Origin of the sequence: Desulfuromonas acetoxidans DSM 684 (genome assembly GCF_000167355.1) — a bacterium.
Classification (GTDB): domain Bacteria; phylum Desulfobacterota; class Desulfuromonadia; order Desulfuromonadales; family Desulfuromonadaceae; genus Desulfuromonas; species Desulfuromonas acetoxidans.
On the sequence record NZ_AAEW02000001.1, the window covers coordinates 173,014 to 230,684 of the forward strand.

46 protein-coding genes and 2 pseudogenes (2 of these 48 only partly in view) are annotated in these 57,671 nt (G+C 51.2%); 6 read left to right on the forward strand and 42 right to left on the reverse strand.

All coding sequences use genetic code 11. The features are described 5' to 3' along the window. The 3 genes from DACE_RS00730 to DACE_RS18760 all read right to left on the reverse strand — a co-directional run. On the reverse strand, nucleotides 1–1,401 hold the 5' portion of the coding sequence (locus DACE_RS00730; protein ID WP_005997523.1) for a putative bifunctional diguanylate cyclase/phosphodiesterase. Its footprint begins 894 nt before the window's first position; 1,401 of the gene's 2,295 nt are visible here — the first part of the coding sequence; it begins with the start codon at nucleotides 1,399–1,401; the stop codon falls past the left edge of the window. Nucleotides 1,402–1,743: 342 nt separating this feature from the next. Further along, nucleotides 1,744–3,399 carry a pyridoxal-dependent aspartate 1-decarboxylase PanP gene (gene panP, locus DACE_RS00735; protein WP_005997525.1) on the reverse strand — a complete coding sequence of 552 codons (1,656 nt, stop codon included), beginning with the start codon at nucleotides 3,397–3,399 and terminating at the stop codon, nucleotides 1,744–1,746. A gap of 249 nt (nucleotides 3,400–3,648) precedes the next feature. Further along, nucleotides 3,649–3,771 (reverse strand): hypothetical protein, encoded by a 123-nt coding sequence (locus DACE_RS18760; protein ID WP_272940840.1) that lies wholly within the window; start codon nucleotides 3,769–3,771, stop codon nucleotides 3,649–3,651. Nucleotides 3,772–3,905: 134 nt separating this feature from the next. On the opposite strand from DACE_RS18760, the gene amt reads away from it, so the two are divergent. The 4 genes from amt (at nucleotide 3,906) to DACE_RS16890 (ending at nucleotide 9,823) form a co-directional block, all read left to right on the forward strand. Then, entirely contained in the window at nucleotides 3,906–5,726 is a 1,821-nt protein-coding gene (amt, locus tag DACE_RS00740) for an ammonium transporter (protein WP_005997526.1), read from the forward strand. Nucleotides 5,727–5,971: 245 nt separating this feature from the next. Beyond that, nucleotides 5,972–6,439 carry a sll1863 family stress response protein gene (locus DACE_RS00745; RefSeq protein WP_005997527.1) on the forward strand — a complete coding sequence of 156 codons (468 nt, stop codon included), beginning with the start codon at nucleotides 5,972–5,974 and terminating at the stop codon, nucleotides 6,437–6,439. A gap of 66 nt (nucleotides 6,440–6,505) precedes the next feature. After that, the gene (locus DACE_RS00750; RefSeq protein ID WP_005997528.1) at nucleotides 6,506–7,858 is read left to right on the forward strand and encodes an FAD-dependent oxidoreductase; all 1,353 of its coding nucleotides are present in this window, start codon (nucleotides 6,506–6,508) and stop codon (nucleotides 7,856–7,858) included. 384 nt (nucleotides 7,859–8,242) lie between these two features. Further along, on the forward strand, nucleotides 8,243–9,823 hold the full coding sequence (locus tag DACE_RS16890) for a diguanylate cyclase (RefSeq protein ID WP_005997529.1): 1,581 nt from the start codon (nucleotides 8,243–8,245) through the stop codon (nucleotides 9,821–9,823). A gap of 11 nt (nucleotides 9,824–9,834) precedes the next feature. Here DACE_RS16890 and DACE_RS00760 read toward each other — a convergent pair whose 3' ends face one another. The 7 genes from DACE_RS00760 to DACE_RS00790 all read right to left on the reverse strand — a co-directional run bounded on the left by DACE_RS00760 (nucleotide 9,835) and on the right by DACE_RS00790 (nucleotide 18,349). Beyond that, nucleotides 9,835–10,770: a GGDEF domain-containing protein gene (locus DACE_RS00760; RefSeq protein WP_005997530.1), complete on the reverse strand. Its 936-nt coding sequence runs from the start codon at nucleotides 10,768–10,770 to the stop codon at nucleotides 9,835–9,837. A gap of 541 nt (nucleotides 10,771–11,311) precedes the next feature. Further along, complete coding sequence (gene prsR / locus DACE_RS00765; RefSeq protein WP_005997531.1) at nucleotides 11,312–12,682, reverse strand: PEP-CTERM-box response regulator transcription factor; 1,371 nt, start codon at nucleotides 12,680–12,682, stop codon at nucleotides 11,312–11,314. Nucleotides 12,683–12,728: 46 nt separating this feature from the next. Then, nucleotides 12,729–14,774, reverse strand: coding sequence for an XrtA/PEP-CTERM system histidine kinase PrsK (gene prsK, locus DACE_RS00770; RefSeq protein WP_005997532.1), 2,046 nt, complete (start codon nucleotides 14,772–14,774; stop codon nucleotides 12,729–12,731). A 144-nt stretch (nucleotides 14,775–14,918) separates the two neighbouring features. Next, entirely contained in the window at nucleotides 14,919–15,548 is a 630-nt protein-coding gene (locus DACE_RS00775; RefSeq protein WP_005997533.1) for an exosortase C-terminal domain/associated protein EpsI, read from the reverse strand. Next, complete coding sequence (xrtA, locus tag DACE_RS00780; RefSeq protein ID WP_005997534.1) at nucleotides 15,545–16,405, reverse strand: exosortase A; 861 nt, start codon at nucleotides 16,403–16,405, stop codon at nucleotides 15,545–15,547. The genes DACE_RS00775 and xrtA overlap by 4 nt, the downstream gene beginning before the upstream one ends. Further along, nucleotides 16,405–17,481, reverse strand: a complete 1,077-nt coding sequence (gene wecB, locus DACE_RS00785) for a non-hydrolyzing UDP-N-acetylglucosamine 2-epimerase (RefSeq protein WP_050769950.1) — start codon at nucleotides 17,479–17,481, stop codon at nucleotides 16,405–16,407. The genes xrtA and wecB overlap by 1 nt, the downstream gene beginning before the upstream one ends. A 34-nt stretch (nucleotides 17,482–17,515) precedes the next feature. Beyond that, nucleotides 17,516–18,349 (reverse strand): PEP-CTERM/exosortase system-associated acyltransferase, encoded by an 834-nt coding sequence (locus tag DACE_RS00790; protein WP_005997536.1) that lies wholly within the window; start codon nucleotides 18,347–18,349, stop codon nucleotides 17,516–17,518. Between the two features lie 207 nt (nucleotides 18,350–18,556). Between DACE_RS00790 and DACE_RS00795 the strand changes: the two genes are divergently transcribed. Both DACE_RS00795 and DACE_RS00800 read left to right on the forward strand, forming a co-directional pair. After that, nucleotides 18,557–19,909: a VanZ family protein gene (locus DACE_RS00795; RefSeq protein ID WP_005997537.1), complete on the forward strand. Its 1,353-nt coding sequence runs from the start codon at nucleotides 18,557–18,559 to the stop codon at nucleotides 19,907–19,909. Continuing rightward, nucleotides 19,899–20,975, forward strand: coding sequence for a CapA family protein (locus DACE_RS00800; protein WP_005997539.1), 1,077 nt, complete (start codon nucleotides 19,899–19,901; stop codon nucleotides 20,973–20,975). Before DACE_RS00795 ends, DACE_RS00800 begins: the two co-directional genes overlap by 11 nt. Nucleotides 20,976–21,045: 70 nt before the next feature. Here DACE_RS00800 and DACE_RS00805 read toward each other — a convergent pair whose 3' ends face one another. The 32 genes and pseudogenes from DACE_RS00805 to prsT form a co-directional block, all read right to left on the reverse strand. Next, a complete protein-coding gene (locus tag DACE_RS00805; protein WP_005997540.1) occupies nucleotides 21,046–22,611 on the reverse strand; it encodes a right-handed parallel beta-helix repeat-containing protein in 1,566 nt (521 codons plus the stop codon). Nucleotides 22,612–22,648: 37 nt separating this feature from the next. After that, nucleotides 22,649–23,908 (reverse strand): right-handed parallel beta-helix repeat-containing protein, encoded by a 1,260-nt coding sequence (locus DACE_RS00810; RefSeq protein WP_005997541.1) that lies wholly within the window; start codon nucleotides 23,906–23,908, stop codon nucleotides 22,649–22,651. 25 nt (nucleotides 23,909–23,933) lie between these two features. Further along, the gene (locus DACE_RS00815) at nucleotides 23,934–24,515 is read right to left on the reverse strand and encodes a tetratricopeptide repeat protein (RefSeq protein WP_162013574.1); all 582 of its coding nucleotides are present in this window, start codon (nucleotides 24,513–24,515) and stop codon (nucleotides 23,934–23,936) included. A gap of 23 nt (nucleotides 24,516–24,538) precedes the next feature. Beyond that, on the reverse strand, nucleotides 24,539–25,678 hold the full coding sequence (locus tag DACE_RS00820) for a glycosyltransferase (protein ID WP_005997543.1): 1,140 nt from the start codon (nucleotides 25,676–25,678) through the stop codon (nucleotides 24,539–24,541). Continuing rightward, nucleotides 25,668–26,972, reverse strand: coding sequence for an O-antigen ligase family protein (locus DACE_RS00825; protein ID WP_155808922.1), 1,305 nt, complete (start codon nucleotides 26,970–26,972; stop codon nucleotides 25,668–25,670). Before DACE_RS00825 ends, DACE_RS00820 begins: the two co-directional genes overlap by 11 nt. A 1-nt stretch (nucleotide 26,973) precedes the next feature. Then, on the reverse strand, nucleotides 26,974–28,278 hold the full coding sequence (locus tag DACE_RS00830) for a glycosyltransferase family 4 protein (protein WP_198912584.1): 1,305 nt from the start codon (nucleotides 28,276–28,278) through the stop codon (nucleotides 26,974–26,976). Further along, entirely contained in the window at nucleotides 28,265–29,716 is a 1,452-nt protein-coding gene (locus tag DACE_RS00835; RefSeq protein ID WP_005997548.1) for a hypothetical protein, read from the reverse strand. Before DACE_RS00835 ends, DACE_RS00830 begins: the two co-directional genes overlap by 14 nt. 55 nt (nucleotides 29,717–29,771) lie before the next feature. Beyond that, entirely contained in the window at nucleotides 29,772–31,331 is a 1,560-nt protein-coding gene (locus DACE_RS00840) for a hypothetical protein (protein ID WP_155808924.1), read from the reverse strand. Nucleotides 31,332–31,355: 24 nt separating this feature from the next. Beyond that, on the reverse strand, nucleotides 31,356–32,909 hold the full coding sequence (locus DACE_RS00845; protein WP_005997553.1) for an oligosaccharide flippase family protein: 1,554 nt from the start codon (nucleotides 32,907–32,909) through the stop codon (nucleotides 31,356–31,358). Between the two features lie 21 nt (nucleotides 32,910–32,930). Then, nucleotides 32,931–33,461: an acyltransferase gene (locus DACE_RS00850; RefSeq protein ID WP_005997555.1), complete on the reverse strand. Its 531-nt coding sequence runs from the start codon at nucleotides 33,459–33,461 to the stop codon at nucleotides 32,931–32,933. A gap of 20 nt (nucleotides 33,462–33,481) precedes the next feature. Beyond that, the gene (locus DACE_RS00855) at nucleotides 33,482–35,302 is read right to left on the reverse strand and encodes an asparagine synthetase B family protein (protein ID WP_005997557.1); all 1,821 of its coding nucleotides are present in this window, start codon (nucleotides 35,300–35,302) and stop codon (nucleotides 33,482–33,484) included. 7 nt (nucleotides 35,303–35,309) lie between these two features. After that, complete coding sequence (locus DACE_RS00860; RefSeq protein WP_005997559.1) at nucleotides 35,310–37,388, reverse strand: hypothetical protein; 2,079 nt, start codon at nucleotides 37,386–37,388, stop codon at nucleotides 35,310–35,312. An 11-nt stretch (nucleotides 37,389–37,399) separates the two neighbouring features. Beyond that, nucleotides 37,400–38,185 (reverse strand): M55 family metallopeptidase, encoded by a 786-nt coding sequence (locus DACE_RS00865; protein WP_005997561.1) that lies wholly within the window; start codon nucleotides 38,183–38,185, stop codon nucleotides 37,400–37,402. Between the two features lie 173 nt (nucleotides 38,186–38,358). Further along, on the reverse strand, nucleotides 38,359–39,732 hold the full coding sequence (locus DACE_RS00870) for a phenylacetate--CoA ligase family protein (RefSeq protein ID WP_005997563.1): 1,374 nt from the start codon (nucleotides 39,730–39,732) through the stop codon (nucleotides 38,359–38,361). A 60-nt stretch (nucleotides 39,733–39,792) separates the two neighbouring features. After that, a complete protein-coding gene (locus DACE_RS00875; RefSeq protein ID WP_005997565.1) occupies nucleotides 39,793–40,800 on the reverse strand; it encodes a polysaccharide deacetylase family protein in 1,008 nt (335 codons plus the stop codon). Between the two features lie 33 nt (nucleotides 40,801–40,833). Further along, the gene (locus DACE_RS00880) at nucleotides 40,834–41,226 is read right to left on the reverse strand and encodes a four helix bundle protein (RefSeq protein ID WP_005997566.1); all 393 of its coding nucleotides are present in this window, start codon (nucleotides 41,224–41,226) and stop codon (nucleotides 40,834–40,836) included. A 46-nt stretch (nucleotides 41,227–41,272) separates the two neighbouring features. Then, the gene (locus DACE_RS00885) at nucleotides 41,273–42,517 is read right to left on the reverse strand and encodes a carboxylate--amine ligase (protein WP_005997568.1); all 1,245 of its coding nucleotides are present in this window, start codon (nucleotides 42,515–42,517) and stop codon (nucleotides 41,273–41,275) included. Nucleotides 42,518–42,608: 91 nt separating this feature from the next. Beyond that, nucleotides 42,609–43,769 (reverse strand): glycosyltransferase, encoded by a 1,161-nt coding sequence (locus tag DACE_RS00890; protein WP_005997571.1) that lies wholly within the window; start codon nucleotides 43,767–43,769, stop codon nucleotides 42,609–42,611. An 8-nt stretch (nucleotides 43,770–43,777) separates the two neighbouring features. Continuing rightward, on the reverse strand, nucleotides 43,778–44,983 hold the full coding sequence (locus tag DACE_RS00895) for a TIGR04063 family PEP-CTERM/XrtA system glycosyltransferase (RefSeq protein WP_005997573.1): 1,206 nt from the start codon (nucleotides 44,981–44,983) through the stop codon (nucleotides 43,778–43,780). Between the two features lie 188 nt (nucleotides 44,984–45,171). Then, a pseudogene (locus DACE_RS00905) lies at nucleotides 45,172–46,086 on the reverse strand (TIGR03087 family PEP-CTERM/XrtA system glycosyltransferase); the annotation flags it as partial. Nucleotides 46,087–46,101: 15 nt separating this feature from the next. Continuing rightward, nucleotides 46,102–46,392: a hypothetical protein gene (locus DACE_RS16895; RefSeq protein WP_005997577.1), complete on the reverse strand. Its 291-nt coding sequence runs from the start codon at nucleotides 46,390–46,392 to the stop codon at nucleotides 46,102–46,104. After that, nucleotides 46,389–47,414, reverse strand: a complete 1,026-nt coding sequence (locus DACE_RS00910; protein WP_005997579.1) for a FemAB family XrtA/PEP-CTERM system-associated protein — start codon at nucleotides 47,412–47,414, stop codon at nucleotides 46,389–46,391. The genes DACE_RS16895 and DACE_RS00910 overlap by 4 nt, the downstream gene beginning before the upstream one ends. After that, nucleotides 47,411–48,319, reverse strand: coding sequence for an XrtA system polysaccharide deacetylase (locus DACE_RS00915; RefSeq protein ID WP_005997580.1), 909 nt, complete (start codon nucleotides 48,317–48,319; stop codon nucleotides 47,411–47,413). Before DACE_RS00915 ends, DACE_RS00910 begins: the two co-directional genes overlap by 4 nt. Further along, complete coding sequence (locus tag DACE_RS00920) at nucleotides 48,316–49,383, reverse strand: XrtA/PEP-CTERM system-associated ATPase (RefSeq protein WP_005997581.1); 1,068 nt, start codon at nucleotides 49,381–49,383, stop codon at nucleotides 48,316–48,318. Before DACE_RS00920 ends, DACE_RS00915 begins: the two co-directional genes overlap by 4 nt. A gap of 47 nt (nucleotides 49,384–49,430) precedes the next feature. After that, nucleotides 49,431–50,690: a TIGR03016 family PEP-CTERM system-associated outer membrane protein gene (locus tag DACE_RS00925; RefSeq protein WP_005997582.1), complete on the reverse strand. Its 1,260-nt coding sequence runs from the start codon at nucleotides 50,688–50,690 to the stop codon at nucleotides 49,431–49,433. Nucleotides 50,691–50,731: 41 nt separating this feature from the next. Next, on the reverse strand, nucleotides 50,732–51,589 hold the full coding sequence (locus DACE_RS00930) for an XrtA-associated tyrosine autokinase (RefSeq protein WP_005997583.1): 858 nt from the start codon (nucleotides 51,587–51,589) through the stop codon (nucleotides 50,732–50,734). Nucleotides 51,590–51,654: 65 nt separating this feature from the next. Next, nucleotides 51,655–53,226 carry an XrtA system polysaccharide chain length determinant gene (locus DACE_RS00935; protein WP_005997584.1) on the reverse strand — a complete coding sequence of 524 codons (1,572 nt, stop codon included), beginning with the start codon at nucleotides 53,224–53,226 and terminating at the stop codon, nucleotides 51,655–51,657. Nucleotides 53,227–53,262: 36 nt separating this feature from the next. Beyond that, entirely contained in the window at nucleotides 53,263–54,063 is an 801-nt protein-coding gene (locus tag DACE_RS00940; protein WP_005997585.1) for a polysaccharide biosynthesis/export family protein, read from the reverse strand. Between the two features lie 2 nt (nucleotides 54,064–54,065). Continuing rightward, a pseudogene (locus tag DACE_RS00945) lies at nucleotides 54,066–54,293 on the reverse strand (sugar transferase); the annotation flags it as partial. A 10-nt stretch (nucleotides 54,294–54,303) separates the two neighbouring features. Further along, nucleotides 54,304–55,460 (reverse strand): IS3-like element ISDac1 family transposase gene (locus tag DACE_RS17750; RefSeq protein WP_155808926.1). Its coding sequence is split into 2 segments (ribosomal slippage): nucleotides 54,304–55,211 and nucleotides 55,211–55,460, totalling 1,158 coding nucleotides; the frame shifts between segments, so codons are not numbered across the junction. A gap of 69 nt (nucleotides 55,461–55,529) precedes the next feature. Then, nucleotides 55,530–56,669, reverse strand: coding sequence for an exopolysaccharide biosynthesis polyprenyl glycosylphosphotransferase (locus DACE_RS00960; RefSeq protein ID WP_005997592.1), 1,140 nt, complete (start codon nucleotides 56,667–56,669; stop codon nucleotides 55,530–55,532). A gap of 24 nt (nucleotides 56,670–56,693) precedes the next feature. Beyond that, nucleotides 56,694–57,671, reverse strand: partial view of an XrtA/PEP-CTERM system TPR-repeat protein PrsT gene (gene prsT, locus DACE_RS00965; RefSeq protein WP_005997593.1) — the end only. Its footprint extends 1,677 nt past the window's final position; 978 of the gene's 2,655 nt are visible here — the last part of the coding sequence; its start codon lies off the right edge, out of view; its stop codon occupies nucleotides 56,694–56,696.

The following is a 57,671-nucleotide window of genomic DNA, read 5'->3' on the forward strand; positions in this document are numbered from 1 at the left end:
TTCAGCATTATCGCCATCGTCGGGATACACGCCAACGCCGATACTGGTGCCGAGGTTGATTTCGTAATGCTCGATGGTCAGGGTCTTTTGTGCGGCCTGTAAAACGTTTCGGACAACCTGCTGAATCCCACGATGGTCAGCAAGCTGCGGTGTGATAACAATAAACTCATCGCCACCTTGACGGCCGACCAGGTGACATTGAGGATTTTCGCTGAGATGCTGGGCCATTTTCTTCAGCGCTTCATCACCGATGGCATGACCGAAATTATCATTGATCCGTTTAAAGTTATCCAAATCAAGAAACAGCACAGCAAAGCGATGACGCGTCACCTCGCACTCAGTAATCGTCTGAGAAATCTCCTCGTAAACCATGCGCCGGTTGGGCAAGCCAGTCAACGCATCATGAGTGGCCTGAAACAGGATCTGCGTCTGGGTGCGTCGGTACAGATTGGAGATATAGCGAAAAACAACAAAACATAACAGATTGACAGCCAATAACGCGCCCAACACCGGCAATGAATTCTGCAACCAGGCTCGATACAGCAGATCCAGCGGCTCTTCAGTCACAATGTACAGACCATATTTTTCAATGTAGGACACTAGGCAATGGTAGCCTTTATTGATCTCAACCAGCTGATCCGGCTGTAATCGATAGCGGCGCAGCGCCTCAAGGGTTTCGTCGTCCAGTGACTGCAAAAACACGTTACCGGGGTCGTCGTCCAGAGGGTTGCGGGCAACGATATACCCATCCTTTTCCCGAATCACTTGGGTCACCAACCCCTCCTCGAGGGCACCATGGTGCCAGAGTGATGAGCGATCCGCCAAAGCCAGCCCGGCAATCATGACATGATGCACCTCATGAGTTTTCGGGTCCCGCAGGGCAACACGCATTGGCAAAACCCACCGGCCTAATTCCGGCATGAAATAGGTTCGCCCCAGAACGAGATAATCTTGTTCAAGAACCTCCAGATAACCGGCCCGACTCTCCTCCTTTTTCAGCAGATTAGGCAGCGGCACACCGGGAGGAATTGTTGAAACCAATAACAGTTGGCCGTCAGGACGGGCAATCCCGAATCCACCCAACCCCTTGTTGATGGACTTCATCGACTCAATGGAATTGCGGCCATTTTCCGGATTTTCATCCACACCGGCTTCAACCAGGCGGTTGCCGGCAATCCGCAACAACGATTCATATTGTTGCAGGGTCAGCTGAGTATCTTGGACTTCGAGGTGATTGAGATAGGCAAGGCGCTGGCGGTGTTCGGTGAGCGTGGTCTGGTAACTGTTGGCGAGAAAGACAATCGCCGCCAATAAGGCAATGACCACGAAAAACGCTAAAAAATAGCGTACCGGCTTCAGCGACAGTTTTTCCAGAGTCTTCGTTGAACGAAAACGTTGCACGGGCAGTACCTCATGAGAATTCACGTATTTAGGAATACTAGCCTACAATTAGAGAGTTGGCTAGTAACGATAGAAAAATCTGTTCTGTGCTGAGGTGGCAACTTTTTCCTGAAGGAGAAGACATCCCTGCTGAAGCGATTTTGATTGCGAAATAACTCGAAGATAAAAAATAGGAACCACAGCCATCACGGCTGAAGGGATTGCGGTTGGCGAACGCGGGCTTGTTCCAATCAGTTTTTGGGGTCAGGTGACATTCTGTGAACACTGAGGACGCCAGAGAAAATGGAGGGGGAAATTACTTTATTGGTTACTGTTTCTCATCACGCAGCGCAGTAAAAGACGTTACAGTGCCAGACGCTCGACGCGACAACCGGCAGCAATCTGCCGTAGCTGATCAAAACAATCACGCAGTGATTCCTGGCGGGCCAACTCACACTGTTCCTGAAGCACGGCATCAAGGATGTCGTCCGAGGTCAGGGGGTTGGCCAGAACAACGCGGAACACGGTAATGGTTTCACCGTGATAGCGGGCGGGCTCAAGGCGGGTACGCGAAACAAAGGTTTTCCCTGCCTCGCGCTGTTCTTTCTGGATCATCTGGGTGATTTGGTCAAGAAGGATGTTGATCTCCTTGACGGTTTCTTCGGGGGCCTGAGCCATCACGCGCTGTAACCATGACGGATTATAGCGATAGGTGAGGATATTGAGTTCCGGCGGTGTCACCAGTTCAAAATCGTCATGGGCGACAATGCGATCGGCAAACCCTTGCGCGCGGGCAATGCCCTGATCAATCAACAGCTCGTAACCACGGCGGCCGATGATCGACAAACCGGCATGGACCAGCAAAGCTTTGCCGGGACGGGAACCCTCCAACGTGTGGCTACCGAGGTCTTTAGACCCATGGCGCAGGATATAGGCGGCATGATGCTCTATGGCAGACAACGCCGCCGGATCTTTGAACAGCACCATCCCCGCGCCCATCGGCACATAAAGTTGCTTATGGGCATCAATGGTCACTGAATCGGCGCGTTCAATACCGCGCAACCGCCAGCGATGCGTCTCGGAAAACAGAGTCGGACCGCCCCAGGCGGCATCCACATGAAAATGGCAACCGAGTTCCTCGGCAAGATCGGCCATCTCTTCGAGCGGGTCGACATTACCGGTTTCAGTGGTTCCGGCAATTCCCACCAGAGCCATAACCCGTTTGCCTTCGTTTTGGACCCGGTAACAATGGTTGCGCAACTGCCGCATATCAACGCGACTGTTGTCGTCGGTATCAACGGCAATCAGATTGTCGCGCCCCAATCCGAGCAGATCAACGGCTTTGCCCAACGAGTAGTGGCCACGTCGCGAGGCCAGAACCACCAACCCTTCACAGTTGAGATGCTTAAGTGCTGCGAACAACCCCTCTTGGGCAATCCCCTGAAAGTCGCCATCTGGACCACACAACTGGTTACGCGCCGTCCACAATGCGGTGATATTGGCAATGGTACCACCGGAGCAGAACGCACCGAGTGCGCTCTGACTGTCGTGAATCCAACGCTGATAAAACGCATCATCATGGTTATAGATCAACCGGTTAAGCATGGCCAGAACCTGCCGTTCCAGTGGAGTAAACACTTTGGACGTCTCCACTTTGACCAGATTCTGGTTCAGAGCGATCATGATCCGCGACAGCGGCAACATGAAATAAGGCATGGCCGAAGTCATGTGGCCGATAAATCCCGGCGACGCGGTATGCACGGATTGGGCAACCAGCTTTTTTTTAACAAACTCGGTGTAATCGGAAACAAAGGTGGGCTGCTCGGGAATCGCGGTATCGACGAAATCGCGTTCGATCTCTTCAAGGTCACGTTCCAAAGCAACGATATGTTCTTGGAGAAATCCGGCAAGATTGTCAGTAATCGCCTGATCAATACTGCCTAACGTCGAGTCAGGAGCTTCCGGAATGGTAAAAATCCGGTAGAGATTTTTCAGGTTCGCTTGTGCATTATCTGTCATCGCAATTATTACAGCGGACGCGTCCTTGAGTTGACAAGAACAATGAACGCCCGAAATCCGTATCCCTGAAACAGATCAAATCATCAAATAAAAAAGCCAGCGTTTCTGTATACAATTACCTCTTCCCCGCTGTCAAATTGTAATTCCTTACCACTTATCGCACAACGCCTAATTCCACATTGTCCGAAAAGAGAACGTTTTTTTACCACGCCACCGGGCGCTCCCCACAAACTCCTCACATAAAACAGGTCATGGCATAGCACCCTGAGCGTAAAAAAGGCCCATATCTCCAGCAGATGTCGCGTTGTCTTTTCCAAAAACAACCACAATGCCCCACCCTGTCACATCAAAAATATTAATACCTGCTTTCATAAAATCTTAACTTTATCCTTTCATGTTTATTGTGAATCCAATAATATACGTAAAACACGTTAGAAAACCATCTTTCCGGACTCCGTTGGCTCCCCTCTCCACAGTGTCCATCAAGTCTCCCGTGAGGCTCTGTCATGACGTTACACAGCGAACTGGACTACCACTGGGTCATTCTGTGCGCCTTCCTGGTTTTTATGATGCAACTGGGTTTTGCCATGGTAGAAACCGGCTGTGTCCGCTCGAAAAACACCATCAATGTCGCCATGAAAAACCTGGCTGACGCGACATTTGGCTTTATCTTTTTCTGGCTCATCGGCTATGGATTGATGTTCGGCCGTGACCTTAGCGGTCTTTTGGGAACATCTCATTTCATGATTGATGGCACAGACTTTTCCCAAAGTGCCTTCTTTTTCTTTCAGGCTATGTTTGCCACAACCTCTGCCACCATTGTCTCGGGAGCGGTTGCCGAACGGATGAAATTCAGCGGTTATGTCATTACCGCCATCATTGTGACATCGTTGATCTACCCGTTGTTCGGCCATTGGGCCTGGGGCAGCGGCGGTTGGCTCAAGGAGATGGGATTTGTCGATTTTGCCGGATCAACGGTGGTGCACTCCATGGGTGCCTGGATCGGCCTGGCAGGTGCGCTGGTTCTCGGACCGCGGTTGGGGAAATTCCATCGCGATGAAGTCCGCATTTTCGCGCCGAGCAATCATAACTTTATTGTTTTCGGCGTGTTTGTTTTATGGTTCTCCTGGTTTGGCTTCAACGCAGGCAGCTTACTGTCGTTTGCACCCTCGGTCGCATCGATTTTGATGAACACTCTGCTCTCCGGTGCCACCGGTGGCATCAGCGCCTACCTGATCAGCCTGCTTTTTACCCGCCGAGTTGGTGTCGAGCTGTTCAGTTTCGGCATCATTGCCGGTCTGGTCGGCATTACTGCGGGTTGCGCTGAATTCACCGCTCAGCAATCGGCCTGGGTTGGTTTTGTTTCAGCCATTGTCATGTTCCTTGCTGATCGTGCGTTATTGCAACTGCGTATTGATGATCCCCTCAGCGTGGTGGCAATCCACGGATTTACCGGCGTCTGGGGTACACTGGCCGTTGCGTTTTACGCTGAACTTCCAGCAGGACTCAGTCGGGGTGACTATATCCAGATCCAGGCCACTGGCGTTATCGCGGCATTTGCTCTGGCATTTTCCAGCGGCTTGGTCGTGTTTATGCTGCTCAAGAGCTTTGCCGCCCTGCGCGTGTCACGGCGCCACGAGGCCTTGGGACTCAACGTTACCGAGCACCAGGCCCGATTGCCCTGGGTGGACACGATTGAGAGCATTATTAAAATCATGCGCTCCGGCAATCTGCATAAAAAAATTCACGAGGAACGCGGTACTGAAGTAGGTGTAGTCGCCCGCTTTTTCAACTACCTGCTGATCCGCCTGCGCGACCGCCAGGTGGAACTGGTTGCCTCAAACAAATCCCTGCAATCCCAAGTTTATTTTGACCCCCTGACCAAGGTATATAACCGCCGCGGCGCACTGGAAAAGATTCGTCGTCAGACCCCAGCCACCCCGATGTCGGTCATTATAATCGACATTGACCATTTCAAAACCATCAACGACACCTACGGCCATGATGTGGGTGATGTCGTCCTTAAAGAGCTGGCCGAATTAATTCAACAGCTGATCCGCAATCAGGACCTGTTTGCCCGCTGGGGCGGTGAAGAATTCATTCTGTTGTGCGAAACATCGATACTTGATGAAGCACGACGCATTGCCGAGAAACTACGCTCCAGCATTGCCGCCTATCCATTCACCACCGTTAACCACCTCACCTGCTCCTTCGGTGTCTGCTCACCGGAGCGACCAGACCAGCCATTCGATGCGTTGTTTAAAGATGCCGACGAAGCATTGTACCGCGCCAAGGAACTGGGACGTAACCGGGTGTGTTGCAGCTGACCTAACAAGCTGCTGCTCCCCATGAACGCGCGACCTGAATTGAGTACAGGTTTTCATGCTCTTGATGTTGCCAACAACACGAAAATTGCATTTCCGGCGCGCATCGTTGCAGATGCCTCCGCATGAGACGTTCTCAACCTCCTGATAAGCCCCTCTGTCACAATAGCCTCGTTATTCTGTCTTGCATTGTGCGTATTCTTGACCACAATAGAGTCCAGAACTGAACTTTTTTCCGGGAGGCCACCATGAACCTTCGCACTTTAATCGGTATTTTTCTCACCAGCTCCCTTATTCTGCATATAACTATCACCTCGTTATGTGCACAGCAGACCGAAGAAGAATCGATCAGCCCGCAGATGCGCAACAACATCCAGCAAGGATATCGGGACATCACATCGTTTTCCCGTGAACAGCGTGATCAGGCCGTAACCAGTGCCCGCCGCGAATTACACGAGCTTGATCAAAGCATTGACCGCCTGCAAAATGATCTCGATCAGCAATGGGACACCATGAATGCCGCAACACGGCGCGAAACCCGTCAATCGTTGGCGTCGCTACGCCGTCAGCGCAATGAGGTGGCTCAATGGCTTGGTGGACTGCGTTACAGCTCCAAAGAGACCTGGGACGAGGTCAAACATGGATTTAACGACAGTTTCGATGATCTAAAGAATGCCTTCAGTGAAATGCGCGATCACTTTTCCTCTGCCGAATGATCCCCTGAACCAGCCGTTTGCTATTTATCGATGACTGTCTACACTTAGGGAAAAAGGGAGGACAGCATGGATCAACGTGTCGTTATTATCGGTGGAGATGCGGCGGGCATGAGTGCCGCATCAAAGATCCGCCGCGAACAGCCCGATCGCCCAATCATTGTTGTGGAACGTGGTGCTCATACCTCTTACGCTGCCTGCGGCATGCCTTACTACATCGGCGGTCTGATTGAAAACTCAGATCAACTCATTGCCCGAACCCCGCAACAATTTCGTGACAAGTACCAGATTGACGTACGCACGCGCCATGAGGCCATCCGTCTCGACCCGGCGGCCAAAAGGGTGCTGATCAGGGATCTTAACACTAACGCCGAAAGCTGGTTGAACTATGGCGAGCTGCTGTTGGCCACGGGAGCCTGCCCCTTTTGCCCAGAGGTTGACGGACTGGACGCCCGAGGAATTTTTGGTCTTTCGACTCTGGAAAGTGGCTTACGGGTTCATGACGCTCTCAAACGGGAACAGCCGCAAAAAGCCGTGGTTGTCGGTGGTGGTTATATTGGTCTGGAGATGGCCGAAGCTCTGATCCGTCAAGGACTGGATGTTGCCCTGATCCAACGTGGGCCCCAGGTGATGGCAACCCTTGATCCTGACATGGGTGAACTGGTGTCCAAAGCGTTACGCCACATTGGTGTTCAGTTGCACCTCAATGAGGAGTTTTCCCATTTCACCGTTGAAAATAATCGTGTCAACGCAGTGGTAACCAACCAACGCAGCTTGCCCGCCGATCTGGTCATTCTCGGTATGGGCGTACGCCCCAACTCTCAACTGGCCGCTGAAGCCGGACTTCGTTTAAGCCACAAACAAGCCATTTGGGTTGATCAGACCATGCGCACCAGTCATGACCACATCTGGGCAGCCGGCGATTGCGCGGTCAGCACACACCTGCTCACCGAAAAGCCTGTCAATATTGCCCTCGGCACCATTGCCAATAAACAAGGCGTGGTGGCCGGAACCAACATTGCCGGGGGTAACGCCCGTTTCCCCGGTATTGTCGGGACAGCGGTCAGCAAAATCTGCGCTGTCGAGGTTGCACGAACCGGCCTGCAGGAAACAGAGTTGCATCACCTTGATATCGACTATGCCACGGCAACCATTAAAAGCCGTACCCGGGCTGGTTACTATCCGCAGGCGGGAACCATTCATGTCAAAATGCTCGGTGAAAAAAAGACCGGGAAACTCCTCGGCGCACAGATTGTCGGCTTCGAAGGGGCGGCTAAACGCATTGACATCCTTGCCACGGCCCTGACAGCACAAATGACCGTGGCCAACATCATTGACCTGGATCTGAGCTATGCACCGCCATTTTCCCCGGTATGGGACCCGGTGCAGACAGCAGCGCGGAAACTGATCAAGGCATTGTAGCTCGCAACGTCACTCAACCATCTGGGGCAAATATCTTCACACTCCTGCCTGGCTCTTGCTTTTCCAAAAATAAAAAGTGGCGGATGACACCACCACTTCGACCATTGTATTAAATCATCCCAGCAGAGTTATCTGCTCACGTCTGAAGACAGTAGCGCCCGAGACGAATCTCTCGTTAAGGGCTTTGAGCTCACCGTTGTTTCCCCCTGAGCACCGCCGGAAAAATTAATTACCGCAAACAGGAAAAAACCCATACATTCCACACCAGAAATCTATAACTATTTAATTTTAGACATTTTTTTCAACACAAACACCTTCTCTTTCCTTTGCAACCCTTCCCACAGAATGATAATATTTAAATAATTAAACCCCAACGGATTTCCCATGTCTATACGTTCTAAAATCATTGCTCTGGTCATTTTTCTGCAACTCATCCTGACCATCACCATGGGCAGCCTTTTTCTTCACGAGCACTCCAGCCATGAACAGGACACCCTGAACCATATTGGTAAAAATCTTAAAAACAACCTACTGCGTGAAAACCACGAAACGGAAACACTCTACCCGGCTCGGCTCAAAAAATTTGTGTCAACCACTGCCGGCCTCATAGCGGCATTCAGCCACAACAACCAAGCTGTATTAGCTCAACTATCGCAACGCAAGCTTGCCGAGCTCCGCCAGGAAGACCCAGCATTTTCAGCCATTGCCTTTATTGCAAAAAATGGAAACGTCATCTACCACACAACGGATCCGGCACGCATCGGCGACAATGTGGGTCATGTCCCGTTTGCAAAAGACTCCCTCGAAAACAGAAAACCCATCAATGGTCTTGTGCTTTCACTTGGCGGACTGGCTTATCGCTTCAGTTACCCTGTGTACCAGTCGGAACGCTATCTTGGTATCATTGTTTTTGCCGTCAAACCAACACGAGCTCTTGAACTGGCATCACAGGATTTCGGCGTTTGCTGTGGCATTTTTATCAACAACCGCTTTGTTGACAGACTGCAAAAAGAGGAGAGGTTTTCAAGAGAGGATAAAACGCTGATCACATCCACCGGAAGATGTTTTACCAACAGGGCATTTTTGGAGAAATTCCCTCTGGTGGCCACAGCACAGGCATTTAAGCTCCAACACCAGAGCTATCAAAAATTCCCCGCAATCCCCATCAAAAACTACCGTGGATCCGTCATCGGTGAAATTCAGGCAATGCTGAACACGACAGGCCTTGAGGAATCTTTTGAGCGCTCACTGTACCATTCAGCCCTGATCTGTTTAGGGGTTTTCATCATCACCATCATTGTTCTGCATGCCGGCACCGGGTTCTTTTTACAGCGGGTCAAACAACTCCAAAGCCAGCTCGAAACCAAAGTTTTCCGCCGCACCCAGGCGTTACAAACTCTCAACGAGAAACTTTCTCAGGAGATCCGTGAGCGAAAACGCTCGCAAAAGGCACTTCAGAAAATGAGTGAAAACGACATGTTGACCAACATCTACAACCGCCGCAAATTTAATACCTACTTTAGTCGCGAATGGGATGCGGCGTTGCGGGAGAAACGGGTTGTTTCATTATTGATGATCGATATTGATTACTTCAAAAACTACAACGACCATTATGGCCATCTAGCCGGAGATGATGCTTTGATCGCGGTGGCGGCAACCCTGAAGAACAAATTGACACGCCCGCGCGATTTTGTCGCCCGCTATGGCGGTGAGGAATTCGTTTGCCTACTACCGGAAACATCCATGGACGCAGCAATTTACCTTGCTGAAAAGTTGCGTCTGGAAATCCAGAAGCTTAACTATGTTCATGAATATTCTGTTGCAGCAGGCCACATCACCATCAGCGTGGGCGTGGCAAGTGCTATCCCGACAGCAGGGCAAGCAAAGGAGGATCTTATTGACCAGGCCGACAAGGCTCTATACCGGGCTAAAGAGGCCGGGCGCAATTGCACAAAAGCCGTTTAAGCGGTGCGCATTCAAGCCTCGGCGTCGAGCCAACCTGTTTTAGCTTGACAGCGTGTTGCTTTTTCGACTCGGTTCCGCCCCTGGTGTTTTGCTTCATAAAGAGCCAGATCCGCCCATTCGATCAGTTGCTCGGCCGTCACATTCTGACGGTCTTCAACGATATGGGTCGAACAGACACCAAGGCTGACGGTTACCTGCGGCGGGCCCTGGAGCTCATTGGCGGGGATGGTTTCAATCAAGTTGCGCACCCGTTCTGCTGCGGCATAGGCTTCCGTCGCCGTTAAACCAGGCAGAATCACGGCAAACTCCTCGCCCCCATACCGGCACGGGATATCCAATTCGCGCAGGCTGCCGGCAATGCGGTTGGAAACCGCCTTGAGAACATGATCCCCCACCTGATGTCCGTAGCTGTCATTGACGCGTTTAAAATAATCAATATCGAGAATCACCAGACCAAAGGGGATCGACTGCCGCTTGAAACGGGCTAATTCCACCTGGATCGCCCGATCAAACGCTTTGCGATTACACAATCCAGTGAGGGAATCTTCCATCATCGTCTGACTCATGCTCTGCTTGTCCTGCGACAAACGTTTAATCTCACGTTTGCCAGCCACTGCAATCTTCAATCTGGCAGCAATTTCAGACAGATCCATTTCAAACGCCAGGCAATCAGAGCAACCTAGCTCAAGAACCTCCGCACGACTCGGATCATTTAACGAGGAAAGGTAGACAACGGGAATGCCGCGCGAAATCGAACTCAAGTGCAGATTGAGGTAAACCTGTTGTTTCTGGTCCACACCGGCAACAACAATAAAGATATCGCAATCATCAATACCGATAATTGCCGTCGGGCTGACAATCTTCACCTCAGTCAACACATCGATCTGACTGAGAAGAAAGGCGATCTCCTCACGTCTGTGTTTAACGCAAAACACCAGAGCTTTCATGGCGGGGTACTCCAAGCCGGTTTTAACATATCAATAGAAACCTCACTTCCAATGTACTCCCCGCCTCAGCTCTAATCAAGAGATAATTCTTCATTTGCTCTTCCGCCATAAATCCGGAAAACGCTTAATGGTTTCAAACAAATAGGACACTTTTCAACAAGCGAAATCCATCAAGAGATTCCAACTTCGCGCCTGGATGACACGAACAGTTAACCCCCTTTTAAATAAGCTCTTTTTCGTTGTTCCCACCCCAAAAAGGTGCGATCAGGAAGATGGACACGAAAGAATAAGACGATGACTTTTGGGCGCAAAGATATTCTTCGCTACCAACTTCGTGATGCAGCGATATATTGGCTGATTCTGCCCGGTTTCGTTCTTAGTGTGGGCGCTCTTTGTGACAGATTATTGCACTGGTCAGGCTTTGGATTAACGCCTGCCATTATTGCAACAGGCCTGCACCTCATCGCTCTTGGCAGCTTGGTGGTTTCAGCAGCCATGCGGGTTTTCTTCCAGCATTGGCCGAGAAACAGGCCGAGATCGTCTAACCGTTGTGGAGATGGTGTTTTTTCATCAGATCATAAAAAGTCGGTCGGCTGACACCCAGCTCTTCTGACGCCTTGGCAACATTTCCATCATGATTTTTCAGACAGGCAACCAGCATATCCCGTTCCAGCCGGTCACGTGCCTCCTTCAAGGTTAAGCCGTGTGTCGAAAATTCGTGTTCCGGGGCTGCTTTATCTTCAAACCCAAGATCGCAAGGTTCCAGTACCGGACCATCCGCCAACAGAATGGCCCGTTTCACCTTGTTCTCCAGCTCCCGAACATTTCCCGGCCAGGAATATTCCTTTAACGCATGCTCAGCCGCAGAGCTGTATCCCTTGATTTTTTTAGAAAATTCCGTGACATAGCGGTTAAGAAAAAAGTTGGCCAACAAACAAATATCATCACTGCGATCACGTAATGGCGGCAGATCGATGGTAATGACGCCAATCCGGTAATACAGATCTTCACGAAAATCGCCCCGCTCAATCGCTTGCTCAATATCAACATTGGTTGCCGCCACAATACGGGAGTCAACGACAATTTCATCCCGGCCACCAACGCGTTGGATGGTCTTTTCCTGAAGAAAACGCAACAGTTTCACCTGCAACGGCAAGGGCAGTTCGCCAATTTCATCAAGAAAAAGTGTGCCTTCATGGGCATATTCGACTTTGCCTTTTACCTGGCCGACAGCGCCGGTAAATGCGCCCTTCTCATGGCCGAACAACTCGGCCTCAAGCAAATTTTCCGGAATCGCGCCACAGTTGATCGGAATCAGCTCGCCCTTGTTGCGCAAACTCTGGGCATGAATCGCTTTGGCAACCAGCTCTTTGCCAGTACCGTTTTCGCCAAGAATCAAAACCGGAATATCTGCTGATGCGATCTTGCGAATGGTGGTAAACACCTCTTCCATCTGCGGACATTGGCCAAGAATCCCATGCAGGTTGCTGAGTTCGGACGACGAAGCTGTCTGCAGACGGTGGTTTTCCGTCTCCAGTGCCGCCAGTTGAAAGGCGCGCTGCAAGATAATTTTCAACTCAGCGAGATCAATGGGTTTGCGATAAAAATCATACGCACCCAACTTCACGGCCTTCAAGGCGTTGTTGCGATCTTCATTTCCGGAGAGAACGACCACTTTGGTGTCCGGCTGCTGATGGAGAATCTCCTCCAAACAACGCAGCCCCTCTGTGGCACCATCGACATCAGGTGGCAAACCGAGATCCAGAGTCACCACCTTGGGCCTATGTTTGTTGAACAGTTTCAGGGCGCCACCAACATCTTCTGCCAGCAGAACGTCATAATCTTTATTCAGCCCCCATTTCAACTGCTTACAAATTTCTGAGCTATCATCAACGATGAGTAATTTGTCCACGAAATGTCCTTATCTTTTTTCGTTTCCCCCTCGAGGAAAACACAACTTACATCTCAACAGGCAACCACAGGGTGAATGTTGAGCCAACCCCGGGCTCGCTTTGCACCTCAATGCGACCGCCATGTCCTTCAATAACCTGACGGCATTGATACAAGCCAATCCCCATCCCCTTTTTTTTCGTCGTTTCAAACGGTTTGAACAGTCGCTGGCGAATAAATACCTCACTCATGCCTGCTCCATGGTCCGTAACACGGATAAACGCCTGCTCGTCCCGGCCTACCTCAACCTCGATCGGCGCCTGGTCTGTCGAAGCTTCGCGGGCATTATGAAGCAGGTTAAGCAACACCTTGTCCACCTCAGCGCTATCGGCCCTGACGATGACGGCAGATCCACGAATCTGCACCGCAGAGTGACCGGACTGCTCAACGGCCCGTTGCGACAACGTCAGAAGGTCCGTGTCCGTGAATTCCAGGGTGGGCTGGCGTTTGACATTCTGCAACCGGACAATGAGCCTGTTCATATTGTTCACAGTGTTGTCCAGTGTTTCAAACATATCCGCCCGAAACTCGGCATCATCAATATAATCGCGGGCATTATCAACAACCAGAGCCAGGCTGGACACAAGATTTTTAAGATCATGAATAACAAAGGTCGAAACACGACCGATGGCCGCCATCTCATTGGCGGCGACCAAGTCCGCGTACAGCTTCCGACTCAGCAGCACGCCAATCGCTTGGTGTGACAGCGTTTTCATCAGGTCGAAATCTTCGTAGGTCAGCGGGTCACCGTCGTAAACCCGTTCACCCAGCGCAATAACCCCTTCGATCCGTTGCTGAAAACACAATGGAACTAAAAACTTACACCCCTTTTGATGGAGGCTGGCCCAATCTTCGGTCAAGGTCGTGCGGTTTTCGCCCAGATCAACCACCCAATTGTCTTGTCGCATACGTGATTCTTCTGGAAGCCCCTCTCCTGGTGACAAGTGACTCATATCCATCTCGTGCTGAGCACTGCATAAGAATCGACCACTCTGCTGATCACGGAGAAACAAGGCAGCACCACGTAACGAAAATGTTTCGGCAAAAAAGGCCAGAATTCCCGCCTCAAGTTCTTCACGATTTTTCGCTTCAGCGAGTCGGGTGGTGAAATGAAGCCATTCATTGCGATAATCGTATTTTTTCTGATAAAAATTCTTGTGCAGCACGACCTGAATCCGCCGCCGAACCCGTTCGGAAAGAAACAGCACCACCAGCAACACACCGGAAAAGACAGCCAGAGCGACAATAATCGTCCGATTTTGTGTCACATCAAGATAACGAACACCGGTGCCAAACAACCCCAGGCCGATCAGATAGATCCCTACAACCAGAAACACCACGGAGCGATAGGCCACATGGCGTGACACCTCAATGCGCATCACTTCGCCGCGATACAAGCGACTGTAGGTCATAAAGCCAAGGGCCAGGATCACACTGGCCGTGCGGACCGGAATCAGGTTCATATCCAGCGATCGATACAAAAGCGCCTGACTGTAGTGAATCACCAAAACGGCCAGGATCAACCCCGCACCGACAATTTCAAACTTGGCCCGCCAGCGATCCGGTCGCGACAAGGAGACATAGGTGCGTTCGAGATGGAACAGGCCGACAACCAGTGCACACATCAGCAAGACATAAAACAGATGACCTTGGGAACGCAGGAAGAGGATTCTCTCGTCGACAAAATCCGGAGAGTAAAACAACTCCAAGGGCGATAGAAAAAGAGCAATTGCGGGAAAAAACAGCATCGCAGCAAGCAGCAACTTCGACCGGGAGGAAACGTGCCCCTGCTGCCACTGGTGTGCATAGGTAAGGCTGAAAAACAACCACGTGAAAGGCAGGCTGGCTTCGGCAACAAGCCCCATCTTCTTCCAGCGCATCAAATCAGCGGGTTCAAGGAAGACGAGCAGGTCACTGATCTCCAGAACAACACAAGCCAAAAGCCCCATAAATAAGGCAATGGTCGCGGTCTGCCAACGCCCACGCAGCAAGACAACCAGCACGTAGATCACGGCAAGACTGATGACTGTAGTTGATAGAATCGGTTGCAGCATGAACCACCCCTCAGGGCTGATAAAAATTCAAAACGCAGACAGGCGCGCCATGAGGCGCTCCTGATCACATACAAGCATACCGTCTAATTGTGATTTCCAAAGGGGATCGGGCTGAAAACAGCGGTGTTACCATGCAGCATGTCTCTATTGCGGCAAAACGGCTTTGATCTTCGGATAGAAATCACGCACAAATTGTTCGACAGCAGATGAAGAGACACTGTCAGCCTCTTGAAAAATCGTAGAAATGCGAATAAATGCCGAATCACGCCTCTGGTAACGGATCGAATTAAGAATTTCGGCAAACTTCAAGGCGTATTCATTGGTCAGCGATTCCCCCCTGACCTGATACCAATACCAGAAAATTTCGCGGCGGTCGCCGTGCTGATAAACTGCTTCGACCAGTTGAACATCATCGCCGTCAATATTTAACGCTCTGCTCTTCTCCGACACGGCCTGCCAGCCACTACCCGGCAGACAATGCTTTGGCGAATGGATAGGCCCACTGTCCGGACCACCTCCATGGTAGCCGACATACAAAGTTACCGGTTGCTTCTCCTCGTTGACATAAACGCGGTACAGATAATCCGTTGGTCGCAGTTGGTCAAGCACGGCTTCACTGAAATAGACATCATCCACCTGAGCCCAACTGGCGACGCGCAGCGGAATTTCATCCAGGGGTTTGGCTACCGGCACATGAACGTCGCGATGAACACTGACAAAAACCGCCGTCATGATCAAAACAAGATAAATCAGATAAAAACGCGCTTTGCTCATGACCGCCCCCAACGTCGTAAAAGCATACCAAGCATGAACAACAGCAGCATGGCCAAAGCGAAAACAGCCATCCCGGCAAATTCATGAAAAAATCCTTGCGCCGCAGCAGCACCATAATGCTGGGCAAGAACGCCGGTAACAATCACGCGAAACATATTGGTGGCGATGGCAATGGGGACCGCAGCAAGGATAATGATGGTCCGCTTGATGACAGCTTTTTGGGTCATAAAGGCATAGGCCACGGAAAGTGCCAGCAGAGACATCAGCGAACGTAAGCCACTGCAGGCATCGGCCACTTCAAGGACCGTCTGCGGAAAACGGATGATATTACCTTCACGCAGCACGACTATGCCCATCGCCTTGAGACTGATTACAGAGAATTTAGCCACCAGCAGTTTTAATGGAAATGCCATGGCGTCATAAACAATGTACGGCAACGGCACCATAAACAGCAGAAAAGCAAGCGGCAGTGCCAGCAGTCTGAAAACCTGCCAGCCATACCAGAACAGAATGGTTCCCGCCAATACCACCACCAGGGATACACGCATAGAGTAATATTCGGTGCCGGCAAAACCGAGAACCAGCAATGCCACACCGGCAATACTGACAAACAACCCGGTCATGGCCGGACGTACCGGCAGGGATTTCAATTCAGGCCAACTTTGCCAGACAAAATAACCGGAGATAAAAGGCACCAAAAATCCATGAGAATAATTGGGGTCATGGCTCCAGTCCGCCACCATTTCCGGAATGACATTGCGGTAGGTCAGAGCGATTAACGCGACCAGAACCAGCCAGTGCCAACGGTAGCGGGAAAGATCCTGCTGGAAAGTCTCCCCTGCACTCGGCATCGTCATCAGTTCGCTCCACTCTCAACTCGCAACAGAACGTCAACAATCCGCTCAGCAGCTCGGCCGTCCCATTTTTCCGGTATCTGGCCGGTGGCGGTATCTCCATGAAGAATCCGCTGCGCTGCTGCGAGAATCGCCTCCTTGTGATGACCAACCAGCGTATTGGTACCCTCTTCACACGTGATTGGCCGCTCGGTATTGGGGCGCATGGTAATGCAGGGCACGCCGAGAACCGTGGTTTCCTCCTGCAAGCCACCGCTGTCCGTCAGAACCAGACGCGCGCCCATATTGAGATGAAGAAATTCCAGATACCCAAGCGGTTCGGTGATCCAGACCCCCGCCACCGTATCCGACGTATTGAAGAACCCTTCGAGGCCAAACGATTCGACCATTTTTTTCGTGCGCGGATGAATCGGGAAAATCACCGGCATTGTCTGCGAGATCTCGTGGACCGCTTCAAGAATGCCTTTGAGGGCATCGCGGTCATCGACATTAGCCGGACGATGTAGTGTCAAGGTAGCATAGCCTTGCGGGGTCAGACCTAATTTCTCACGCAGGTCGAGCTGTGAAGCCATCTGCCGATGTTTCATCAGCGTATCGATCATCACATTGCCGACAAAAAAGATCTTCTGGGCATCAACCCCTTCAGCCAACAGGTTGCGGTCGGCAATATAGTCGGTGGTAAAAAGATAATCGCACAACACATCGGTGCACAACCGGTTGATCTCTTCAGGCATCAACATATCGCGTGACCGCAGACCGGCTTCGACATGCGCCACGCGAATACCGAGTTTCTTGGCGGTAATAGTGCAGGCCATGGTCGAATTGACATCGCCAACCACAATCACCAGATCCGGCTGATGATCCAGGCAGACTTTTTCAAATGCCACCATAATCCGTGCGGTCTGCTCGGCGTGGGAGCCGCTGCCAACACCGAGATCAATATCCGGTCGCGGCATGCCGAGATCGACGAAAAACGACTGACTCATTTTTTCATCATAATGTTGTCCGGTATGGACCAGAATGGGATGAATGGCATCAGGGTAGTGATTCATGGCCTCAATCAACGGGGCCATCTTCATAAAGTTAGGTCGGGCACCGACCACGTTGATGATTTTAAGTGGCTTCACGATGTCTCCATTTCTTCTTAAACTGCTCCTCAATCTCCCAAGGACAAAGACTATCAGATAACACAGAGTTTACATCTCGACGAATCGTCCAGATCAGCGGACGCAATAACAGATTGGCGCTTTTAAGGACCTCTTCAACCTCCATGACATAAGGCCGACGGCGCCCACGGTGCTCGATGGCATCGCCAATGGGCTTCAGGTTTCCGCCGAGACGACTGAAATGGGTGGCCAATAGCGGCTCAGTGAGCATATACATGGTCTTGATACCGTAAAATGAGGCCATCTCCAACATGCCGATATACAGTCCCACCGGGATATACGGAAAACGACGACGTCCCTGAATCGTAGCGTCTTCCTGCAGATCAATGGAGATCGGCTTACTGAGCTCATTTTTCCGTCGCCGATAATCCGCAACAATCGCCAGTCGCGAGACCTCTGCGGTTTCGCCCCGTTCCGAGGCTTCGAGATCCGGATACCCGGCATAAAGGGTGTCACGACAGGATTCCTGAATCGGAAAGATATGATCCGGATGGCCGACCTGCGGTAAAACAAGACGAACACAGCCGATGTAACGCTGTGAACGCACCGCCATCAACAGACAGTGCAGAGCATTTTCATCATAGCTGTCCTGCTCCAGGCCCTCTTCATTCACGGGTTCCCAGCCCAGCTCCTCACAATACACGGAGTGGCGAATCCGCTGCGCCTCCCGGACAAGATCGGGGGTCACTGCGGGAATAACCTTGAAATAGGTATGAAAATGTTTATGTAATTGCAGCATTTCCCGTAAACGAGCCATTTTCAAACTCAATGATGTGGCCATGACGCCCCCCTGAATTTTCTCTGAATGCTCACAAATCAGCTCTCTTCGACAACGATGACTGCGCCAGAAGACAGTTAATTTTAAGGGATTTATATTAAAATCAATATAGCAGGCTTACGGACACCTCGCAAAAAATATTAAAGAGAATTTCATTCAAATGTCCAAAAAGTTTGCCGAACAAATCATTCTTACGTATTCTGCTAAATTATGAACAAGTCAAGCCTGCCCAGAACCACGAATAGCTGTTGCAGCTCCCGCCTGTTGATCATTCTGGCTTGCGTCTATTTTTTTCTGCTGGTCTACGCCAGCCTGATGCCCTATGACTTTCGTGCCTCAATCGACATTCGCTGGGTGATCAACAAAGCGCTCCATGCTTGGCCGGTAAATCCGTATGCCCAGGTCAGCGGCTCTGACGTTTTAAGCAACCTGATTCTCTACATTCCCCTAGGGGCCCTTTTGGCCACCCACTGGGCAACGAAGCATCACCACAGGATGCGTGCCGCCTTGGCCGCCCTGATGCTCTGCAGTCTCACCAGTCTTCTGATCGAAACGGGTCAGATTTTCTTATTGTCGCGCACGGCGAGCATCACCGACTTCATCATGAACACCATCAGTGGCGCTGTTGGTGCCGTAGTCGGTGCCCGCTGGGGACCGATGTTGTGGCAGCAGATTCTGTCAACATTGCATCAACGGCAAAAACACAGCCCGCTGGATCTTCTCACACTGGTTTTCGCTGCGTTGATCGCCGCCGATGCTCTGGCTCCGTTTCTGCCAACGCTGTTAATACGCCAGGTCTGGCGCAGTATCAAAGCCTCACAGTTCAACCCGATTGCAGGGTTTTCCCAGCATCCGTGGCACTGGTGGCTGGTCACACACATCCTGCTGTATCTGGTGTTCACTCTATTGGTCGCCCAGTGGTCCAAGCCTAACCATTCAAAACCGGGAAGGGTGAATGCAGCCCTGTTCTGCGGCCTGTTTGCCACAATGCTCGAAGTGGCAAAACTGTTCATCACCTCACGGGTGATGAACATGAGTAACCTGATGGCCAACTACACCGGCATCTTTGTGGCAGTCATTCTACTGACCGTGTGGCGACGACCTTTATCCCGTGAACTTCGCCTGACGCTGGGTCTTATCGGAGTCACAGGCTACATCCTGTATTTGGGCTGGCTGCCGTTTGATTTTCAATTCGATGCTCAACTGTTCACCAATAAATTGCCTCGCGGTGTTGAGTTCCTCCCTTTTTACCACTATGCAATGGGAGCCTCTCTGAATCATATTCGGCTGTTTTTGCAGACGATCCTCCTCTCAGCCACCCTGGTGTACTTCTACCGGCTCCGCTTCGCCACGCTTGATCAACGCTGGTTTCGCTTGCCGGTCATTGTGCTGCTGACAGGCACCATTGGCCTTCTTCAGGAAGGCGGACAACTCTTTCTGACTTCGCGCACACCGTCCATGACCGACATCTACTGCTATATCATCGGCGGCATACTGGCAACGCGTATCCCACTGCTGCCTCTTGATGCTCCCCCTGCCGAAAAGGAGACCCATGGCGTCTAACCCCTCAATTCGTCTGGCAATCATCGGCGATCTGCTGTTTACCACCCCTTACGCCTCCCAGAACGGCAGTCGCGGCCTGGAATCAGTGTCTGCGCAAATCACTACCCTGTTCGCCAACTGTGACCTCGTTGTCGCCAACCTGGAGAGCACACTGGCGGCCGACCAACAGGTTGCCACCGAACCACGGGTGCTCGGAACCGCCCAACAATTCGACTCACTCATTCAGGCGCATATCAACGTGGTCACGTTGGCCAACAACCATGCCTTTGATGCCCTTGATGAAGGTTTTCGTAAAACATCTGACAAACTCAACGAGCTGGGGATTCATGCCTTTGGTGCCGGAAATAACCTCACCGCAGCACAAGCTCCCGTCAGTCTCACCATGAACGGCGTTCGCATTGCATTCATCGGTGCTGTGGCCACTTCCACCGGCATGGGAACCTTTGCCGGCAACGACAGTGCCGGTGTCGCCCCGCTGGAAACCAGAGCCATCTGCGACCAGATTCAGCAACTCAAAACCAGCCACGACCATGTTGTCTTCATCCCGCACTGGGGCGAAGAGCGCTTCCGTTTTCCGGCACCGGATCAGGTGGCGCAGGGCCGAGCATTTATCGATGCCGGAGCCTCCGTAGTGGCAGGTCATCATCCCCACGTTCTCCAAGGCACGGAAACCTATCACCACGGCGTCATTACCTACTCATTGGGGAACTTCCTTTCAAATCCGGTCTATTGGCAGGATGGTGATTCCTTAACCTGGGACAAATTTGAGCGTACCAGTCAAATCATTGTGTTTGAATTAGATCAGGAAAAAATTACCCGAATTGAACAGGTTCCAGTGTTTGATGATGGGACACAGATTCGTATAGAAGAAAGTGGCTGGGGGGAAAAATGCCTGCACCATGCTGATAATTATCTGCGTCAGGGGATCACTCCGGCACGGTATGCGAAAGAAGTGTTTCGTGTTCACAAACTTCTGCCGTTCAAATCCCGGTTGCGTTGGGACACCATCCGCCGCCTTCGACCAAAGCATTTTAAAAAGGCCGTAAAGCTCTTTTTAAATAACTAACTGTTCTCCGCCGACAAAGAGGAACAACATCACCACCCTCTCCAAGAATGACAGACACTCTTCACTGCCTTTAGTGAACCTCAAAGCAGCCAGCATCGAGTCTCTCTGCCGAGCGCGATTGCCCCGTCAGATCCTCAGTTACGGCAAATTCGACTAAGCGCGGGCAAAAACCAATCGCAGGCGAACCCGGCCGGAGTTCAAAATTAAACAGTTCTGGATGATGATACTCATGGACTGAGGCGTGGTTGAATTCCGGGTCCACATACCGGTTGGCCGCCATGAGACTGTTTATTTTTTCAACCTCTGACAGGCTGAACCTCTCCGGGCCGACAGTAACAACTGAACCAAATCCGGCACCATACACAATATTGTTTTTCATAATCGAAACATCAAGCGCTTCGGGTTGCTGAAATGCCACCGCACTCCCCGCCTGCGTGACCACAACATTATTGCGAATATTCGTGTAAAGCATCCGCATCCTACCCGTTGTATCATTGAGCAGGATGCCGGCATGATAGAGCGGTTTTTCATTGCCGGACACATCGTAACGCCCCACCCATATGGTGTTGTTGATGATCTCGTTATTGACAAAATCCCCCCCGGAACCAGATTTACTTTTATAGCCGAACAACACAATGCCCTGCTTGGCGTTATTGAAAATAAGATTATTTTTAATCAACGCGTTACAAACACCATTCACCAGGGAGATCCCGCCACCGGTCAGATTGGAATGACAAATATTACGTTCTATAAACAATCCATTCACGCGACCATTGTGTTGAATACAGAACCGGCCATCATATTTTTTTGCCGTGCGATAAAACAACGAATCCTGGATTCGCAGATCACTGTTTGCCTGGTTATCATCTGAGGTGCCCAGATACACGCCATGAGATAAGGTATCGTGAACAACGCAGTTTTCAATCAACACCTTATGCACATTGACCATGCCGCGAAAACCGCTTTTCAGATGGCGCGCCAGAACATTACGGATCGTGACATCGTACACATAGTTCCAGTCATAGCGATTGGTCCCATTGAGATAGATCGCATTACCGTCACCGCCGTTGGTCTCATTGTCAAAAATGAAACCATCGATGATAATGCTCTGTGCCCCTTTAAGACTGAAACAGGCCGCATTACTGCCTGCGCCGCAATTGTCGAACACAACGGACTCACCAGGGTAAGACAGCAAAAGAATCGGCTTATGGACTGCACCAAAAACATTTTTCAGTTCAATCTGCTGATGGTAGGTACCCGCTCTAAAAATGACCGCATCACCGGGTTGAAGACGTGTTTTAACTTTCTCCCACGTGGCAAACGGTGACTCAACAGCGTTTATTGTGGCGCTTTCGTCATTGCCATCAGGGGCAACAAACAGCAACCGATCCGGGGAATAGCCTTTGTCCGCCAAAAGCACCCGCAAACTGCCATATTTTTTCAACGCGCTTTGTGCCTTATTAACTTGCGGGTCCCGATCATCCGCATCCGGACCGTTGACAAATATGTCGCCGACCCCGTAACCATCCCCGTCGCGATCAACAAAGTAAATAGCCTCATCGGCAACGGCGCCCCACGGCAACAGCAACAGCAAAAAAGCAATGGTCAAAACCTGAGATACGTGACGCAGAACCATGCTGCCCCCCTTAAAAAAATTGCTGCCCGCCGGAAACTCATTTGATCAAGGCTTCAATCCAGTCCAGAGTTGAATACGTTACGTCAGGAACCCTCACCAGCGGCACAGAGACATCAGAAAAGTCCGCACCCACATCCCAGGATTGATACGCATCGGGACCAACCTGCTTCAAATGCGTGTCAGCAGAGTTGATCTGCAACGCCCCATCGTTGTCAGCGAGAATCATCGGATCGACATCATAAATACCGTCTTTTTCAAATGAAGGAAGGTTGGGGCGATTGTCCCCATCAGGACGAAACCACAGGTTTTCACGAAAAACAAAACTTTCAGGATCTGTGCCCCGACCAACATTAAAAAACACCTTGACCCGTTGGTCCGTAACCACCACGTTGCGTTCAAACACACCACGTTGACACGGTTTGAACTGAGTCTCTTTGGTTTCCTGCAGGATGCGACCGAGCCATTTCTCCGGCCGAAAAAACAGGTTGTGGTGCACATGGCTGTCTTGCGCAGTAACCCAGGCGAGCTGGGATTCGCCGCCTATAAAGGTATTTCCGGCAATAGTCACATGTTTTGCTTCATAATCACCGACAAAAGGGCGGAAATACTGTTTGCCGGTCAACCCGCCAATCTGCACGGTACGCAGACCAGCCATACGAAACAGATTGTTCTGCACCAAAATATTATGCGAACCGCCTTTAATCTGAATCGCGTTACCGCCACGAAAGCCCTGCTTGCCGGAAAACACACATGCTTCGACCAAACCGTTACGACAGCCGACCATATCCACGCCAGACCCACCCCAACCTTCGATGCGACAGCTCCGTAAAATGAAATCCGCCACGCCGGACAGCTTTACCGCGTCTTGGTTTCCGTTACCGCCGGTATCAAGAACGTGAATATTTTCCAAAATAATGTGATGTGATGGCGCCTTTTTACCACCATCATCAATATTGATTCCGTTGCTGGCAAAGCCGCGAAATATCAGGTTGCCACACTTGAGATAGGAACAACTCGTCAACTTCAGTCCTTCGCGACCGCCTTCGAAAACAGGAGGCAGGTTTGGATCACTGCCCCGAATGACAATAGGAGCCTGAGAGGTGCCATGGAGATTCTTTAAAGAGATCCCACGATAAAAACCGGGAGAAAGAAGCAGTTGATCTCCCGAAGCAAGCTTCGTTAAAGCATCTTTGAGCTCCGTGGCATCCCTGACCTGAAAGACATGAGAACAACAGGGCGACGACAAAAAAGCCAACAGGAGAAAGGTGAGCAAAGAAACAATCTTTGAATGCTTCAAAATCAGGCCTCCTTCTTTGTGCGATTTAATTGCTGAAAGGAGTATGGAGTTGCACGCGCTGACCGGCTATCACGTTTTTTCTTAAGGCAATCAGTTTGCTTCGCCAATGTGTTTTAACTTTTAGACCTTTATCAATGGCCTTCAGAGCTTGTTGGCGATCTCCGAGAAACCAGAGTAATTCCGCATAATAAAACCACACTTTTCCCGACTCGCTGCTGTGCTTGAGAAGGGTACGATAGTCCGTAACCGCTTTGCCATAGACACCAATCGCCGCATAACACTCCGCCCGATACTTTAACGCCGAAGGAAACCTGAGTGCACGGGGGTCACTACGGACGATAAAATCGAGATTTTTAATCGCCTCCGTATAATATTTCAATCGCCCATAAATGAAGGCTCTTTTGTAATAAAGCTGTAGATTGCGCGGTTGTAATTTGACCGCCCGATTAATGTAATCAACCGCCAGATGTTTTCGTGATTCATGGCGCAGGCATTGGTTCGCTTTGGCCACCAGTATTTTGACATTCTGCTCCACCGTACCGGTTTGCGCCAAGACGTTACCAGCCAACAGAGTTCCGGCCAATGCGACAACAACAACCGTTATCATCCCTTTTATCCGACAGTGCATCATCACATCCATTTCTTCAAAATACAGCGCTCAGCATTTAGTCTATACCAGCTCAAATATTCATCAACCATGTGCGTCACGCTGAAATGGGCCGCGACATGCTTACGGCCACTCTCGGCCAAACGTCCCTGCAATCGTGGTTGTTCGATCAGGCGCTCCATGACCTCGGCAAGTTGCGGCGGTTGTTGCGCAGCAACCAGTAACACATGGTTGCCCACGGCATCAGAGATACCACCCACATTGGTACTGATCACCGGCAGCCCCGCTGTCATGGCTTCGAGAATCACCATCGGCAATCCTTCACTACGACTGGAAAGCACAAAACAATCCGCCGCCGAATAAAGAGCCGCTGTATCTTCACGAAAACCCAGAAACCGGCAACAGCGACTCAGGTCATGTTGCTTCAGCTTATCCAACAGCCCCTGGCAATAAGCGTTTTCACCAAGAGTTCCGGCAATGGCGACAAAAAATCGGCCCGGCTGTTTGTGGTTTAACAAGGCAACCGCATCCAAAAGATCTTCAAAAGCTTTTTCCGGACGCGGGTTACCAACGGCCAGAAAAACACAGGTGGCATCATCGCAGCCCAATTCTTCACGGACACGATGACGCTGCGTGCCGTCAATAGGCACCGGCGGGACACCATTGCCTATCACCCTCAGATCTTTGGTCCAACCAAGATAGTCGCGATGGCGCGTTGCAACACTTTCTGAAACTGCCGAAAGCGCTGTGATAAAACGGGAAAAAAAACGCAGGCGCCCCTGCAGCCCCTCAAAGCCTTCATACAGCAGACCATGGGCGGTAAACAACAAAGGGCAACGCCCGGCAAAAAGATTTGCCAGGGCAGCATAAGGCAAGCTGGCATAATCGTGCACATGAATCACCGTCGGGCGGAATTGTTTCAGCACACGCCTCAAGCGGTAAAGTGCTTTAAGATCTTTACCGCTGTGACTTCCCAAAGCGACCACCTCAATATGTTTCACTCGCAACAGCGGGGACAGTGTGCCCTTATCCTGCAGACAGATCACACAAACAGGAATATGACGCTCCGCCATCTCCGTGGCAAGGTGAACCACCAGCCGCTCCATACCTCCGGGCCGCAGTTCCGTCAGGACAAATGCCACACGGGGCAGATCAGAAACCATCGGTTTCCTCCTGATCCTGGAGATAGTTGTCCAGAGACCGTTTCAGGCACACAGGCAGCATCAGCAATACCCAAAGAATTTCCGTGTAAATCATGGTGATGGTCAGCGCACAGGTCATAAAAATCACCAACGCCACAAGAATGGCGAAATAGAGCTGGGTAAACTCCTCCTCTTCAGGTGGAGGCAAACTATGCACCTGAAGATAAATATGGCGTAAATTGAGACTCGACTGCAGCAGAAACAGCAGAAACACCGCCAAACCAATCACTCCTAATTCGGCAAAACATTTGACATAGGTGCTATGGGAATCCTTGCCCTCATATTCGGGGATATAGCGACCAATGGTCTGATACCAGTTGCCCGGCCCGATCCCCAACGGGTGAGAAGCCACCATCCGCAGCCCGGCTTTCCACAAACGGATCCGACTGGAAGAGGACTCATCCATCTCGCTTTGATCCGTTGAAATACTCATGATGCGCTGAATGAAAAAATCATCTGAAAGATAGATAACACCAACCATTCCAGCCATACAGAGGATGACGATATGTTTGCGGTACTTTTTTGGAGCAAAAATAAACGCGGCAACCGCTCCCATCACCAGACCGAGAAACGCGCCGCGACTGCGACACAACACCACCGCATTGGCCGTAAATGCACCGCACGCAGCGTAATAGAGTTTTCCGGGCCAGCGACTGCGCAAAAACATGATGCCAATCAACGGCAGCATCGCAGCCATAAACGCAGCAAAAAAGTTGGCCTCGGAGAAATCCGCTCCGCCAATCCCTTCAAGGCGTCCGCGGGAGAACGCACTGTAAGGAACACTCCAGGCCTTAATCCCCAAGAGAAACGCCGCCGAGGACAGCACCGCGAAAAGACCTTTGAGTTTGTTGAGGTCCGTAATGACATGGGTCATCATCAGGGTGAAAATAAAGATTTTTGCCAACTTGATGGCAGGATGATCGGTGCTGCCATAGCGACCAACCGTTTGCGGTGCGAAAAAGTAGAGCCCCCAGACAACCAGCAGAAACAGCACCATCAACCACTCTTGCTTCTCAATCAGCTTTTCACCAAAACGCAATTTCTTACGCTGCAAAAAGATTCCTGCCATGGTGGCCAGAGCCAAGGTGAATGAGAAACGGATCCCCATTTGCGCAAAAGGCCGCCCCCACCACTGATCCGCCGGATTGAGGCAATAATCCGCCAGGTAGCCATAGATTCCCAACTGGGGCAAAGCCAGGGCACCCAACACGCAAAAGGTAAAGACACTGATAAAGAGTAGTCCTCGACTCGACACGTTAACCCCTCTGTCCGTCGTCAAAAGATGCGTGAACCAGAGTTTCCAGCTCGGCAACTTCAACACGCATCCGTTCTTCCCAGCTCCAAAATGTTTTTGACAGCTCTTTTTGAGCCATACTGAGCTGGTGTCTCAATGCGTCATCCTGGCATAACTCAACAAGGTGCGCCCCCAGTGTTTCCGCATCATCCGCCTCAGACAACAGCGCATTGTGACGATGTTTCAACAGATCCGCCGTCGAAAAATCGCTAACAGAGACAACCGGCAAACCGGCCCAGGCCGCCTCATAAAGCGGATTACACCGATTGGTCACATCGTTGGTCAGCAGAAAAACATCTGCCGTATTCATCAGCGCCCAGATATCATCATGGGCCACCGCCCCCAACCAGACCACGGCATCGCCGAGATTCAGCTTTTTTGCCAGAGCTATGAGGTTGTCGCGTTCCGGCCCGTCACCGGCCACAATCAACTGACAGGCCACGTTCTGCCGTCGGCAGACAGCCAACGCCTGCAACATGCGATCAATCCTTTTCCAATAGCTCAACCGTGAACAGGACAGAGCCCAAGAAGTGTCTGGATTCAACGCCGCAAAACGGGCCACCAGCTCCTTTCGCGACAGATCCGGCGGAGTGGAGGGTGGTTCAACACCATTTTGCCAGAAGCGAAAACGCTGCCCGGAAACGCCGAATTTCTGCGCCACCTCATCGCCACGGGTACCGTCATTGGCGCAAATCAGCAGATCGGAAGGCACCAGGTAACCGGCCGCTGCTGTCGGGTAACGCAGCGAAACCAGAGGTTTCTTCATCAGATCAGCCAAAAAGGTACCGTACAAGCGGGTCACATTGGGAACCTTCCATAAGCGGCTGACCAGAAAACCGCTCAGGGCAGCATACTGATTGTGGGCGTAGACCAGTTGCGACGTAAAACCATGATGACGTACCCGTCTCGCTGCCAAGGTCAGGCTGACCGTCAACGCCAGAAGCATGAACACATTCAACAACCAGCGCAGCACATAGGGGACAGAATCGTTGTTGCCCAGGCGACGGGCCGCGTAGCGCACTTTTTTGAACAACGGCAACCAGCGACACGGGGCAAAGTAGACAGAAAACGGCTGGCCATCCGGAATGGTCAGTGGCTTGGCATCATCTGAAAAAGGATCAAAGCGCGGCAACACCAGTTCGAGCTCATGCCCTCCGGCAACATGGCCGTTCAGAGTCTCTCGCAGCGAGGGCATCCCACCTTTACCTTCCATCGACCAAACCGGCAGTGCCGAGATGTGAAGAATTTTCAGACTAGTCTTTACCATAATACTCATCTCTCAACGTATGGTTGGCCCAGACAAAAAGGTGCTTTCGCCCTGGGAACGTCAGCCATGGCCGCCACCATTTTTTGATACCGATTCTTTTAACGGTATTTTTATAGGCCAGATTCAACACAAAAGAGGCCATGGAATAGAGGGTGACTTTTTGATGACTTGATGCCGGCACAGCACTCTTTTGCAAATAACGGTTCAGGCTTGATCGGGCAGCAGCAGTCGCTGGCCACCACAAGGGCGAATTTGACGAAGTATCCTTTTTTCGCTGGGCGAACAAACCGCGTGGCACGCCGGCTTCTTCAATCAGTCTTCTCGCAACAGGCCTGTCATAATCATTGTGCAGAGTCCATGGAGCCATCTCTGCCATCCGTCCAATAGCCTTGATCTGGTTGACACGTTGAATGCCCCACCAGGGAACAACGCAGTTAAAAACGCCCTCAATCAAACGAAATTCACCCATCATCTCGTTGACACCACCCTTAAGTTCCTGAACAGTATCAACATTGCGATCCCACACCACATCGCCATAGCCGCCACTGAAAAACAGGCACAACGGCTTAGGAAAATCCAGAACAGTCAGATTGCGCCCTCCGGGCCGTCCGACACCCGCCCAGACTGCGACCTCATGCCGGTAGTGTTTTGGCTCATGGCGACACAAACGACACTCCAGCCCAAGATGGGGGGCAATTTTTTCACCGGAGTCTGAGCCACGCCAGAAACTGCTGGAATTTTCAATACTCGATGCTTTTTGGCAACCGGCGAATTTGGCAACTACAGCCGTGGCCACAGAATCATAGCCCGTTGATAACCCCACAAGCATCTCAACAGGAAAGGCGCGCTGTTTTGATGTGGCATTTTCCCCGATCAACTCAGCCGCGTGCCTCATAAAGGTTTTATACGCACCATAGTTGCTGAGATCAGGAAGGTCGGTTTGCTTGCTCACTTTTTTCAGCGCAGTGCCATCATAGAAAAGGTTGTCATAATAGACGACATGGAGCTCCGGGCCACTGGAAGGAATTGAAGGAACATGAGAGTTCAATCCCTTGGTCTGAACCGTAACAAGGTCTTCGGAGTAAAACGCATAGTCATCCAGAAGAGACAGTCCTGCGATGTTCAACAAACCGGGCAATGTATTACTGACATACAGCTGGCTTTCGTCATGGGCAAACCACAGACGATCCATCCCCGTCGCTGACGAAACAAAATAGATCCCTTCGGGACGCACGCGCACTCCGGAGCCAAAAACGAGATCTGTTTTATCAAAGTCTCCATCGGCAAAAGAGCGGTTCCAAACCCCTTCAACCGCCCACAGGTCTGAGATCTCAACCATGGGACCGTGAAAGAGTCGGGCGGTCTCGCTGCCCTGCTCAACGACACACACCCAGGCCAACTTGGGCCAGTGTTGTTTCTTTTCACACTGTAACTTCATACAAAAAACGGCCTTACTCCCGGAAAGACAGATTTGAATACGCCATAAACCTCCATCAGGCGGTCAAATCGTATTTTTCTTTTAAAAACTGATGCAGCAAACGCCCCACCTTCATTGTCTCGGTTTTACAAAGCTGGTCTTCCTCTTCACTAAAAGGGACACAATAATCCCCATCAGTGGTCAGATTGGTAATATAAGGGGCAATGTCAGTAACTTCCCCCTCTTCTAAATGATCCGGAATCGCGGTGCCGGAAACATCTTTGCGGGTTCCGGCATAAACAGGTCCATCAGGCGTAATCAACATATAGGTCCTGAACAGATAGACGTATTCTCTGGATTCACCCTCCTCATTTTTCTTGATCGTGTCGGGAACAACGTATTCGCTGACAACGTAGTCGTTATTGTTGGCAATCTGCGGAATGGAATCTGTTTTATAGAGATGGATTCCCAGGGCTTGATCAATGTATTTGTTTTTGACGATAATATTGGGAAAACGGTCATCCCTTCCGATTTCCTTCGCCAACAGAGTTTCGTGATCTACAGCTCCGGGAAGCCGTATTCTGTCCTTGGCCTCGACGTTTTCATTGTAAGTGGCTATGTTTGCTTCCATCACGCCCTTGCGCACCACGAAATTGGCCAAAGGGTTATCAAAATAGCGGCTGATAACATACAGGGTGCGGTCATCGGAGTAATCCACATCAGCGCTGATCCTTCTGTCCCGCGGAGAGCCCAAAAAGGCATCATCAATAATGCCGAGCCGAAAATCGTCTGCTTGAGCCATCTCTTGCCAGGCGGCTTCCACTTGAATGTTGAAATATTTTTGAAACCCCGTCGGATAAAAAAGCAGCTGGTCAAGGCCCTCTTTTTTGGCGTATTCCATCATGTGGCGGAACAAAGGATCGCCATTCGGAGAGCACAAATGCCGATCGATATAGTGACCGGGATTAAAGTTGCTTTCGATGAAATACAGCTTGCCATTGGAGGGCAAAAAGTCGATGCCGATAAGCGCACAGGCCCTCGATTTTGCTCCTTTACCATGAAAGACCGGAGAGGAACAGGGCGATGCGGGGATCTGCTGAACATATTCATCGACAACGATTTTAGGGTCCAATCGACACGCACGAAACAACATGTTGAGAACGGGAGCCTGATACCAGCCAATCTTAAATGCCAGATCGAGAAGCCTTTTTGCCAACCATTCAAGCAAAAGGGTTCCTTTGCGACCGGCAAAAATCAACACACGGCTGACAAACATCGATCTCTTTCTGATGTTCCAGCCAGCCTTGATCGTTTTGACACATAAGCGATAAAGGGAACCTCGCGCCACAACTCGAACCATGGGCTCCGATTGGAAAGCCTTTTCCGCCAAATAGTGTGTGGCTAGCGCAACAAACTGCGCTTTAACCGGCTCATCCAAATCCTCAAAAGGACCAAGGATCTCCGACAAAGCAAGAACACCCTGGACAAGTGAAGAGTTATCAAGGCGGTGCTTTTGTGCCAGTCTGGCCAGCTCTTTCTTCGCCACTGCAGCTCTTACCGGTCCCGGCAAGTCCAACAATTCATTCCAAAAAGACTTAAACGAAACGTTCATCACCCCTCCATTGGAGAAAATCATATAAATTCAACATGCATCTCAATTCTAAACGGCATCTTTGATCGAAACGGTCTTCTTCACTTTTTTTAGTAATCGAGTCCTGTCTTCGTGGGGCAACAGGATCGTCAGAAGGATCAAACACCAGAACAGGATGGCCGACCCAACATGTTCCCAGAAACTCAGCCAGCCTTCGATAGACCACAGATTTTGCAGTAAGAGACAATAAAGGCTAAATAATACCGCCGCGAAAGCTCCGGGCAACAAGTTCCCATAGACAAACCCCGCCAAGGGAGTGTCGAGTTTCCGGCACAGATAATAAGGCACCGCAACCGCCGATATGAGTAAACGTGCGGTCAGGGTGCCTGCAGCGACACCAACAAGCCCGATGTTGAACAGCATGACAAACAGTAATGAGAAAACAACGTTCATCACGGCTTCGACAACCGCGCGCTTGGCGGTAAATCGGACATGGCCCATGGCCGACAAAACATTGATGCACGGCAGCAGGTAGAGCGTCGGGATCTTGGAAAGAGCCAGTACCGCCATAACACTGGCGGCCATGGTCACACTGTGCAGATCAAATCCGTCCTGCAACATCCACAAACGGATAAAGGGCTGGGCGTAAAAAACGAGCCCCAGATAAACCAGCAGACCAAAACTTAACGAAATGCGGATCTGACTGTTCAAAAGCTTTTTAACTTCGCAAAAATCTTGTGCAGCAACCTTTTTTTGAACGGAAGGAAAGTAGGTCATGCCGATCATGCTGATAAACGGCGCCGAATAATAGATCAGCATGGCGCCAACACTGTATTCCCGAACTGAAGCGACACTTAAAAAAGCCCCGACAATAACAAGATCGCTCTGCCCGATAACTTTGAAGGCCACATTTGAGATAAACGCATAAAAACCGTAGCCGAAAAGTTCTTTGAAACGGCTGCGCGAAAACAGCAACGGAAAACTGCGCAATGCGGGATAAATTCTACCCGCGCCGATCCGGTTGAAAACAAGGGAAGAAAAATTAGCCAGGGCAAGGGCTCCGGCAAGTCCCCACAGGGCCCAACCGGAATACAAGGCATACACCGTTGCGGCGGTACGAATCAGCAAAACACACAGGTCGATGGACCGGGCAACATCAAAACGGTCATGGGCGGTAAGTACATTGGAGTAGATGGCCGCAACCGCAGAAAACCAGAGGTTAACGGCCATAAAAGGGAGTAACAATCGCACTGTGTCATAATATTCGGCCGGGACATTTCTGAAAAAAATCGGAAAACACCAGCCAAGGACAACACCCACCAGCAGAATCAGCCCACCGGTTAACGTGAAAATCGCAAAACCGGCCCGGATCGTCTCATCCACTCCGGTCTGATCTTTTTTACCCAGAAATAACGCAATATGACGACCAACACTTGAACGGACACCGATATCGAAAATCCCCATATAGCCGATCAGCACGGTCAGCAGGCTCCAGATACCATAAGAAACAGCATCCAGCTTACCAACCACATAGGGCGATAGAAAAAACATCACCACGAGGGAGGCAATATGCCCTCCCCAGTTGATCGCCAGATTACGCAGAAATTTTCGTCTACTCGGCATAAAAGCCCATCATCTTAAAGGTTAATCCAGCGTGCGTATGACCTTAGCCGGCACACCGGCAACAATCGATTTTGGCGGCACATCCTGTCTCACCACAGCACCAGCAGCAACAATGGCCGAAGCCCCCACGGTAACACCGGGGAAAATGACCGCATGCGCCCCGATCCAAGCATCATCTTCAACCAAAATCGGTGCGGTCTTCTGAACCAGCCCCTTGGCTTCAGGGTGATACGCCAGCCGAGAGTTATCGGGGTAACTGCTGGCAACAAACACGACATAAGGCGCCACGGCTACACGTTTGCCAAAGGTTACGGACGGTGGCGTGCGGCTTATCCCGAGAATAAAACTGCCAAAGCCGATCTCCGTTCCCTCGCCAATAACAATCCCCGACTTGACCAACAACAACTTGCGCAGGCGGTTATAGGGCGATACCGCGGCCTTCGAACGTAATGTCCGTTCGGTGTACAACCACCAGAACAGCATGTAATAGCCATAACCAGGCCCTTGAACCAGACCGCCGCGAATCCATGAAAACAGCTTGGGAACAGACATATCGCCTCCTTGGTACAGCCTCAGTGAACAGTCAGCTTGCCCTCCATAACATCTACCCAGCACAGAAAATAATAGAGAAGGTTCTTCTCTTTATTGCGCTGAAACAATACGTTGGCGCCCTCTGTTTCCTGCCACGAAAATGCCCGATTAATATAATCACAACCAGGATGGGTAGATCTTTTCAGATCCATGTCATGTTGCCTGAGAAAATCATCAATATAGGTATTCGTCTCAACAGGGGCCTTGGCAAAGAGAGAACCGACAAGCGGAATTTTCCGCCGTCGTTCGTAGTAGTAGTGCAGGGAATAAAGAAAATTTTTCCAGGAGATCTCCGCACTGAAACGACCATCTCCCGCGAATAACCCTTTTTCACTGCAAAAAGGAATTTCGCAGGCCTTTTTGAAGTCATTGCAATAGATCTTCCTGAATAACTTCCGCTCCGAATCTTCAATTGTTAAAGGGGGAATTGACGCAATATAATCCCAGAATCGAGCCGACATGCCCGGCGTAAAAGGCATCACGGTATTTGCATAGACCTTCAAAGGATTGGTCACCGTTCTGTTCAGTGCCCGATTCTTGAAAATAAAGCGCATGACGCCGTAGTCATCTTCACCATAAAGGCCACGCTCGCGGCGGATATTCTCCTGCACCCCTTTCTGCATGGCGTGAAGAAAATCCTCTGAAAAAACAGCCGCGGCATCTTGCCAGCGGTTGGACTCAGTAGTTAAATTTTTTTTCGCCAAATAGGTGTCCATATCCCGGTCAGTGAGTTGGGTCAATGTATAGCCCGGGGCAAATCCTTCCCAGACTCCACCGGACAGTCCTTCAACCCGAGCAGAGACATTGCTGATAAACAGCCCGCGGCCAGGCGTGGCCACATCATTCATCACCAGATAATGATCTTTGGCAACTTCTCCCTCATGGCCGGACACCGCATCAACAAGACGGGCCTGTTCAACTCCCAGATGCCGGGCCATGCGATAGCCCAGTTTTCCCTCGGCCCCACCAAAATGTTTTTGGTGGATCACCGAAAGGGTCTTGATGGGCATCTCTTTTTCGTTGAGCAAACAGAGAATGAAGCGGGAATCAAAACCGGAGCTCATCAATAAGGTGTTGTCTTGCACCCCATATTCCCGATAGGCGTCAACCTCACGGCCAAAACAATCTAAAATATACTCCGTGGAAATCTCCTCGAATTGCGTGTCCCGCGAGCGCTCAGGCCAGTTCCAATAAAGCTCCTTGGTCAGGTCATTGTTCTCGGGGTCATAGCACATGCGCTCCCCTCTGATTCTGGAAACACCGGCCAATTGCGTCTGCTCTCCGACGATATGCCCAAAGGTGACAAAAGCCCCCCAACCTGCCGGGTCAGGTTGCACCGGCACAACTCCGCCAATGGAAAAGGCTTTTATTTCCGAAGCAAAGGCAATCCCTTGTTGAGCGCGATGACAATAGATCGGTTGAAAACCCATAAAATCAGGAACCATCAACGCTTTCTTTTCTTTTTCCTGCCAGAAAACTGCGGCATAGGCACCATCCATTTCAGTCAGGGCCTGAAAAGCCTCTGCTGTCTCCATCTCGACAATCTGCTGCAAAAAGGGTCTCAATTGACCCGACTTGGTCGGAACCCCTGAAACTACCAGCACATTGCCGTTTTGTCCTTTCACCAGCATCGGAATAACCCCATAGCGCTCCGACGTATGAACAACGCCGATGGCCCCCCCGGGGACGTCAAAAACATCGACCGAATGCCAGTGCTGAACAACTTGAGCCTGACACATGCGTTCGACATATTCTTTCGATGAATAGGGCCCTACAGAACCGAAGACTGCTGCTATTTTCATACGACGCCTATTCCATTTCCCGTTTATGCGCAAACGTCTTTTGAGACGTTTCACAATCGACGACAATTTCTTGCTCAATTTTTTCCCCAAACGGATTCATCAGCGTCAGCAGCCATTTTTCTGAACATTCGTCTTTTTTCCCCAGACATAATGCTGGATTGGCGTCAAATGTCGCGCTGACAACCTTTTTTCCGTTTTCAGAGACCGCTTGCAGTTGAACGATTTGGGGCTGCTTCGCGGTACCACGCAAATTCACCAACAGGCAAACATCGCGATTCTTCGTCACCAAAAACCTGACATGTTCATCAGGGTCAAAACGTAGCATTGGAGAAACAGCCTGTTCGCCCCCCCACGTCATCAACGGATCACCAACAAACGTCGTGATCCACCCGAGATTCACCTGATTCATCAGCCAGGTTTCGCCCAGTGTTTTTTTCTGGGACAGGGCCGGATAAAAAACCTCATCGTCCCACCAGCTTTTGTTGTGGATGTGTGGAGCCCCGCGATACACTTTGGCGGCACCGGCTGTTGCCGTGACACCGCGCTTGAGATCCTCGACCATTTCCCCTTTCTTCCAGCCATTGTGGGAGATCACCGTCGCCGCAATGCCGCCGGGGAGATAGGAGATATCATCGTTCAAGAAGCCATCTTCAGTTATAAGGCGTCCCCATTCCAGCAGGTTCTTCCCCTGTCCTCCGTAGTAAAGGTGACGATAACCGTGCTCCCACAAAGACGTTCCGGCAGATGAGCGCTCCAGATACCCCACCCGTTTTTTTGCTTTGTCATAGGTTTTACCGGGCAAGATCCCCATCGCAGGACCGGCATACTTCGAGGCGTATACAGCCCGATCAATCAGTGCTTTGGCCTGTAAGGGATCAGGGGCGTCAATACGGCTGACGAAATAAACGAAGCGCTCTTCATGCTGACGCCGATTGGCGGGAGTAAACGGTAAGGGTTGCGGACCGTTTTCAAAAGAAGGATTGGCGGAGTACACCTGGGGATGCACAAACGGATTGGCCGTACCAAACAATGGCCTGGTCTGGGGAGAGCGCAAAAAATAATTGCTGAATGCCCCTTGAGCAGTGAACTTTTGGGCTTTAACTTTTCGTCCGGCAACACTGTCGAGATCATAGTAAAGGAGTTGCAGACGTTGACCAAAATCGATGATGGAGCCGAAATTATTGATCTGATTCGTTATGCCGCGAGCTATCCCGCAAGGGGCAACAGCGGTACGCGGCAGGCCGTAACAAACCACCATGAATAAAATGTGATCTTTGAGCAGTGTTCCATCATCACGGGCGTTGCGCGAATCTTCGAGAAACGCTTTGACCGGTGCGGCAACATCATCGAGAAAATGCTGGTCATCCCGTTTACCGTCACGGCCAGTACAGGAAAGTTCCACCTCATCGGCGTCGACATAATCGGCCTGCCAGGAATGCACCCTACCCTGGATATCGCTACAGGATGCCTGAATCGTCACATCTCCGTCGGCAAAGCTTTTCGCATTAAGCCGAATAGTCCAATCATCGCTGTTGTTACCGGCAATTTTCCCTTTTGCTTCAATCAAACCATCTTTGACCAGAGTCAACGCCTTGCCATCATCCGGTTCTAAAGTCATCTGCAGCGTGTGCAGCCGCCATTTGGAACGCCCACCCGGCAGAACAAATTCAACCAGGCGACTGTCGCGTAACTGATCGTCTTGAGGTGACGGACCAAACAGATAGCTGCGCTTTGCCACAACTCCGGCCTTATTGTCATCACTGCTCTCGGCCAGGTGCTCGGTGTTGAGATGACGGGCCTCATCAAGGACTTTAATACCATGCTGGCAGTGCAACCCGAGGATATAGGGTTTTTCACCGCTCTGCGGATCGGTATGCATACGCACATAATGCTCAGCGATCTCCTGCGAATCCTGGCCCGCCTCGGTCAAGGGTTCATCACCAATCCAGTCGGCGTTATACAACACCAGTACCTGCGACGGTGAAATCGCTGACCATCCTGATGAACAACTGAGTACCACGAGCAGGGCAGACACCCCCAAGGGCCGCAGAAAGTCGTATATTTTGCGGTTTATGTGCTTTTTCATCGCGTCCTTTTTCAGCACTGCCACTCCAACATGGTCGACAATGTTTTACGCAAAGTTTTCGCCTGGCACAGCCGCCAGCCCGATCGTCGGATCATCGCTTTAAGGCAACGACTCCATGAGGTAAACTGCAGTTCCATGGTCACAGGTAAATCAAACCGGAACGGCTTTTTTTCGGTCAGAGTCGCAACCGCATGCTCAACCGCCTGTTCAATCTCTCTTTCAACCGCTGAAGGGTGTTTACTCCAGGCACAATGACGACCAAAGCCCTCTTTTGTCGCCACCGTCTCCAACCACGGCATGTGCTGTAACGCTTCGTCGCAGCCGTGTTGATCACTGACAACACAAATCACCGGCACATTGAATTCTCCAGCCACGGCACCATCCAAGGCGATTTCTCCCACTTCTGCCCCGTTAACGCGGATACACCGATAGGCCGCCGAGCAATAGGTATGGGCCAGAACACCGTCAGTCGTCCCGGCCTTGGCGTGATAACCGATCATCACCACCCCGGTATAACTGGCGTCAAGCCGAGGGAAACGCCGCAGGAATCCCGTACCGAGAACGATCTCACACCGCGAGTCCAGCTGATCAAACAGCAAATTGGCTCCCTCGCCATGGTTATCCCAAACCACGACCTGTGTCGCACCACTTTGAAACAAAGCACAAATCGCCGCATTGGTCTCCCGCGTGGCCTGTTCACGGGCAAACGTCATGTTGAGGGAACGCGTCAGCGAGCCGCCGGGTTCACCGACCACGCAAGCAACACCTTCGCAATCTACGGCGATCATGAATTTCATAAAAACCCTGAGTTCTGAGTTCTGAGTTCTGAGTTCTGAGTTCTGAGTTCTGAGTTCTGAGTTCTGAGTTCTGAGTTCTGAGTTCTGAGTTCTGAGTTCTGAGTTCTGAGTTCTGAGTTCTGAAAGGTTTTACTTCGTACTCAAAACTCAGGACTAAGCACTTTCTCTTCAACTTAGAACTGCCTTTTCAAATACAACTCTTCAGCAACTTTGCTGATCACCGGCCGGTATTTGCCGGAACGCGCCGGTTTGATCTCATCAACCAGTTCCACTTCGATCCGGTCATCACCGCCGAGGCGCTGAGTCGCCTTAGCCCTGACCTGCTCAATGCCATCGGCCGGAAACTGATCATTGGTGACAAGGCGAATGTGAATCGCGCCAATCTCTTCCTGGACCACCTGAAATTTGACGATCCCTTTAACGGCACGGGCGATATAGATAAACGAATACCCCACCACCCACTTACCGGCCTTGGTAACGATAAACTCTACGGCGCGCCCACCGCTGATGGAGACCGAAGACAGCGTCCGGCCGCAAGCACACGGCTTTTGGGACAGGGTGACAATATCGCCAGTGCGATAACGGATCATGGGAAAGGCCGGCCCCACAAGATTAGTGACCACGAGCTCTCCTTCACCCTCTGTCGGTTGCAGTGTTTGCGGATCAATAGTTTCCAGAAATAACTGCTCATCCATGCAATGCATGGTGCCATAGCTACATTCATGACCAATCAACCCGGCTTCACGCAAACCGTAGGAATCGTAAACCGGCACGCCAAAGCCCTGCTCGATCAGCTCACGGTCGATATCGGACAGCAGTTCACTGGTGGTGATAATCATGGCTAACCCACTGCTTTTCAGTTCCGTCAGGTCCAATCCCAACGATTGGGCCATGGTAACGGTCAAGACAAAGGTGCTCGGATAGCCGAAAATGCACTTGGGTCGCCACGTGAGCCATTGAGCGAAATAGGACTTCAAGCGCTCGGGTGTGACTTCAAACCCATTGGTTAACGCATCATTGATCAGCCAATCACGCACCTGCTTAATGCGGTCCTGCTTGCTCAGTTCTACCGGTGATCCCCAGTAGTAAAGTTCTTTTTCACCCCGTTGCATCCCCACCCATTCATGGCCACGCATCCGAGCGGCATTGATCTGCGCCTCGCGCGTCGATGAGGTATAAAACTCCAATGCTTCGTTGGTCGAACCACTGGTACGCACCAGTTGCACGCGTTTGCCTTCGTCTTTCCACACCATGGTTTCACGCTGGTTGCGTATGATCTCTTTGTTGAGGAATGGGAAGCGTTGCAAGTCTTTCAGAGACTGAATCGTCTGAGGATAGAGCCCCCTTTGATCCATAAGTGTGCGCCAGTACGGCGTATGCTGATAGGCCAATTGAACGATGCGTTGAAACCGTTCCAACTGCAGGTGCCGCAGACGTTCCCGGCCCCAATACTCAGACTGCAACAACTGACCGAGAATGGAAAAGCTCTCCCGTCCCAGCAACTGTTCCTGCATTTTGAAAATTTGACGTGCAATGATCGGGATCATAAAACCTCAACGTTCAGCTCTAAGTGCTTAGTACTAAGTACTGAGAACTTAGGACTCGAATTAAACCCAATAAAAATTATTCACCCCTTGCACCGCTTTACGCACCAGCGCCCGTAGGGGCCGGTTTATCAGGCAGGGTTCCACCGCTTTGGGTTGATAGTTCTTTTCTTTCACCAGATGAGCTAGATCAGAAAACGTACGTGGCGGATAAGCTTGGCGATTGTCATCCAGCCAGTCACAGAACTTTTCAAAACGCCGCGTGACGATGCGGTTCAACTTGCCATCGTGGTATTGCTTGTCGCGCACTTTAAACAGACTGAAACTGTGCAGAATCAGCACCGCTTCACCACCGGCATCGCAGATCATCTTGACCGCATCACGACACTCCTCAAACGACGAGCCCATCAGATCAACCGGCTTAGAGGGGTGCAGTCCCGGCACCTTGGGCTGTTGATACGCGGAAAGCGCCACTTCCAGCACATCGCCGTACCATTTGCCGCCGTTGTAGCGTTGTTGTTCATTGAAACGACATTGGCCACCGACATAAGGAAACGTATAACTGCTGTCGATCCAAATGCCAGCCTTTGCCAGAGCGGCCAAGGTCTCTTCAGACGCGCCCATATTCCCGGCGCGAAAAGCAACAGGCCTTGGTGCACCCCACTGCTCCAATCGGTTCGACCCTTCTGTAACCATCTGTTGCTGAACATCCAGGGGAAGGTCCGCCATCTGATCGGTTTGGACATGAGACTGCCCCGCCTGCATCTGCCCGTAATGAACATGGTTCGGATGAATGTGCAGCTGGACATCCTGGTCCTGCTCCACCAGATAGCGTACAACCGGTTCCGTTTCTCCCGGGTAGCCCAGTTCATCGTTAAACGGTTCAACGAAGAATGTCGCCTGGAGATCTCGCTGCTGCAAGATGTCGCAAATCAAAGGAACCCCGTAGCGCTTGTCGCCATAGTCGCCCATCATGCCCAATTGCGGCGAAACAGGTTTGAGCTGGAGGTTCTGCCACGCCCCGCCCATGCTGCATTCGACATCAAATGTGATGTAAACTCCTGGGTTCATAACGGCAAGTCCTGAGTGAGAAGTTCTGAGTCCTTAGTCGCCACGGTCCTTATCCTTGTTCTTTTGAGCTTCAATGGAGCGACGTAGGCCTGAAATGACACGTGAGGTTTCCTCTGCCAATGCCTTTGCCTCGCCGAACTGCGTCGCGTCAATCAATTGCGCATCAAAAGCAACGTAAAGTTGGGCCCGCACTTCCGCACAAGAACCTTTGGCGATCACCAAAAAACGATGAAACTCAGTCGGCGAAGACCGATCAAACCCTTCGGCAATATTCGATAGAACAGAAACACTTGCCCGTTGAATCTGGTCACGTAAACCAAAATCCCGTGCCAATGCTGTTTCGCGCGCTATCCCGTAGATCAAACGTGCCAACGCTCTGGCTTTTTGCCAGGCGATCAAATCTTCAAAACATCGAACCGCTGCCATACATTTCCAATCTCAGCACTCAGAACTAAGCACTTCGCACGGTGTTTTAATTCACAATTTCATGCCCGCGTGCGCCAAGCTTTTTCAGCATTTGCCTGAAATCAACAGCAAAGGGTTTCGGATCGGCGAGCAGGAACGAATCATCCTTGGTCCACGGGCCACAGTTCCACAGAACAGTCAGGGCCGCTTCAAAGCGACCAAGGTGCGTTTGTCCCGGCGGCAGTTCGTCGCGGCGCATCTGACCGAGAAACCAGTTGGATTCACCCCCGAGGATGCGTGACCGCAAGCCGATCTTATAAGGTGTTTTACGCATCTTCTCCGGCTCAAAATGGCTCTGCCACAGATTGAACGGTGCTTCGAACCCAGCCATGACCACCGTGGGCAGCCCACCGCTGAAGCGGGGATTGATCTCGAGAAAAATATACTTTCCGGTATCCGGATCGTAATGGAACTGCACTCCGGCAATCCCCTGCCAGTTAAGCGCTTTGAGCAACTTGACCGTGTCATCAATCACCGCCGGATGATGGCAACTGATGCGCTGGACGGTAACACCTCCTGCCAGGGGCATATGATGTTCACCGATATAGTCGCCGGTCATAAACATCTCGCCCTCGTGCATGAGAATCTGCACGTGCTCTTCCGCTCCGGGATGATATTCCTGCACCAGAACATTGTCGGCAAAGGTCTCAAATTGGCGATGCCAGTTGAGCAGCTCCTCCAGAGTTCGGGCGTAGGCGGCTTTGACCGGCACCTTGCCGGCATCGACATTCTGTTTGCGGGTGCGTAACACCAAGGGGTACTGCAAGGTCGATTCCGCCCCCGCTTCCATCAGTTCATCCAGACACATCCCTTTGGCCACCGGGATCTCCAAATCGAGACACAGTTGGTGGACGTAATCTTTGTCGGTTGCCTTGTCAAAGTTGTCCCGCGACGGCGAAAACAGATGAACCTCAGCTGCATCAAGCTGATCCCGCATCGAAATCAGGCGGTTATGAAATCCTTCCGAGACCGGCATGATCGATCCAACATCCAACTGCCGGACCAACGTCAGTATCTCATCGTCAAAACCGGACTCATGCGGCTTGTGATCAAGAATCCAGGCACTGGCCGAATAACGACTGTGAGCCGACTGGCCGTCCTTGGTATTGGTAACGGCATGTACTTCCAAGCCATGGCGCGCCAGGCTGCGAACCACCCACAAGCCAACCTGGGTGTCGCCGACAATGGCCAGAACACGACGGGACCGCTCGTGCTGCTTCAATGTTGTGTTGAATGGTTTAACTTGTTGCATAAGGAACTCCTGTTCTGAGTTCTGAGTTCTGAGTTCTGAGTTCTGAGTTCTGAGTTCTGAGTTCTGAGTTCTGAGTTCTGAAAGATTTTACTTAGCACTCAGGACTAAGCACTTTCTCAAAGACCTTATAAACTTCCTCGGCCACCTGATCCCAACTGCGCACACCGCTGGCAGAACGCACCTGCTGCGGTGGCCATGTCTTCTCCAGCACCTGGCTTAACGCCTGTTTGAGCGGGGCCACCTGTTGCGCTGGCACCATCCGACCACACTCCGGTTGGGGCAGAATATCGGCAACTGCCCCCACATCGGTGGCCACCACCGGTGTCCCGCAGGCCAGACTTTCCAACACCGCGTTGGGGCAGCCTTCACGGTATGAAGCCAGCACGCTGATATCTGCAGCACTGTAAAAATAGGGAATCAGGTCATACCCCTGTCGCCCGGGCAGAATCAGTCGGTCTTCAACGCCATGCTTTTTCGCCACTTCCAGCAGTTGTTCCTTACTACCGCCCTGAGCATCGCCACCTACAATGATCAGGCGCACATCATCCGGCAGCGCAGCCAGGGCTTCGATCACTTCATGATGCCCTTTGCGGGGGCCAAGATGAGCCACGGTCACCAGCAGGCGGCCAGTTGCGGGTAGATGTAATTTTTCACGGCATTTCTGCCGGTCGCGGATGCGGAAATGTTTCAAATCCACACCATTGGGAATCACCGTCAATCGCTGGGTATCAACACCCAGACGAACCGCTTCTTCGGCCATGCGCGATGAAACACTGATCACCGCCTGAGCTCCCAGCAAAGCCCGGCGGCATTGCTGGGTCTGGCTGTCGTCCTTCAGACACTCATACAGCTTACCGCGCAGGGTAATCACGTAAGGAATATTAAGTTTTTGCGCCAGCAGTGCCACACCAACGCCATCCGGCCAGACAAAATGGGCGTCGAGAAGATCCGGTTGCCAGCTTTTTTGTAGAGATCCCAACCAGCGGCGCAAACCTGACGCATAAAGGCGGCCATCAGAATTTTTAAAAAACTTCGGGATATAAAAAAAACGGGGCCGGAACACGGACATGGCGTTCCAGCACTGTTCGTTTGCGTCACTGGCCGTTCCAGTCACCAGAGGAAACCAGGGCACCGGCGAACACACTTTCAACTCCGTTTGCTGGGCCAAGGCGGCGAGACGCTGGTAGACAAAGATCCCCCAAGTCGGGTTGTCCTGATTGGGGAAACAATATGAAAACGACAGCACCTTCATCCGCTCACCTATCGCTTGATCGCCGCATAAATATCCTGATACACCGCTGTGGTCTGCTGCCAGGTGTGATGTTCGCGCACCCAGCGCATCCCCTGCTGCTGCAGCGCCTCGCGTTGCTGGTCATTGTCGAGCAACATCTGCAGACGTTCGGCCAGAGCCTGTTCATCCCCGGCCTTGAACAGCACCCCGGTTTGACCATCGTCGATCAGTTCTTTGTGACCGCCGACATCACTGGCCACCAGCACCTTGCCCATGGCCATCGCCTCCAAGGGTTTGAGCGGCGTCACCAGCTCGGTGAGACGCATGGAGTAACGGGGATAGGCCAAGATGTCGATCATGGCATAGACCCCCGGCACCCGCTCATGGGGAATACGACCGGGCATCACCACGCGATCCGTCAGCCCCAGGGATGCAATCAAGGCCCTAAGCTCGTCCTCCATCTCACCGCCACCGACCAGCAACAACACGGTATCGGGCTGATTTTCAGCAACTCGCGCAAAGGAACGCACCAGAAGATCCAACCCCTCGTATCGGTAAAACGAGCCGATAAAGCCGATCACTTTTTTGCCGGCAAGCCCCCAGCTGTCCAGATATTCTTCATCTGCCGGGCAAGGTTGAAAATCATCCGGGTTAACACCGTTGAATACCGGGGTGATTTTCTGTGCGCCAATGCCGCGCGCCACCAAGTCATTTTTTAAGCCATTACACAAAATGGCCACATGATCCGCCCGCCGACACACCATGGTTTCAATCCTTTTGGTCAGCCGATAACGTAGCGACCCTTCTTGAGTGGTGCCGTGATCAACTGCGGCATCTTCCCAGAAAGCACGAATTTCATAGACCAACGGCAGCTTGAGTTTATGCGCCACCCACAAAGCCGGAAGCGCATTGAGAACCGGCGAGTGGGCATGGAGGATGACCGGTTGTTCTTCTCGTGCCACCTGATAAAGCCGCCTGGCCAGGGCAACCATCAACCGTGCTTCGCTGGTCATCGGTCCCGGCAAGGACGGTGTGGCACCGGTTCGATAATAGGTAAATCCGTTAATCTCTTCCTTGTCAGCCCAGTCGCCCTGCCAACTCTCTTCGTGCTTCGGTGAGGTCACAATCACCGGCTCGTAACCCAGTTTGCGTTGGGCGCGAAACAGGTTCTGGCTGCGAAAGGTGTAGCCACTGTGCAACGGCAGACTGTGATCAAGGATATGGAGAATTTTCATAAAAACCTGAGTTCTGAGTTCTGAGTTCTGAGTTCTGAGTTCTGAGTTCTGAGTTCTGAGTTCTGAGTTCTGAGTTCTGAGTTCTGAGTTCTGAGTTCTGAGTTCTGAGTTCTGAGTTCTGAGTTCTGAGTTCTGAGTTCTGAGTTCTGAGTTCTGAGTTCTGAAGAAATTTTACTAAGCAATCAGTACTAAGCGCTTTCTTCAATGATTCCATTTAATTGTTGCAGATGAGAAGCCCAGCTGTGCTGTCGTTCCACATAGGCTCTTGCGTTAGTGCCCATTTCTCGACGACGGGGTTCATCGTCAAGCAAATCGATGATCGCGGCGGCCATTGTCGCTTCGTCGTCGGCAACAATCAGTTCTTCACCATCAACGGCATGGGTTCCGGTTGCCGCACCACGAGTCGCCACCACCGGGCGTTCCATAGCCATGGCTTCGAGCACTTTGTTTTGAATGCCGCGGGCAATCAGCAACGGCACGACACAGATGGTCGCCGTGGCCAGGTGATCGCGCATATCGGGGACCGTGCCAGTCACGTCAATACCAGGTATTTTTTCGAGGGCACGCACCGCAGGCGTTGGATTGCGCCCGGCAATGCAGAACGACACCTCAGGAACCTGCTGACGAATCAGGGGGAAAATCTTTTCCGCAAACCACACCGCCCCCTCGACATTAGGCCAATAGTCCATGGCCCCGGAAAATACCAGCTTGCACGGCTCCGTGGAAAAACGCTGTTGATCAACACCGCAAAGAGAAAAATAATCGAGATCCACACCGTTGGACAGCGCCTCAACCTTATCGACATTGACATGCTCACCGAGCACATTTTTTTCTTCTTCACTAACCAGAAACACCCGATCAAACTCATGAACGATACGCTGCTCAAAGGTTCGCAATAAGCGTCCCTCGCGCCGATAGAGCCAACGCATCAGCGGAGTTTTTTTTTCGGCATATTGCAGCCATTTTTCCGAATCGACATCAATCAGATCATCAAGCAGTGTGACGTGATGAAACCGCTCCGGCCAATGACGCGAGCGAAACACATAGTCCGCCATGGAGGAACAGAAACAGAGGATAGCCGCTGGGTTCTGCTGTTCAAGATAATCATCAACGGTCTGTTACAGAGGATGGGAATAAAAGCATTGCTGGGAAAAGGAACGTCCGGTAACCAGCGACATGCCAGCATACACACACATGGTTTTCCCGGTGCGTACCCGGCAATGAAACTGATCAACCATCTGCTGCAGAGCAGGAATGTGTTGGCAATCCTCAGGGTCATCAATCAGACATACCAGAGTGACCCGATAGTGTCGGGCCAGATGCTGCACCATGTGATAAGTACGGATCTTATCGCCCTTATCGGGGGGAAAAGGGATGCGATGCGCGAGGACGAGAACATCTTTTTTCATAGTGAAATATACTTTCTCAGCTCGGGTCCCAAGGTATTGGCGACGGGTAACGGCAGCTTCTGCCACAGGCTGGTCACCCAGTGACGCAGTGGTGACGTGCTTCCGTGACCAGCCGTCGCTTTCTCCGTCTGATCGGCACAGAGGTCATACCAGTAAAGCGGTTGCGGGCTCGCGCCCCACTGCTTTTTAAATCGATAGGTTCCCTCTTCCGGCGTTGAACGGCCAAAATCAAAACGGGGATAACCGTGCTCACAGGCAAACGAGAGAAACGTCCAGTACAGCAACATGTTAGGGTTCATCTTGTTGAACTGGCGTCGCGCCGAAGCCCAGGGAATCACCACCAGATCAGGGTGAAGGAGAATAATTCCAGCTGCAGCAACCTCGCCCTGAGGTGTAAAAACCGTGCCGACCCGGCAATTTGCGCCGTAAGTTTCGACGACGGCATCAATCCACCGGCGGCTGTGCACCGGCGAACCTAGATCGCGCATGTTCTCAGCAAAGACGGAATAAAAGTCGTCGACCAATTCCAGCCCGCCGAGACGCGCAGTCAGTCCATCGCGCTGGGGTTTTTTGATCTGACTTCTCAACTTCGATTTCATGCCGTCCAGCAAGGCGGCACTGCTTTCGGGCAAATCGAGCACCATGCGCACTTTGTTGGTCTGGTTCGCCAGATGCGGCCGTTGCGGCAAAATGGACCGCAATTGGCAAACCGCACTCTGTTCGGCCTGTTCCAGCAATGCCTCGACCACGTCAGAATCCCGCGCCAGTACACCACCGGCATCGCAATACGGCAGGGAAATCAGGCGGGATCCTCGCCACGGAATGCGAAAATCGATCAATGGTAGAATGCCGCAAATCTCTGCGCCATCTTCAGCCACCAGATAGTGGTGGCGGTAGCCGTACGCTTTTGCGACAGCCTGCTGCCAGGCCCACAACTGGTAGGGCGTACCGTCATCATGACCGGCAACATAATCGTCCCAGCGCTGACGATCTTCATAGGTCGCTCGCCGTATCCGCATCATGCCTGTGCCAATCCCAAACCATCACGAATGGTAGAAAAATTGAAATCTTCCAGCAGCTTTTTGAAACGCGGCTGCGTCTTGTTCAAATTCAGATAATGTCTGAAATTGCTCTTCAAGCCAGCCCCCTGCATGCGAGGCTGAGAGGGATCAAATTCCCAAGGATGCAGATAAAATACAAAGGGCTGACCATCCTGCTGATTGATACGCTGCAACCCCCACCGTGTCACACAATAGGGCAGCAGACGAAAATAGCCGCCCCCGGCAATGGGCAGGTTTTTACCGGCAAGACGCAGTGTCGAAATCGGCAGTTCGCGTAAACAGGCTTGCCCATCCGTCGGCTCACCGGCTTGCCAGCCTCCCTGTTCGTCCTTTATGGCAAACCCGGCAAAGCGCGGCCAGTCGGACATGCCGTAAAAATCATGCCGCATGGGAAAAATGCTCGAATCGTAGCGATAACCTGCCTCGATCAGTTCATCAAACGCCCACGATGTCTGGCGGGAGATCGAGTAACTCGGCGCCCGGTAGCCCCAGACTTCCGTTCCCGACACCTGTTCCAGGTGCTGTTTGGCGTGGCGGATATCGGCACGAAACTCATCGCGAGACAGGGTGTTAATGCGCCGGTGGCCATGACCGTGACTGGCCAGCTCATGACCGGCGGCGACCAGGCGCTGAATCAGGGCGGGGCACCGCTCAGCCACCCAGCTCAACACAAAAAAGGTCGCATGAACGCCCGAGTCTTCGAGCAATTCCAGCACGCGTTCGGTATTGGCTTCAAAGCGCCACTCTCGCTCCTCCCAGCTGGTTGGTGGCGAGACCTTTTCAAACGCCGAGACCTGGAAGTAATCTTCAACATCAATGCTGAGCAGGTTGGTCAAAGGCGCTGACTGTTTGCACTGAGTTGTCATTGCCCCCGCCTCCCTTTTCCCGCGACCAGCAGTGCCCCAAGGCGATCGGAAATCCGCTCCAACAACATTTCCATGCGCCGCATGCTCTCCAGCTGAATCTGCTGCAGGCGTTCGTCACGGGCTTCAAGGCGGCGCACCATCTCGCCGCCTTCCCCCCACAGATTCTCAAGTGCCGTGAGCCTTTGTTCCGGCGAACCGGATACCCCGGTACGGACTTTGAGTTCTCTGAGCTGGACTGTGGCCGAGGTGCTTTCCTGTTGATCCCAGGTAATATCGCCAATCACTTCATGGAGTAACTCCAGGGTCAAGTCTCGGCTCTCTTCGGCAAAGGCACATAACAGAGCAAAATCACAAAACAGATTGATCAGGCGCGGCACCCCACCGCTGTAATGAAACAACAGGTCAAAAGCCCCTTCATGCCAGACCACGGCCTCACGATTGCCAGCGGTTTCGAGACGATGGTAAACATACGCTTCGGTCTCATCCCGGGTGAGTGGTTCAAGGTGGCAATGAATCCCGATACGCTGCCGCAACTGGCGTAATTCCGGCTGGGTGATCATGCTGAGCAGTTCGGGTTGACCGACCAGCACAATCTGCAGCAACTTGACGGTGTCCGCCTCCAGGTTGGACAGCAGGCGAATCTCCTCCAGCACTTCGACAGACAGGTTCTGGGCTTCATCAATGATAATAACGGCTCGCCTGCCTGCGGCATGCAGTTCAACCAGATAGTCATACAACTCACTGAGCAGGGTCACTTTATCTTTATTTTCGACGACCAGACCAAAGTCCTCATTGATCATGGCCAGCACCTGTCTGGCATCGGCCCGCGTGTTAAACACGCGTGACAGAGCAATATCCTCGTCCAGATCCTTGATCAGATTCCGAACAATGGTGGTTTTTCCTGATCCGACTTCTCCAGCCAGCAGAATAAAACCCGCACGTTCCTGCAAGCCATAGGTCAGGTAGTTGATGGCCTTTCGATGTGAATGGCTCAAAAACAGGAACTGTGGGTTGGGCACCAGTTCAAACGGCTTGGTGGTTAAACAAAAATAAGCTTCATACATCCGAATATCCGTTACTTATGCATCTCCCAGCCGAGCGTTCCGATCGGTTACCAGCGTAACGCCAACTGTGCATAGATAATATTGTTGGTGTAGTCCTCGTTGCGCTGGTCGGAATCGTTGCGGTTATAGGTGTAACCCAACGAAATCCGCCCCTGGCGCAATTCACGATACAGGGCAAAACGGAACCCGTAGCGCTGATATTGCTCTGAGTACTCTGGCGAATCCTCATCATAATCGGTGTAGCGAATTAACGTGTTCATGCCAAACTTGTCATCAAAAGGCACTTCTGAACTCAAACTACCGCCAGTCGCATCGTCCTGACGATTCTGTTCAACATAGTCATCCGTACGAGTGAACAGATCGAACTGGACGCTGATACGGTCACTGTAGCCGAGAGCAAACGTGTATTCCTGACGGTCTTGAGCCCCATCTTCAACACTGGCGGTGATGTCTTCTTGATAAGCAAGTGCCAACGACAGCGTTCTGGAAAGCTGGTAATCCATACGCAGCCCCATCAGGTTGGTGTCATAATCGTCGCTGAATTCGTAATCAAGCCAGGCCCGACCAATATTGCCGGCAAAAATCATCTGCTCAACAGGCTGCCATTGCAGCCCCAGGCTGAGGTCCCGCCGGTCATACTCCTCTTCCCCGGTGGCGTCATATAACGAATCCGTGGCGTCCTTGGGACGATATTGGGTAAACCCTCCGGTCACAGAGGAGCTGATATGTGCGGTCAACGCTTTGGACAGCGTGGCGCTGTAGCGATGGTATTCAGCATCATCGCCTTCCTCTTCGTCATACCACAAATTTTCGTACTGGTAGTCAAGGCGCAGCTGCATGGTGCGGGACAGGTCAAACAGGGCATACGGGTTGATTTCCAGCCGATTGCTGTCTGTCAAATTGGTCAGATTGTTGTCGATGCCACCCTGGTCCCCTTCATCAATAGCAACGCGTTCATAGGTATCGCTGATGCGGAGAAAAACCGTGTCACGGTAGAGATGAAATGTCGATTCGAGGTGAGTCCCTTGACTGGGGCGCAGATCATCCTCGTCACTGTTATCCAGATATTTTTCGTATTCCAGGCCAAGGTCAAGATTGAGTTCGAAAAGACGTGTTTCCCAATCAATTTCAAAGCCTGCCGTGATCAGGGTAATAAAATCGCTTTCGCCATCACGTTCAAGGTCGATATTGTCATTATATTCTTCCCGTAACGAAAACTTCGGCGTCACCTGCATCTCTCCCCAAGCGACGGTGCAAATCAACAACTGCGCAGCCAATAGGACTAATAGTGTCTTTCCAATCGTCATGACATCTCTCCGTCGTTTTCCGGTGATGCGAACCAATCTCATTATTTGTATCCGTAGTACCCGTAATATCCGTAGCGGTTATCCTGGTATTGCCGAACGGCATTGCACACCACGCCAAGCAGGTTGTGGTTTTTGAGCAAGCCGAGAGCCTTGGTCAGTTTATCGGTAGAGGTGTAGCCCTCACGAACAACAAACAACACCCCATCCACAACATTGGCGATAAACTGCGGTTCCGCAAAGGGCAGTAGTGGGGTGGTATCGACAATCACATAACGGTCTGGGTAACGACTTTTGATCTCTTGCAGCAGTTCCTGCATCCGATTGGAGGAAAACAACTCAACCGGGTTGTCGACTAAGCGTCCGGCGGGCAAAATACTCAATTTGCCAATCCCGGTCTTGACCAGGGCCTGACCGACATCGATACCGTCAAGAACACAATCGGTCAGACCAATTGAGGATTCCAACTCCATATATCTCATGATCGACGGACACCGGATATCAGCCTCCACCAACAAGACGGTATGGTCATACTCCTGCGCCAATGTGATGGCCAGATTGATGGACGTCAGGGTTTTTCCCTCACCGCCAGTGGCACTGGTCACCATCAGCGATTTATCAAACCGGCCAAGCTGGGTCAGCTTGACAATGGATGACTTCAGCTTACGATATTGTTCTGACGCCGCTCCGCTTGTTCCATGAGCCGTCACCAAAAACGGATTATTCAGAAGGGGAGCTGCCATCTCAGGCGCAGCCTGGTGCGGTACATCCTGCGGGGCCTCTTCCGGGACAAAGGGCGCATCACTCACCGGGGCAGACTCAACAGCGTCCTCCCCCTTTTCACGATCTGCGCTCTGGCGTTTCTTTGTTGCCATTTCAATGGCTTTATCAATGCGACTCATGGATACTCCAAAATTCAAAAGTGCCGTTATTCCTGACCAGTCAAACCTCTTGAGCGTTTCACCGATTACGATGTAAGCCAGACAACGAGTCTGTCCATCAGAGACAACCTGAGAACATCATGTATCAACAGTAATCCGATAAGGCTCGAACATGCTACGGCATAGGAATAAACCCATTTATCTCGCTTCTTGTGTTTGGCCATCTCCTCGTCGCTATGCATCAAAGGGATTTCAGCCAGAACCGTGATCCCTTTGGATCGCAACACATCGGCATCGCGAACCGTATCGTCCAACTGTTCGCGCGCTACCACAGCAGCGACACCAGCACCAATCCCGACAAACAGTCCAAGAAGCATTTTAAACAAGCGCTTGGTACCAACGGGAAATGTCGGCAAAATTGCCGGATCGACAATACGAAACGTTGTCGCTTTATCGGCAACCTCCATCTGTTTGGAGACTTCAGCCATACCGACGCGCTCGAGCAACGTTTCATAAACATTTTTGATCATGCCCCGCTCACGCTCCATTTCAGCCAACGCCTTCTTGTCTCGTGGGAAGTTTTCCAAGATCTGTTTGTTATCAACGATTTGTGTCTGGATTTCCGTCTCGCGGGCTTTTAACGCATTAAGGTCGGATTGCGCCGCATTCTTGCGCATCTTCAGGTCAACGAAGATCGGATCCTCAACCGGGTTGAACAGATCCTCATTTTCGGCGACCGGGGATTCCGGCTGGGCATCACGCCGCTGTTCCAACGCGGCAATCTGCTCCCGAATTTTAACCACCCCCGGATAAGACTCATTGTAAACCAGCAACAGCTCATCAAGTCGCGCCTGCAACGACTCAATTCGCATCTCTTCATCAGAGCCGATCATCAGATCGAGCCCTGCCAATGACCCTCCATTGGCAGCAGCTGACTTCATAGAGGCCAATTGGTCATTGATGGTTTTCACCGTTGCAATCAGTTCATTTTTCTTACTTTGCAGTTGTCTGAGGCTTTCTTCCATGGTGCTGATGCTTTCAACAATTGAAGCTTCGGTCACCGTTGAAAAAATGCCGGTTTTTTTTCGGTACTGATAAATCTCATCTTCCAACGTATTGAGTTTTTGCTTATAGAACGTCACCTGTTCAGACAGGAAACGATCAGCACCGAAGGACTCTTCACGCTTCGACGAGATATTTTCTTCAACATACGTATTCACCAAGGTGTTGATATAATCGCGGGCAAAAACAGGGTCGGAATTGATCAGGGAAACGAAGAACAAGTCATTGCCCTTCATGTTGATTTTTGTCATCTCCTGACACTGCTTGATCAGGCTTTCAAAAGCCTGCGCTGTCTCAACCTTGGCGTCCATATCCAATTTTTTCAAAACTCTGGAGATGATATCGCGACTGAGCATATGGTAACGCAACACCCGGATACGATCGTTCATGGACGGGGTCACCGTCAGTCCCTTCAGCAAGCTATTCACTACATTTTTTTCAATAAAAACAGTGCTTTTAGCTTCATACTGTTTGGGGACAAAAAAGCTGTAAACCACAATCACCAAGCTGATTGTGACGGCTGTCAGCAAAAACAGATAACGCCGGTTATAAAGAATCTGCAGATATTTTTTTATTTGAGCGAGTGAAGAATCCATCTATTACGGTCCATTTCTGGAAAAGAATAAAAACAGTTAAAACATGCCTTCGCGCACCAACACATAATCGCCACGCTGCATGGGAATATTCTCGCTGAGCACCCCATCTTCCATGAGGTCATCCATATTCAGTTTGATTCGTTCACGTTTTTCACCTTGTTTGCGCAAAATCAACACGGCACTGGTTTTTGCAAATTTAGTAAACCCGCCGGACTCCAGAATGGCATCCAAGATAGACAAGCCATCGCGATAAACAATCGCCTGTGGATTGGCAACAGCCCCCACGACATACACTTTGTTCAGCTCATTGGTCGGCAGGAACAGAATATCTTCCGCCTCAAGATCAATGTCTGCTTCGAGATTGCCGCGGTTGAACAGGTCATACATGTCGACAGTCAGCTTTTCTTTACCACGCTGAACAAAGCCACGCTGCAGGTCAGCATTTTCAATGCCTTCAAGACCGCAAAGCAGTTTGAACAGGGATGTACTGCCAACGAAATGACGCACCTGCGCTGGCACCCCCCCACCGGAAATATAGATTCGGTTGTTGGTCACCTGGGCAACCGTCACCGTAACGATGGGATTTTTAACGTAATCACTGAGGACGTTGGTCAATTCTGTGCTCAACTGGGAAGGCGTCCTCCCCGAAGCCTCCACATCACCAACCGCAGGCAGCGTAATCTTTCCATCCGGCCTTACGGCCACAGCAACACTTAGCTCTGGGACGCCCCACACCGAAACACTCAGATTATCACCGGCACCGACCACATAATCCGCACTCCACACCGGTGTCGCCAACACGACCAGAAACATCAGTGCCCAAAAGATTCGTTTCATATCTATCGTCCTCCTCGTCCCAGAAGCACTACTTTGATAGTCTCCAGAATGATCAACACATCGAGAGTCATCGAATAATTTTTCAGATAGTAAAGGTCAAATCTCAGCTTCTCCATGGCATCTTCTTCGGAAGCGCCATAGGGATAGAAAACCTGGGCCCACCCAGTAACTCCGGGCTTGATGGTGTGGCGAGCAAAGTAATATGGAATGTTCATGGAAAGTTTTTCGACAATGTAGTGGTCAACTATTTTTGGACACAGATATAAGTTCTTTTTCCGCTACAGCCGGAGCCATTCCTTTATTTCTTTGATGAGGTCTGCTCCAGTTGTAATAGTTCATAAAATAGTGCTCGATGTCGAGCTGTGCTTCTGCAAACGTTTGATAGCCACCTTTTGGCATCCATTCGCTTTTGTAACTGCGAAACAAACGCTCCATTGGTGCATTATCCCAGCAATTTCCTCGCCGACTCATGCTCTGTTTCATCTGATAGCATCGAAGCTGGAGACAGAACAAATCACTGCCATATTGTTGTCCCTGGTCTGTGTGAACCAAAACCCCAGTTGGCTTTTTCCTTGTCCGATAAGCGTTTTTGACAGCGTTAACTGCAAGTTGTGCGTCACAGTTTTCTGATAAGCTCAACCCAACAACACGCCGAGTGTAAAGATCTAATACCGCAGCGACATAAATCCACCGTTTTCCAACTCGAACATAGGTAATATCACTACACCATGTCTGGTTTTTCCTCTTCGCATCAAAATCCCGATTCAACAGGTTCGGAATCTTTGGATGTTCTACTTTGGCAACTCTGTACAAACGTGGTTTAGGTTGTTTACTGAATAAGCTCGCCTCACGCATCAGACGACGTACTTTGAAACGTCCTATGGTGATGCCTTCACTGCGTAACATGTTGGTAAGACTGCGGCTTCCAGCTGAATAACGACTTTTATTGAACAACTCCTTGATCCGAATACGTAACTTGATGCGTTCAGTATCTGGATGAGCTCGACGATTCAAATAGGCATAGTAGCTAGAACGCGAAACATCAAAAAGACGGCAAAGGACACAAACGCAGTCATGCTCTCTCAATGTACTGATCAACTCAAACGAAGCTTGTCTTCCGACATTAAGAGAGCGGTAGCCTTTTTTAGGATTTGCTTCTCTTTCTCCAGACGACGAATATGGGCTTCGAGTTCCTGGATACGCTTTTTGTCCTCTGTAAGGGCTGGAGTTTCCGGTGTCGTCCCAGCTCGTTCCTGTTTGAGCTGCTTTACCCAACGACGCATGGCCGTTTCTCCAACATCCATAACTCGGGCAGCATCTGGGACACTGTATCCCTGATCCAAAACAAGGCTGGCACATTCAACCTTGAATTCATTTGTGAATATTTTTCTTCCCATAGTCCTTAGACCCCTTTCTCGTTTAGGTGGATGTTACCACCTTTGTGGGTGTCCAAGTTTAGTAGACCACTACACAAATTCAGGGCGCTCCGGACGCGGCCCGACAAAACTCATGTCACCCATAAGAACATTGAGCAGTTGCGGCAACTCGTCGAGTCGGCTTTTACGCAAAAAAGCGCCCACCTTGGTCACCCGCGGATCATTTTCCGTCGCCCATACGGCCCCCGTTTCCTTTTCGGCGTCCTCACACATGGTGCGAAACTTATATAAGGTAAAATGGCGTCCCCATTCTCCCACGCGAACCTGGCGAAAAAAGACCGGGCCAGGGGAATCGGAACGCACCAGATACGCCACGACAAGCCAAGCTGGAAAGGACAGAACAATCCCCACCAGAGACAAGAAAATATCGAGAACCCGCTTCATAAAGCGGCCAATGACCGTGATACGAAAACCGTTGGCATAGATAAAACTGCTTGGCTGAAAATTTTCGATCAGCAATTTGCGGGTCATCTGCTCGTAAAAGGTCTGGACGTCAACAATTTCGATGCCATTGAGTTTACAATGGAGCAATTCACGTAACGGCAAACTGCCACGGCGCTCGGTTAGGGCGACCACAACCCGGTTAGTACACGTGGTTGAAACCAGTTTTTCCAAATCATCGACATAACCAAGCACTTTTTCCTCATCAACAGTGCATTCTTCCGCTTCCGGTTGGACAAAACCAACCAGAACCTGCTGTCCCTTCTGCCCCTGCAATAATTTTTCAACCTTTGCCGCTAATGTCCCACAGCCCACAACCAACACCCGTGTTGATAAGGCTGTCGTTCCCATCATCGACATAAGCATCTGGTGGACGGAAAACTGCAACAAACCAAAGATCACTAAGGAAATCAGTAACATTCCACGCCCGATCATGGCCATAGGCATGACAAATGAAAGCGAGGCAAACATGAAAAAGGCCAAGCTGACAGCAACACCGGTGCGGGCAATCCGGTCCAATCGGCCAAAGGCGTTTTCCCAGCGATAGATCTCACAGAAATAGCTCGAAAATGTTGTCAACAGGACAAAAAACAACAAACTGAAGCCGCCTGCGCCACTAAACGTCCTGAGCCCACAGGTGTCTCCCACATAAAAAACATGCCCAAGCACAAGAGACAACGTGGCTAAAGCTAGGTCAACAACGACCAACAAGGAGGAAATTTTTTGCATTGCCTTTTCCTTACGTTCTTATGACTACTGTTGCAGCTGATTCAAAAGTTGTTGGGCACGACGGGACTCAGGCTCGACCTGTAGACCAGCCACATAGCCCAAGACTTTTTCGGCCTCATCGACCTGTCCTGCCCCACTTAATGCTTGCCCGTAATGAAGATGGACAATCGCAACTTTGGGGAGCAGCTCAACCGCTTTTGCTAAGATGGAAATAGCTTCGTCGTAGCGTTTATTTTTGATTAATGCCAATCCCAGGGTATCGAGAATCACCGGATTGGAAGGTTCGTTACGAAAAGCCCGCATCGCCAAGGTAAGAGCCTCTTGCGGCGCGCTATTATTCTCCGCATAGAGGTAAGCCAAATTATTCATCGCGCCAGTATGGTTTTCTGCTTTTGCCAGCACCTCACGGTAGAGTGATTCGGCATCCTGTTTGTTGCCTCGCTGGTCCTGAAACATGCCATAGGCATATGTTCCAGGAACAAATTCCGGATACTGTTGACGCAACTTATGAAAAACATCTTCAGCCTGTTTGGTTTGCCCGGTTTTAAGGTACAAACCACCGAGCTGCAGCAACAAAAAACGCGGATTGTCGGCCAGAGAGATCCCCTGCTGCAAAGCGCTAATGGCTTTTTCCGGTTGCCCCAGTTGCTGCTGGACAGCGGCAAGTAACAAATAACCGGCACCGCCCTTGGGATGTTGTGAAATTTCATCTTCAGCCATGGAGATGGCCTTATTCTGCTCCCCGGCCTCAATCCAGGCTGCAGCCAGAAACGGCATTCCCGCTGTCGGACTGACAGCTTCCAAGGCTTTAAACGTCTCGATTGCCGCCGGAAAATCTTTTTGCTCCAATTTCAAGCGACCCCGAGCTTTGAGGATTGTCGGATTTTGTGGATGTGCGTGATAGGCGTCCTCGACCACCTGCGCTGACTTTTGCGGTGCACTGCTTCTCTGGAAATATCCTGCCAGCGCCATATACCCTCTCGGTTCATTGGTCTTTCGCGC

Coding starts and splice junctions, on each gene's coding strand:
- DACE_RS16895 (WP_005997577.1), bottom strand. CDS start 46,392: ATGAAAAAAGATGTTCTCGTCCTCGCGCATCGCATCCCTTTTCCCCCC.
- DACE_RS00885 (WP_005997568.1), bottom strand. CDS start 42,517: ATGCAACAAGTTAAACCATTCAACACAACATTGAAGCAGCACGAGCGG.
- DACE_RS00880 (WP_005997566.1), bottom strand. CDS start 41,226: ATGGCAGCGGTTCGATGTTTTGAAGATTTGATCGCCTGGCAAAAAGCC.
- DACE_RS00920 (WP_005997581.1), bottom strand. CDS start 49,383: ATGTATGAAGCTTATTTTTGTTTAACCACCAAGCCGTTTGAACTGGTG.
- DACE_RS00940 (WP_005997585.1), bottom strand. CDS start 54,063: ATGAAACGAATCTTTTGGGCACTGATGTTTCTGGTCGTGTTGGCGACA.
- DACE_RS18760 (WP_272940840.1), bottom strand. CDS start 3,771: ATGAAAGCAGGTATTAATATTTTTGATGTGACAGGGTGGGGCATTGTG.
- DACE_RS00760 (WP_005997530.1), bottom strand. CDS start 10,770: ATGAAAGCTCTGGTGTTTTGCGTTAAACACAGACGTGAGGAGATCGCC.
- DACE_RS00870 (WP_005997563.1), bottom strand. CDS start 39,732: ATGATCCCGATCATTGCACGTCAAATTTTCAAAATGCAGGAACAGTTG.
- DACE_RS00815 (WP_162013574.1), bottom strand. CDS start 24,515: ATGATAACGGTTGTTGTTGTCGCATTGGCCGGAACTCTGTTGGCTGGT.
- DACE_RS00910 (WP_005997579.1), bottom strand. CDS start 47,414: ATGATGCGGATACGGCGAGCGACCTATGAAGATCGTCAGCGCTGGGAC.
- DACE_RS00745 (WP_005997527.1), top strand. CDS start 5,972: ATGAACCTTCGCACTTTAATCGGTATTTTTCTCACCAGCTCCCTTATT.
- DACE_RS00820 (WP_005997543.1), bottom strand. CDS start 25,678: ATGGTTTCTGATCTGCCCCGTGTGGCATTTGTCCTGACGGAACTGCGG.
- DACE_RS16890 (WP_005997529.1), top strand. CDS start 8,243: ATGTCTATACGTTCTAAAATCATTGCTCTGGTCATTTTTCTGCAACTC.
- DACE_RS00935 (WP_005997584.1), bottom strand. CDS start 53,226: ATGGATTCTTCACTCGCTCAAATAAAAAAATATCTGCAGATTCTTTAT.
- DACE_RS00835 (WP_005997548.1), bottom strand. CDS start 29,716: ATGAAGTTACAGTGTGAAAAGAAACAACACTGGCCCAAGTTGGCCTGG.
- DACE_RS00840 (WP_155808924.1), bottom strand. CDS start 31,331: ATGATTTTCTCCAATGGAGGGGTGATGAACGTTTCGTTTAAGTCTTTT.
- DACE_RS00860 (WP_005997559.1), bottom strand. CDS start 37,388: ATGAAAAAGCACATAAACCGCAAAATATACGACTTTCTGCGGCCCTTG.
- prsK (WP_005997532.1), bottom strand. CDS start 14,774: ATGCTGCAACCGATTCTATCAACTACAGTCATCAGTCTTGCCGTGATC.
- DACE_RS00830 (WP_198912584.1), bottom strand. CDS start 28,278: ATGGTAAAGACTAGTCTGAAAATTCTTCACATCTCGGCACTGCCGGTT.
- DACE_RS00925 (WP_005997582.1), bottom strand. CDS start 50,690: ATGACGATTGGAAAGACACTATTAGTCCTATTGGCTGCGCAGTTGTTG.
- DACE_RS00960 (WP_005997592.1), bottom strand. CDS start 56,669: ATGCAAAAAATTTCCTCCTTGTTGGTCGTTGTTGACCTAGCTTTAGCC.
- wecB (WP_050769950.1), bottom strand. CDS start 17,481: ATGAAGATGGCCCCGTTGATTGAGGCCATGAATCACTACCCTGATGCC.
- DACE_RS00865 (WP_005997561.1), bottom strand. CDS start 38,185: ATGAAATTCATGATCGCCGTAGATTGCGAAGGTGTTGCTTGCGTGGTC.
- amt (WP_005997526.1), top strand. CDS start 3,906: ATGACGTTACACAGCGAACTGGACTACCACTGGGTCATTCTGTGCGCC.
- DACE_RS00775 (WP_005997533.1), bottom strand. CDS start 15,548: ATGAGCAAAGCGCGTTTTTATCTGATTTATCTTGTTTTGATCATGACG.
- DACE_RS00850 (WP_005997555.1), bottom strand. CDS start 33,461: ATGTCTGTTCCCAAGCTGTTTTCATGGATTCGCGGCGGTCTGGTTCAA.
- DACE_RS00750 (WP_005997528.1), top strand. CDS start 6,506: ATGGATCAACGTGTCGTTATTATCGGTGGAGATGCGGCGGGCATGAGT.
- panP (WP_005997525.1), bottom strand. CDS start 3,399: ATGACAGATAATGCACAAGCGAACCTGAAAAATCTCTACCGGATTTTT.
- DACE_RS00915 (WP_005997580.1), bottom strand. CDS start 48,319: ATGACAACTCAGTGCAAACAGTCAGCGCCTTTGACCAACCTGCTCAGC.
- DACE_RS00845 (WP_005997553.1), bottom strand. CDS start 32,909: ATGCCGAGTAGACGAAAATTTCTGCGTAATCTGGCGATCAACTGGGGA.
- DACE_RS00795 (WP_005997537.1), top strand. CDS start 18,557: ATGAACAAGTCAAGCCTGCCCAGAACCACGAATAGCTGTTGCAGCTCC.
- DACE_RS00855 (WP_005997557.1), bottom strand. CDS start 35,302: ATGAAAATAGCAGCAGTCTTCGGTTCTGTAGGGCCCTATTCATCGAAA.
- DACE_RS00805 (WP_005997540.1), bottom strand. CDS start 22,611: ATGGTTCTGCGTCACGTATCTCAGGTTTTGACCATTGCTTTTTTGCTG.
- DACE_RS00890 (WP_005997571.1), bottom strand. CDS start 43,769: ATGAAGGTGCTGTCGTTTTCATATTGTTTCCCCAATCAGGACAACCCG.
- xrtA (WP_005997534.1), bottom strand. CDS start 16,405: ATGACGATGCCGAGTGCAGGGGAGACTTTCCAGCAGGATCTTTCCCGC.
- DACE_RS00875 (WP_005997565.1), bottom strand. CDS start 40,800: ATGAACCCAGGAGTTTACATCACATTTGATGTCGAATGCAGCATGGGC.
- DACE_RS00790 (WP_005997536.1), bottom strand. CDS start 18,349: ATGGCCACATCATTGAGTTTGAAAATGGCTCGTTTACGGGAAATGCTG.
- DACE_RS00800 (WP_005997539.1), top strand. CDS start 19,899: ATGGCGTCTAACCCCTCAATTCGTCTGGCAATCATCGGCGATCTGCTG.
- DACE_RS00930 (WP_005997583.1), bottom strand. CDS start 51,589: ATGAGTCGCATTGATAAAGCCATTGAAATGGCAACAAAGAAACGCCAG.
- DACE_RS00895 (WP_005997573.1), bottom strand. CDS start 44,983: ATGAAAATTCTCCATATCCTTGATCACAGTCTGCCGTTGCACAGTGGC.